General features: G+C 66.9%; 56 protein-coding genes and 1 tRNA gene (2 of these 57 cut by a window edge). 31 read left to right on the top strand and 26 right to left on the bottom strand.

Annotation, left to right across the window (positions count from 1 at the left end):
* On the top strand, positions 1–767 hold the 3' portion of the coding sequence (locus U5760_RS06765; protein ID WP_322010545.1) for a branched-chain amino acid ABC transporter substrate-binding protein. It extends 379 nt beyond the left edge of the window; 767 of the gene's 1,146 nt are visible here — the last part of the coding sequence; its start codon lies beyond the left edge, outside the window; the stop codon is at positions 765–767.
* A gap of 110 nt (positions 768–877) precedes the next feature.
* Here the strand turns inward: U5760_RS06765 and U5760_RS06760 are convergent, their stop codons facing one another.
* Entirely contained in the window at positions 878–2,110 is a 1,233-nt protein-coding gene (locus U5760_RS06760) for an MFS transporter (RefSeq protein ID WP_415914054.1), read from the bottom strand.
* 197 nt (positions 2,111–2,307) lie between these two features.
* On the opposite strand from U5760_RS06760, the gene U5760_RS06755 reads away from it, so the two are divergent.
* The 3 genes from U5760_RS06755 to U5760_RS06745 all read left to right on the top strand — a co-directional run bounded on the left by U5760_RS06755 (position 2,308) and on the right by U5760_RS06745 (position 5,219).
* On the top strand, positions 2,308–2,976 hold the full coding sequence (locus tag U5760_RS06755; RefSeq protein ID WP_322010544.1) for a HugZ family protein: 669 nt from the start codon (positions 2,308–2,310) through the stop codon (positions 2,974–2,976).
* 407 nt (positions 2,977–3,383) lie between these two features.
* Complete coding sequence (locus U5760_RS06750) at positions 3,384–3,689, top strand: H-NS histone family protein (protein ID WP_322010543.1); 306 nt, start codon at positions 3,384–3,386, stop codon at positions 3,687–3,689.
* 285 nt (positions 3,690–3,974) lie between these two features.
* The gene (locus U5760_RS06745; RefSeq protein WP_322010541.1) at positions 3,975–5,219 is read left to right on the top strand and encodes a cation diffusion facilitator family transporter; all 1,245 of its coding nucleotides are present in this window, start codon (positions 3,975–3,977) and stop codon (positions 5,217–5,219) included.
* Between the two features lie 17 nt (positions 5,220–5,236).
* Here U5760_RS06745 and U5760_RS06740 read toward each other — a convergent pair whose 3' ends face one another.
* The 3 genes from U5760_RS06740 to U5760_RS06730 form a co-directional block, all read right to left on the bottom strand.
* Positions 5,237–5,695 (bottom strand): Lrp/AsnC family transcriptional regulator, encoded by a 459-nt coding sequence (locus tag U5760_RS06740; protein ID WP_008352298.1) that lies wholly within the window; start codon positions 5,693–5,695, stop codon positions 5,237–5,239.
* Positions 5,696–5,797: 102 nt separating this feature from the next.
* Positions 5,798–6,424, bottom strand: a complete 627-nt coding sequence (locus U5760_RS06735) for an exonuclease (RefSeq protein WP_322010540.1) — start codon at positions 6,422–6,424, stop codon at positions 5,798–5,800.
* Entirely contained in the window at positions 6,424–7,068 is a 645-nt protein-coding gene (locus tag U5760_RS06730; protein WP_322010539.1) for an MBL fold metallo-hydrolase, read from the bottom strand. Before U5760_RS06730 ends, U5760_RS06735 begins: the two co-directional genes overlap by 1 nt.
* Positions 7,069–7,833: 765 nt before the next feature.
* Here U5760_RS06730 and U5760_RS06725 point away from each other — a divergent pair.
* Positions 7,834–8,436 (top strand): septal ring lytic transglycosylase RlpA family protein, encoded by a 603-nt coding sequence (locus U5760_RS06725; protein WP_322010538.1) that lies wholly within the window; start codon positions 7,834–7,836, stop codon positions 8,434–8,436.
* A 100-nt stretch (positions 8,437–8,536) separates the two neighbouring features.
* On the opposite strand, the gene rsmI is transcribed toward U5760_RS06725, so the two are convergent.
* Positions 8,537–9,439: a 16S rRNA (cytidine(1402)-2'-O)-methyltransferase gene (gene rsmI, locus U5760_RS06720; RefSeq protein ID WP_322010537.1), complete on the bottom strand. Its 903-nt coding sequence runs from the start codon at positions 9,437–9,439 to the stop codon at positions 8,537–8,539.
* On the opposite strand from rsmI, the gene U5760_RS06715 reads away from it, so the two are divergent.
* The 6 genes from U5760_RS06715 to U5760_RS06690 all read left to right on the top strand — a co-directional run bounded on the left by U5760_RS06715 (position 9,438) and on the right by U5760_RS06690 (position 12,633).
* Positions 9,438–9,977 (top strand): YraN family protein, encoded by a 540-nt coding sequence (locus tag U5760_RS06715; protein WP_322010536.1) that lies wholly within the window; start codon positions 9,438–9,440, stop codon positions 9,975–9,977. The two genes, rsmI and U5760_RS06715, sit on opposite strands and share 2 nt — an antisense overlap.
* 96 nt (positions 9,978–10,073) lie before the next feature.
* Positions 10,074–10,661, top strand: coding sequence for a phosphoheptose isomerase (locus U5760_RS06710; RefSeq protein WP_322010534.1), 588 nt, complete (start codon positions 10,074–10,076; stop codon positions 10,659–10,661).
* 25 nt (positions 10,662–10,686) lie between these two features.
* Positions 10,687–11,469: a BON domain-containing protein gene (locus U5760_RS06705; RefSeq protein WP_322010533.1), complete on the top strand. Its 783-nt coding sequence runs from the start codon at positions 10,687–10,689 to the stop codon at positions 11,467–11,469.
* A complete protein-coding gene (locus U5760_RS06700; RefSeq protein WP_415914053.1) occupies positions 11,469–11,837 on the top strand; it encodes a c-type cytochrome in 369 nt (122 codons plus the stop codon). Before U5760_RS06705 ends, U5760_RS06700 begins: the two co-directional genes overlap by 1 nt.
* Before the next feature lie 68 nt (positions 11,838–11,905).
* Positions 11,906–11,981: transfer RNA gene (locus U5760_RS06695), tRNA-Ala, on the top strand.
* Positions 11,982–12,099: 118 nt separating this feature from the next.
* Positions 12,100–12,633, top strand: coding sequence for an MFS transporter (locus U5760_RS06690; protein WP_322010532.1), 534 nt, complete (start codon positions 12,100–12,102; stop codon positions 12,631–12,633).
* A gap of 186 nt (positions 12,634–12,819) precedes the next feature.
* Here U5760_RS06690 and U5760_RS06685 read toward each other — a convergent pair whose 3' ends face one another.
* Positions 12,820–13,266: an SRPBCC family protein gene (locus U5760_RS06685; protein ID WP_322010530.1), complete on the bottom strand. Its 447-nt coding sequence runs from the start codon at positions 13,264–13,266 to the stop codon at positions 12,820–12,822.
* A 196-nt stretch (positions 13,267–13,462) separates the two neighbouring features.
* Here U5760_RS06685 and U5760_RS06680 point away from each other — a divergent pair, with 196 nt between their 5' ends.
* The 3 genes from U5760_RS06680 (at position 13,463) to U5760_RS06670 (ending at position 15,218) form a co-directional block, all read left to right on the top strand.
* On the top strand, positions 13,463–13,756 hold the full coding sequence (locus tag U5760_RS06680) for a hypothetical protein (RefSeq protein ID WP_322010528.1): 294 nt from the start codon (positions 13,463–13,465) through the stop codon (positions 13,754–13,756).
* A 146-nt stretch (positions 13,757–13,902) separates the two neighbouring features.
* Positions 13,903–14,472 carry a porin gene (locus tag U5760_RS06675; protein WP_322010527.1) on the top strand — a complete coding sequence of 190 codons (570 nt, stop codon included), beginning with the start codon at positions 13,903–13,905 and terminating at the stop codon, positions 14,470–14,472.
* On the top strand, positions 14,430–15,218 hold the full coding sequence (locus tag U5760_RS06670; RefSeq protein WP_322010526.1) for a hypothetical protein: 789 nt from the start codon (positions 14,430–14,432) through the stop codon (positions 15,216–15,218). The genes U5760_RS06675 and U5760_RS06670 overlap by 43 nt, the downstream gene beginning before the upstream one ends.
* Positions 15,219–15,539: 321 nt before the next feature.
* On the opposite strand, the gene U5760_RS06665 is transcribed toward U5760_RS06670, so the two are convergent.
* Positions 15,540–15,851 carry a DUF4148 domain-containing protein gene (locus U5760_RS06665; protein WP_322010525.1) on the bottom strand — a complete coding sequence of 104 codons (312 nt, stop codon included), beginning with the start codon at positions 15,849–15,851 and terminating at the stop codon, positions 15,540–15,542.
* A 260-nt stretch (positions 15,852–16,111) separates the two neighbouring features.
* Here U5760_RS06665 and U5760_RS06660 point away from each other — a divergent pair, with 260 nt between their 5' ends.
* From U5760_RS06660 to U5760_RS06635, 6 genes are all read left to right on the top strand, one after another.
* Entirely contained in the window at positions 16,112–16,360 is a 249-nt protein-coding gene (locus tag U5760_RS06660; protein ID WP_322010524.1) for a DUF2282 domain-containing protein, read from the top strand.
* The gene (locus U5760_RS06655; protein ID WP_322010523.1) at positions 16,357–17,271 is read left to right on the top strand and encodes a DUF692 domain-containing protein; all 915 of its coding nucleotides are present in this window, start codon (positions 16,357–16,359) and stop codon (positions 17,269–17,271) included. The genes U5760_RS06660 and U5760_RS06655 overlap by 4 nt, the downstream gene beginning before the upstream one ends.
* The gene (locus U5760_RS06650) at positions 17,268–18,095 is read left to right on the top strand and encodes a DNA-binding domain-containing protein (protein WP_322010522.1); all 828 of its coding nucleotides are present in this window, start codon (positions 17,268–17,270) and stop codon (positions 18,093–18,095) included. Before U5760_RS06655 ends, U5760_RS06650 begins: the two co-directional genes overlap by 4 nt.
* A gap of 239 nt (positions 18,096–18,334) precedes the next feature.
* Positions 18,335–19,840 carry a diguanylate cyclase gene (locus U5760_RS06645; RefSeq protein WP_322010521.1) on the top strand — a complete coding sequence of 502 codons (1,506 nt, stop codon included), beginning with the start codon at positions 18,335–18,337 and terminating at the stop codon, positions 19,838–19,840.
* Positions 19,841–19,928: 88 nt separating this feature from the next.
* The gene (locus U5760_RS06640) at positions 19,929–20,531 is read left to right on the top strand and encodes a DUF2239 family protein (RefSeq protein WP_415914052.1); all 603 of its coding nucleotides are present in this window, start codon (positions 19,929–19,931) and stop codon (positions 20,529–20,531) included.
* 388 nt (positions 20,532–20,919) lie between these two features.
* A complete protein-coding gene (locus U5760_RS06635) occupies positions 20,920–22,224 on the top strand; it encodes a solute carrier family 23 protein (protein WP_322010518.1) in 1,305 nt (434 codons plus the stop codon).
* Positions 22,225–22,256: 32 nt separating this feature from the next.
* On the opposite strand, the gene U5760_RS06630 is transcribed toward U5760_RS06635, so the two are convergent.
* Positions 22,257–23,924, bottom strand: a complete 1,668-nt coding sequence (locus tag U5760_RS06630; protein ID WP_322010516.1) for a Na+/H+ antiporter — start codon at positions 23,922–23,924, stop codon at positions 22,257–22,259.
* A gap of 441 nt (positions 23,925–24,365) precedes the next feature.
* Between U5760_RS06630 and U5760_RS06625 the strand changes: the two genes are divergently transcribed.
* Both U5760_RS06625 and U5760_RS06620 read left to right on the top strand, forming a co-directional pair.
* The gene (locus tag U5760_RS06625; protein WP_322010514.1) at positions 24,366–25,631 is read left to right on the top strand and encodes an EAL domain-containing protein; all 1,266 of its coding nucleotides are present in this window, start codon (positions 24,366–24,368) and stop codon (positions 25,629–25,631) included.
* A gap of 49 nt (positions 25,632–25,680) precedes the next feature.
* Entirely contained in the window at positions 25,681–26,394 is a 714-nt protein-coding gene (locus U5760_RS06620) for a copper homeostasis protein CutC (RefSeq protein WP_322010513.1), read from the top strand.
* 82 nt (positions 26,395–26,476) lie between these two features.
* Here U5760_RS06620 and U5760_RS06615 read toward each other — a convergent pair whose 3' ends face one another.
* The 7 genes from U5760_RS06615 to U5760_RS06585 form a co-directional block, all read right to left on the bottom strand.
* Positions 26,477–30,142: an indolepyruvate ferredoxin oxidoreductase family protein gene (locus U5760_RS06615; protein ID WP_322010512.1), complete on the bottom strand. Its 3,666-nt coding sequence runs from the start codon at positions 30,140–30,142 to the stop codon at positions 26,477–26,479.
* A gap of 200 nt (positions 30,143–30,342) precedes the next feature.
* Positions 30,343–31,317: an ion channel gene (locus U5760_RS06610; protein ID WP_415914051.1), complete on the bottom strand. Its 975-nt coding sequence runs from the start codon at positions 31,315–31,317 to the stop codon at positions 30,343–30,345.
* Positions 31,318–31,484: 167 nt separating this feature from the next.
* Complete coding sequence (locus U5760_RS06605) at positions 31,485–31,730, bottom strand: hypothetical protein (RefSeq protein ID WP_322010511.1); 246 nt, start codon at positions 31,728–31,730, stop codon at positions 31,485–31,487.
* Between the two features lie 66 nt (positions 31,731–31,796).
* Positions 31,797–32,018, bottom strand: coding sequence for a hypothetical protein (locus U5760_RS06600; RefSeq protein WP_322010510.1), 222 nt, complete (start codon positions 32,016–32,018; stop codon positions 31,797–31,799).
* A 128-nt stretch (positions 32,019–32,146) separates the two neighbouring features.
* On the bottom strand, positions 32,147–33,112 hold the full coding sequence (locus U5760_RS06595; protein ID WP_322010509.1) for a carbohydrate kinase: 966 nt from the start codon (positions 33,110–33,112) through the stop codon (positions 32,147–32,149).
* Between the two features lie 12 nt (positions 33,113–33,124).
* Positions 33,125–34,432 carry an AGE family epimerase/isomerase gene (locus U5760_RS06590; protein ID WP_322010508.1) on the bottom strand — a complete coding sequence of 436 codons (1,308 nt, stop codon included), beginning with the start codon at positions 34,430–34,432 and terminating at the stop codon, positions 33,125–33,127.
* Positions 34,433–34,442: 10 nt separating this feature from the next.
* The gene (locus tag U5760_RS06585; RefSeq protein WP_322010507.1) at positions 34,443–35,510 is read right to left on the bottom strand and encodes a LacI family DNA-binding transcriptional regulator; all 1,068 of its coding nucleotides are present in this window, start codon (positions 35,508–35,510) and stop codon (positions 34,443–34,445) included.
* Positions 35,511–35,748: 238 nt separating this feature from the next.
* Between U5760_RS06585 and U5760_RS06580 the strand changes: the two genes are divergently transcribed.
* Positions 35,749–35,904: a DUF3309 family protein gene (locus tag U5760_RS06580; RefSeq protein WP_322010506.1), complete on the top strand. Its 156-nt coding sequence runs from the start codon at positions 35,749–35,751 to the stop codon at positions 35,902–35,904.
* Positions 35,905–35,991: 87 nt separating this feature from the next.
* Here U5760_RS06580 and U5760_RS06575 read toward each other — a convergent pair whose 3' ends face one another.
* Together U5760_RS06575 and U5760_RS06570 are read right to left on the bottom strand one after the other, a co-directional pair.
* Positions 35,992–37,836, bottom strand: a complete 1,845-nt coding sequence (locus tag U5760_RS06575) for a phosphodiesterase (RefSeq protein ID WP_322010505.1) — start codon at positions 37,834–37,836, stop codon at positions 35,992–35,994.
* A gap of 158 nt (positions 37,837–37,994) precedes the next feature.
* Entirely contained in the window at positions 37,995–39,041 is a 1,047-nt protein-coding gene (locus tag U5760_RS06570) for a bile acid:sodium symporter family protein (RefSeq protein ID WP_322010504.1), read from the bottom strand.
* Between U5760_RS06570 and U5760_RS06565 the strand changes: the two genes are divergently transcribed.
* The 4 genes from U5760_RS06565 (at position 39,007) to U5760_RS06550 (ending at position 43,031) form a co-directional block, all read left to right on the top strand.
* Entirely contained in the window at positions 39,007–39,408 is a 402-nt protein-coding gene (locus tag U5760_RS06565) for a hypothetical protein (protein ID WP_322010503.1), read from the top strand. The two genes, U5760_RS06570 and U5760_RS06565, sit on opposite strands and share 35 nt — an antisense overlap.
* A gap of 342 nt (positions 39,409–39,750) precedes the next feature.
* Positions 39,751–40,206: a hypothetical protein gene (locus U5760_RS06560; RefSeq protein WP_322010502.1), complete on the top strand. Its 456-nt coding sequence runs from the start codon at positions 39,751–39,753 to the stop codon at positions 40,204–40,206.
* Positions 40,207–40,785: 579 nt separating this feature from the next.
* Positions 40,786–41,892 (top strand): porin, encoded by a 1,107-nt coding sequence (locus tag U5760_RS06555; protein WP_322010500.1) that lies wholly within the window; start codon positions 40,786–40,788, stop codon positions 41,890–41,892.
* Between the two features lie 203 nt (positions 41,893–42,095).
* On the top strand, positions 42,096–43,031 hold the full coding sequence (locus tag U5760_RS06550; protein WP_322010499.1) for a LysR family transcriptional regulator: 936 nt from the start codon (positions 42,096–42,098) through the stop codon (positions 43,029–43,031).
* Positions 43,032–43,083: 52 nt separating this feature from the next.
* On the opposite strand, the gene U5760_RS06545 is transcribed toward U5760_RS06550, so the two are convergent.
* Positions 43,084–44,043 (bottom strand): nitronate monooxygenase family protein, encoded by a 960-nt coding sequence (locus U5760_RS06545; RefSeq protein ID WP_322010498.1) that lies wholly within the window; start codon positions 44,041–44,043, stop codon positions 43,084–43,086.
* A gap of 310 nt (positions 44,044–44,353) precedes the next feature.
* Between U5760_RS06545 and U5760_RS06540 the strand changes: the two genes are divergently transcribed.
* The gene (locus U5760_RS06540; protein ID WP_322010496.1) at positions 44,354–45,247 is read left to right on the top strand and encodes an alpha/beta hydrolase; all 894 of its coding nucleotides are present in this window, start codon (positions 44,354–44,356) and stop codon (positions 45,245–45,247) included.
* Positions 45,248–45,435: 188 nt separating this feature from the next.
* Positions 45,436–46,755, top strand: a complete 1,320-nt coding sequence (locus U5760_RS06535) for a DUF445 domain-containing protein (RefSeq protein WP_322010494.1) — start codon at positions 45,436–45,438, stop codon at positions 46,753–46,755.
* A gap of 30 nt (positions 46,756–46,785) precedes the next feature.
* Here the strand turns inward: U5760_RS06535 and U5760_RS06530 are convergent, their stop codons facing one another.
* The gene (locus U5760_RS06530; RefSeq protein ID WP_322010493.1) at positions 46,786–47,259 is read right to left on the bottom strand and encodes an Lrp/AsnC family transcriptional regulator; all 474 of its coding nucleotides are present in this window, start codon (positions 47,257–47,259) and stop codon (positions 46,786–46,788) included.
* 175 nt (positions 47,260–47,434) lie between these two features.
* Here U5760_RS06530 and U5760_RS06525 point away from each other — a divergent pair, with 175 nt between their 5' ends.
* Entirely contained in the window at positions 47,435–48,337 is a 903-nt protein-coding gene (locus U5760_RS06525; protein WP_322010491.1) for a DMT family transporter, read from the top strand.
* Between the two features lie 229 nt (positions 48,338–48,566).
* On the opposite strand, the gene U5760_RS06520 is transcribed toward U5760_RS06525, so the two are convergent.
* The 6 genes from U5760_RS06520 to U5760_RS06495 form a co-directional block, all read right to left on the bottom strand.
* A complete protein-coding gene (locus U5760_RS06520) occupies positions 48,567–49,523 on the bottom strand; it encodes an MBL fold metallo-hydrolase (protein WP_322010489.1) in 957 nt (318 codons plus the stop codon).
* Positions 49,520–49,954, bottom strand: a complete 435-nt coding sequence (locus U5760_RS06515; RefSeq protein ID WP_322010488.1) for a MaoC family dehydratase — start codon at positions 49,952–49,954, stop codon at positions 49,520–49,522. Before U5760_RS06515 ends, U5760_RS06520 begins: the two co-directional genes overlap by 4 nt.
* Positions 49,951–50,208 carry a DUF1289 domain-containing protein gene (locus U5760_RS06510; RefSeq protein WP_322010487.1) on the bottom strand — a complete coding sequence of 86 codons (258 nt, stop codon included), beginning with the start codon at positions 50,206–50,208 and terminating at the stop codon, positions 49,951–49,953. The genes U5760_RS06515 and U5760_RS06510 overlap by 4 nt, the downstream gene beginning before the upstream one ends.
* A gap of 2 nt (positions 50,209–50,210) precedes the next feature.
* A complete protein-coding gene (locus U5760_RS06505; RefSeq protein WP_322010486.1) occupies positions 50,211–50,729 on the bottom strand; it encodes a YbaK/EbsC family protein in 519 nt (172 codons plus the stop codon).
* A 75-nt stretch (positions 50,730–50,804) separates the two neighbouring features.
* On the bottom strand, positions 50,805–51,728 hold the full coding sequence (locus tag U5760_RS06500) for a hydroxymethylglutaryl-CoA lyase (RefSeq protein WP_322010485.1): 924 nt from the start codon (positions 51,726–51,728) through the stop codon (positions 50,805–50,807).
* A 58-nt stretch (positions 51,729–51,786) separates the two neighbouring features.
* Positions 51,787–52,737: a glyoxylate/hydroxypyruvate reductase A gene (locus U5760_RS06495; protein WP_322010484.1), complete on the bottom strand. Its 951-nt coding sequence runs from the start codon at positions 52,735–52,737 to the stop codon at positions 51,787–51,789.
* 307 nt (positions 52,738–53,044) lie between these two features.
* Here U5760_RS06495 and U5760_RS06490 point away from each other — a divergent pair, with 307 nt between their 5' ends.
* Complete coding sequence (locus U5760_RS06490) at positions 53,045–53,650, top strand: alpha/beta hydrolase (protein ID WP_322010483.1); 606 nt, start codon at positions 53,045–53,047, stop codon at positions 53,648–53,650.
* Between the two features lie 28 nt (positions 53,651–53,678).
* Here U5760_RS06490 and U5760_RS06485 read toward each other — a convergent pair whose 3' ends face one another.
* Positions 53,679–54,767, bottom strand: partial view of an acetate/propionate family kinase gene (locus U5760_RS06485; RefSeq protein ID WP_322010482.1) — the 3' portion only. 168 nt of this gene lie beyond the right edge of the window; only the last 1,089 of its 1,257 coding nucleotides appear in the window; the start codon falls outside the window, past its right edge; the stop codon is at positions 53,679–53,681.

Below are 54,767 nucleotides of genomic sequence, written 5' to 3'. Positions count from 1 at the left end.
AGATCTCGCCGTCGGCGACGAACCCGGCCTACACGCAGCAAGGCTTCAAGACGACGTACCGCGTCGTGGCGACCGATGCGCAGCAAGGCCCGGCGCTCGCGAACTACGCGGCCAAGACGCTGAACCTGAAGAGCGTCGCGATCGTCGACGACTCGACGGCTTATGGCCAGGGTCTCGCCAACGAGTTCGAGAAGACCGCCAAGTCGCTCGGCATGAAGGTGCTGTCGCATGACGCGACGAACGACAAGGCCGTCGACTTCCGCGCCATTCTGACGAAGATCAAGGGCGAAAACCCCGACGCGATCATGTACGGCGGCATGGACGCCACCGGCGGCCCGTTCGCGAAGCAAGCCAAGCAGCTCGGCCTGCGCGCGAAGGTGCTCGCGGGTGACGGCGTCTGTACCGACAAGCTCTCGGACCTCGCCGGCGACGCGACCGACAACATCGTGTGCTCGGAAGCGGGCATGGCGCTCGAAAAGATGCCGCAAGGCAAGGAATTCGAAGCCAAGTACGAGAAGCGCTTCGGCCAGCCGATCCAGATCTACGCACCGTTCACGTATGACGCCGTGTACATCATCGTCGATGCGATGAAGCGCGCGAACTCGACGGATCCGGCGAAGATCCTGGCTGCGATGCCGAGCACCGACTACAAGGGTGTGATCGGCGAGACGACCTTCGATTCGAAGGGCGACCTCCAGCACGGCGTGATCTCGCTGTACGACTACAAGGCGGGCAAGAAGACGCTGCTCGACGTCGTCAAGATGTAATACCGTTGCCTGCCGCAGCGCTCGCTGCGGTTAAAGGCGCGTAAAAAAGGCACGTGGACTTTGATGTCTACGTGCCTTTTTCTTTATGTGCCGCGCGTTTGCGGTTGCGCTCAGATGCCGAGGCGCCGGAGCACGCGCGGCGCGGCTATCGCCACGAGCGCCGCGCACAGCGCGACGACGGCAAGACCCACGGTGAGATTGGTCACCTGCGTGATGCCGCCGATCACGACCGGTCCGAACAGCAGCCCGAAGTAGGCGATGCCTGCGACGTGCGCGAGCCCCTCGGCCGCGTGGATGCCCTTCACGCGCGCGGCGGCGGCGAACAGCACGGGCATCATGTTCGCGAGGCCGAGGCCCATCAGCGTGAAGCCGATGAGGGCCGTGGCCGCGAACGGCAGCAAGAGGGCGCCGATCATCCCCGCGCAGGCGAGCGATGCGCTCGCCATCACGAGCTGCGGCGCGCCGAAGCGCGCGCGCACCGCGTCGCCCGCGAAACGCGCCGCGGCCATGCCGCCCGAGAACGCCGCATAGGCCGCGCTCGCGAGCGCGGGCGAGGAGGCCACCACGTCGCGCATGTACACGGTGGCCCAGTCGTACATCGCGCCTTCGGCGATCAGGGCGATGAGCGCGATGCCGCCCAGGGCCCAGAGCGCGGGCGTGCGCCAGCGGTTGCCGGTCTTCGCGCCTTCGCCGTGGGTGGGATGCGGCACGTGCGGCAGCACGGCCGGGCACGAGACGATCAGCACGAGCGCGGCTACCGTGGAGGCGAGCAGCAGATGCAGCGCCGGGGCCATGCCGCGCGCGAGCAGCGCGCCGCCGATCGCCGCGCCCGCCATGCCGCCGAGGCTGAACATGCCGTGCAGCGACGACATGATCGGCCGCCCGAGCGACTCTTCGACGGCGCTGGCTTCGGCGTTCATGGCGACGTCGAGCGTCGCCATGCCCACGCCGAACACGGCCAGCACCACGAGCAGCGACCAGAACCACGGCACGACGAGGATCAGCGCGCCGCAGACCGACATGGTGAGGCCGCCCGTGAGGCAGGCGCGGCGCGAGCCCACGCGCGCGATCCAGCCGCCGATGGTCGTCATCGCGACGATCGAGCCGCCCGCGACGGCGAAGAGCGCGCACGAGAGCAGCGCGGGGCTCAGATGGAAACGGTCGCGCACGGTCGGCACGTGCACCCCCCAGGAGGCGTACATCATGCCGGCGATGAAGAAGAGCGCCATGGTGGCGAGCCGCGCGCGCTGGCGGGTGACGGCGGGCAGGGCGCGATGCGTGGCGGCGGGCGTGGACGCGGCCGGCTGCCGGGCGAGGGTGGGGTCGGTGGTACGGTCGGACACGAGCGGTTCCGGGGCAGGGAGAAAAACGCTGTAAAAAGGAAGGTGACTGAAAGCAAAGAGTGATTCTAGCGAACGCATTCGCGTCCTGCCGAACCGCAGCCCGCGCCCTGCACTAATATCGGTACACAGTCCGCTCCCGGCGCCGTCCGGGCGTGCACTTCCACATAGATGACAAAGTCGCACCCCCGAGGACGCCCTTGAAGATTCCAGCCCACGCCCCGCTCCACCTGCTGCACCAGGTGTCCACCGGCACGCTCGCAACCCATGCGCGCGAGCCGCACGGTTTCCCCTATCCGACCATCGTGCCGTTCGCGCCCGACGCGTTCCACCGGCCCGTGATCCTCATCAGCCGGCTCGCCGAACACACGCGCAACCTGCTGGGCGATCCGCGCGCCGGCTTTCTCGTGGCGCACGCGCCGGACGGCGACGTGCTCAACGGCTCGCGCGCCACGCTGCTGGGCCTCTATGCTCCGGTGGACCCGGACCAGGAGGCGGCGGTCGCGCGGCGCTATCTGCGCTATCACCCGGACGCCGAGCGTTACCTGGCGCTCGGCGACTTCACGTTTTGGGTACTGCATGTCGAGCGGCTGCGCTATATCGGCGGTTTCGGCGCGATGGGCTGGCTGGACGGCGCGGACCTGGACGAACTCGATTCTCTCGCCGACGAAGAAGAAACTACGCTGATCGAGGCCTTCGAGCGGCATCCTGCGCGGCCGGGCGCACTGGAGTTGGCGGGCGTGGACCGCTACGGCGCCGACCTCAGGATCGACGGCACGCGCACCCGTTTCGTATTCGACGAGCCGCAGTCCGATCTGCAAACCTTGCATGCGGTGCTAGCGGATTGCATCGAACGATATTCGGTCTGAATTATTTCGAGATATAGGGGGCGCCTGGAAGGCCGCCCCACGCGGTTTGAAACCGGCAGGCTATATCTCATAAAGCATATCGGATATTCTGGAAGCTATCATCTGGTGAAATGTTTGGATGTTCTCATACCATTTAAATTTCATCGATTGACCGTTGCGCCGTCCGGATTAATCTGTCGAATGGAGCATTGAGTAAAAATACCGATTTGCGCCGAATGGAAATCGCATGCAGGGTGGGGCAGCACGGAAAGATATTGAAACAGGTTTTTATTATTTTTTATGTGCCGTGCTTTTGCCGCGGTTGAATTCTGTGTTAATCTCGCCTCCACTTTCCGGGGCACGTATTTGTCAATTGGCATACCGGCACAAGACTGGTAGCCATATTTGTCCAAACCACAAGGGTACCTATGTCTTCCTACAAGGAACTACTCGCCCAGCGAGAAAAGCTGGAGAAGCAGATTGAAGAGGCGAAGGCACGCGAATATGCCGAAGTCCTCGACGAGATCAAACAGAAAATGGCCGATTACGGCATTACGCTCGCCGAACTCGGCGGTGGCCGCGCCAGCAGCAAGAGCGCCAAGGCCAGCCGTTCGCGCGCCAGCGTCGCTCCCAAATATCGCGATCCAGACAGCGGCAGCACGTGGTCGGGCCGTGGCAAACCGCCCCGCTGGATTGCCGGCAAAGATCGCGAAAAGTTTCTGATCCAGAAATAAATCCGCATCGAATGCCAGTATGTGCCGCCTGGACCCGCGGCGCATATCTGGCGAGAAGGACCGTGCAGGGCACCCGGCCCATTCATTGAAAAAGCCGCGCAGTCGTTTCGACGCGCGGCTTTTTGCTGTCTGCGCCATTCCCCGGTTGCATGGGCGATGTTGAATGCGAATGCGTCGTGTTCTTGTAGGCATCTGATTTAAAAGAGGTTTTTAGGGTTGTCACAAAAGAACCGGGGCGACCCTATTACAATCGTGGGTATTCCCGGATTCGCTCTTTACTCCTCCATGACCTCTTCTGCCGACGCGCTCGTATCGGATAAACACCAGGTGGCGCGCAAGACCACACTCGTGAGCGTTGCCGTCAATTCGGTGCTCGTGGTGCTGCAAATCGTAATCGGCGTGATTGCGCATTCGCAGGCGCTCATCGCCGACGGTATTCATTCGCTGGCCGATCTCGTTTCCGACTTCGTCGTTCTGCTGGCCAACCGGCATAGCGGCGCCAAACCGGATGCCGATCACAATTACGGCCACAGCCGGTATGAAACGGTCGCTTCACTGTTTCTGGGCGCGCTGCTGATTGCGGTCGGCATCGGCATGTTGTGGCGCGCGGGCACCCGCATTGCCGATCTCGGCGATATTCCTCCGGTGCATCTGAGCGCGCTGGCCGTGGCGCTGCTCGTGCTGGTTTCCAAGGAAGGGCTCTTTCGCTACATGCTGCGCGAGGCGCAGCGCGTGCGCTCGCAGATGCTCATCGCCAACGCGTGGCATGCGCGCTCCGATGCGGCTTCGTCGCTCGTGGTGGCGATCGGCATCGTGGGTAGCGTGGCGGGCCTGAAGCTGCTCGATCCGATTGCGGCCGCCATCGTGGGCTTCATGGTGGCGCGCATGGGCTGGGTGTTCGGCTGGGACGCATTGCAGGACCTCTCCGACCGCGCGCTCGACGAAGCCGCCACCGCCGACCTGCGCGCGCTTCTGCTCGCCACGCCCGGCGTGCTCGACGTGCACGAGATGCGCACGCGCAAGACCGGCGACCTCGCGCTCGTCGATGCCCACATCCTCGTCGATCCGTTCATTTCGGTGTCCGAGGGGCATTACATCGCCGAGCAGGCGCGCTCGCGAGTCCTCACCGATGCGCGCGTGCTCGACGCGCTCATCCACGTGGATCCCGAAGACGACATGCATGTGCGCTCGGTGTCGAACCAGCCCGCGCGCGAGTCGCTGATCGGGCCGCTAGGCGAGGCGTTCGCCGCGCACGGCGTGCAGGTGGAGGCGGTGACGCTGCACTACCTGAGCACGGGCCTCGCCGTGCAGGTGGCGCTCGCTGCCGGCAACGACGCCACGCGCTTCACCGCTGCGGATCGGGAGTCGATCAAGCGCCGCGTCGGCGCGAGCCGGCTGGACGTGGTGAACGTCGTGAGCGTGGATACGGGGCTCGCGCCAGCGAGAGAAGAGCGCGTAAGCGAGCAGGCGAATAAAAGCGCGAACGAACGTGCAAACGAAAGCGCCGGCGCACCGCGCAAGGCGGATTGACCGGCGCTGTGCCCGCTTCAGAGCGGCAACTGCGTATCGAACTTGATTTCGCGCAGCACGACGCTTGTGCGCACCTGCGCGACCGCCGGAATCTTGAAGATGCGATCGTGGAGGAAAGCGTCGTAGGCCTTGATGTCGGGCGCCACGATCTTGAGGATGTAGTCCGATTCGCCGGTCGTGCTGTAGCACTCGGTGACTTCGGGACAGGTGGCGATCTCGCGCTCGAACTGCTCCACGCCGCCCTCGGTGTGGCGCGTGAGATGAATATGCGCGAGCGCGCAGACGTGCAGCCCGAGCTTTTCGCGATCGAGCAGCGCCGTGTAGCGCTGGATCACGCCCGACTGTTCCATGTCCTTGATGCGGCGCCAGCAAGGCGTGCTGGACAGGCCCACCTGGTCCGAGATTTCCTGCACCGAGCGGCGCGCATCCAGCTGTAGCAGGCGCAGGATCTTCTGAGAGAACGTATCGAGTGTCAACTGCGCCTCCGTTTGCGTCATGCTATTCCCGAATGTTAGAGGGCGGGAAAACGAAACGCAATGCGAGGTGCACCTGGTGAGGAAGATTGCCCGCTTTGTGACTTAACTGGCGGCATTTTGCCCTGACGCGTCCCCATCAACGGCGCTTGCGGCCTGGGCCTGCTGCGCGCGCAGGTCGGCCAGCATGTTGCAGAAGAGGGCGCCTTGCTCGATGGCGTCGTCGAGTGCGACGTGCGTGTGCGGGTGGTCGTCGAACCAGTGCTTCGGGAAGCGCGGCTTGATGCACTTGCGATACGGCAGGCCCGTCATCGCGAAAGCCAGCGTCTTGATGTCGAGCGCGGACCACGAGAACGGGCAGCGGCCCGCGAAACGCATCATGTACCAGAACATGAAGGTGAAATCGAAGCCCGCCGGCATGGCGACGAACACCGGCTTGCCGGGCAGCGCCTCGACCCATTCCACGTAGTTGACGAGCGCCGCGGCCGGATCCTGCTGATCCTTGCGGCAGGCGGCCCACGCTTCGGGCTGCGTTTCCCACCAGGCGGCCTGCACGGGGTGCGGCGTCGCGCCCTCGAGCGTCATGAGATTCGCGGAGAAGGTGGCGACGAGACGCTTGTCGGCGGTATAGGCCGCCGACGCGAAGCTCAGCATCGAATGCGGACCCGGAATCGGACCGTCGGCCTCGACGTCCGTGCTGACGTAGATTTCCTCGATGGCGACGTTATTCATTATCCGGGTATGCCGTCTGCGACGTAGGGATTGGAGCGGCGCTCTGCGCCGAAGGTGGAAGTCGGGCCGTGGCCCGGCACGAACGTGACGTCGTCGCCGAGCGGCCAGAGCTTCTCGCGGATCGAGCGGATCAGGTCGGCATGATTGCCGCGCGGGAAATCGGTGCGGCCGATCGAACCCGCGAACAGCACGTCGCCCACGATCGCGAGCCGGTGCGCGCGGCTGAAGAACACCACGTGGCCCGGCGTGTGCCCGGGGCAGTGATAGACCTCCAGTTCCTCGTTGCCGAAGCGGACCGTGTCGCCGTCGTTGAGCCAGCGGTCGGGCTCGAAGGCTTCGGCGTGACCGAAGCCGAAACGCACGCTCTGCTGCGGCAGCATGTCGATCCAGAAGCGCTCGTCCTCGTGCGGTCCCTCGATCGGCACGCCGAACTTGTCGGCCAGCGCCTTCGCGCCCGCGCAGTGATCCACGTGACCGTGCGTGAGCAGCACCTTTTCGAGCTGCACGCCCTGGCGCGCGATCTCGGCTTCGATGCGCTCGAGGTCGCCGCCCGGATCGACGACGGCGGCGCGCTGCGTCGTCTCGTCGACGAGGAGCGAGCTGTTTTGCTGGAACGGCGTGACGGGTATCAGCGTGACTTTCATGCGCGTAAAAGAATCGCAGGGAACGTGCGGCCCAACCTCGGACCGCAACCGGAGACCCGATTGTACCGGCGAGCCGGGGTACCCGCCGACCGGGTTGCGAAGGGACGCAGGAGGGTGTCTTCGGCGGGGCGGGGAACGCCGCTTGCGAATTCTCTGTATCCCCCGCCGGGCAAGGCTTCGGCCCCCCGCTTTGTTACGCCAATGTAGAAAATTCATAAAAATTCAGGGGTTACGTGCATGACAACAATTAGTTTTGGGTATAATGCGGCCCAACACGCACGTTTTACGTGCTTTCACTGGGCGGTGCGACTCGGCTAAAAAACGGGTCTCGATGCATCGCCGTCAAGCAGTGCCGTCGTCGGACGACCGCTTTTTGTGCGGACTGAAGCGACGGCAAATCAGGTGCCGATCCGTTCGGCACCGCACGTCTTGCCCAGCCAGGTGCCACGCACCTGCAACGGCCTTGCTGCCGTGACGCTGGGTGGGGCCTACGCCGCCGTTCCTGTGCGCCGTGTGTTACCGGCGCGCCAGAGCGAGTTGTCCACGCTCGATGGCGGCATGTGGGGTCTGGTCAGGCTGCCGGGGAGAGGCTGCGCCAGACGTGAAAGAAAACCAGCGGTTGGTGGCCCATTAGGGGTCGCATCCGGGTGCCGGCTCGTGCTCGCTTTTCGCGAGCGGGGCTATGTCGTACCTGCAGCCGCCGAAGCCTTTCAGTTTGCGTGCAGCCATGGGCTGCCGGGGGCTTCGACATGTGATGGCAAGCTTATGAAACTCAGACTGTCTCGACGAAAATTCGGGAGTCTCGCAGCCGTGTCCGTACTGGCCGGTTGCGCCATGCCGCCCGGCCAGCAAAACCAGGCGGACGGATCGGCACTCAGTACCAAGGACGCCCACGTCGCGTTCGCCGCACCGCAGAGCTACGGCTCGGCGCTCGCGGCGCTGCCCGCTTCGGGCACCGGCACCGACAAAACCCTCGCCGACGCAGAGCCGATCGGCGACGGCCCGGATGTCTCGTCGTTCCACCAGACCGGCCGCGCCTCGTGGTACGGCCGTGCTTTCCACGGCCGCAAGACCGCGAGCGGCGAACGCTTCAACATGGAAGCGCTCACGGCCGCGCACCGCACGCTGCCGCTCGGTTCGTATGTGCGCGTGAGCGTGCCTTCGACCTCGAAGTCGGTTGTCGTGAAGATCAACGACCGCGGGCCGTTCGCGCGTGGCCGCGTGATCGATCTTTCGTATGCGGCCGCGAAGATGCTGGGCGTGCAGCACGCCGGCACCGCGCGCGTGAACATCGAAGGGCTTTCGCGCCAGGAAGGCAAGGAAGCGCTGGCCGAACAGGTTGCCGCGCTGTCGAACAGCGACCACTAACCGGTTGCCGCTGTAGAAACAAGAAGGGCCGCTGCGTGAAGACGTGCGGCCCTTCTGCATTTCAGGCGGAGCGGGCGCCGTGCCCGCCGAGCCGGTTTGTTTAGTCGTCCCCTTCTTCCTCTTCTTCGCCCTTCAGCTCCAGCGCCCGCGCATAGAGCGCATTGCGCGACGCGCCGGTGAGCGTTGCGGCGACTTTCGCGGCGCTCTTCACGGGTACTTCCTGCAGGAGCACGCGCAAGAGCGCGTCGTGATCGTCATCCGCGGATTCGCTCGCACTCGCCCCTTCCACGACCAGCACGAACTCGCCGCGCTGACGGTTCGCATCTTCCGCGAGCCACGCTGGCGCTTCGGCCAGGGTGCCGCGATAGAGCGCCTCGTGTAGCTTCGTCAATTCGCGGGCGATCAACACGCGCCGCGCGGGACCGAACGCATCGGCGAGGGCCTGCACCGTCTCCACGATGCGATGCGGCGCCTCGTAGAACACCATCGCGTGCGCATGTGCCACGAGTGGCTGCAACGCGGTGGCGCGCTGCTTTGCCTTGGGCGGCAGAAAGCCGAGGAACGTGAAGGTCGAAACCCAGTCGCCCGCCACGCTCAATGCGGTGGCGAGCGCGCTCGCGCCGGGCAGCGGCACGACCTGGAAACCCGCCTCGCGCACGGCATCGACGAGCTTCGCGCCGGGGTCGGAAATGCCGGGCGTGCCCGCGTCCGAAACGCAGGCCACGCGCTCGCCCGCGCGCAAAAAGTCGATCACGCGCTGCGCCGCTTCGCGCTCGTTGTGCTCGTGCACGGCGATGAGCGGCTTCGAAATGCCATAGCGCGTGAGCAACTGGCCCGTGTTGCGCGTGTCCTCGGCGGCGATGCGATCGACGAGACCGAGCACGTGCAGCGCGCGCAAGGTGATGTCGGCGAGATTGCCGATGGGCGTCGCCACGACATACAGCGTGGCGGCCGGATACTGCTGGGCCTGGGCGAGCTCGGAAAGGGACGAAGGGAGCGTCATGACACGCAACGCACATGCGAAAGAAAGGAGGCCGACATTGTGCCACGCGAGCGCGCGGACCGAGCCGGCGGTAGAGACGCAAACCGTTCGCACGAGAAAAAGAGATCGCGCGGACAACTTTTCTGTACACGGTGAGTCCAACGCCGAATCGCGCGCGGCCGGGGCGCGTTACGAAGCGCATGCGCTGGATTTTCTGCGCAGCCAGCGGCTCACGCTGGTCGCGCGCAACGTGCATTGCCGCCGCGGCGAACTGGATCTCGTGATGCGCGAGCGCGACGGCACGCTGGTTTTCGTGGAGGTGCGCGCGCGTACGTCGCGGGGCTACGGCGGCGCGGCGGCGAGCGTGGGATGGCGCAAGCAGCAGCGAGTGGTGAGCGCGGCGCGTTACTTCCTGGCTGTGCATGCCTTCGGCCGAGGTGCAAACGGCAGTGAAAACGGCGGCGCGCGTGCGATGCCGGCGTGCCGCTTCGACGTGATCGCATTCGAGCGCGGGCGTCTGACGTGGATACGCGACGCCTTCCGCGCCGATCACAGCTAAATGCACGGAGAACGCGCGCGAGTGCGCTAAACTTGCGGCAATCCGCATACAGGCAGCGGTTTTTGGGCGATACCCGCAGTACAGATTAGAGAGTCGATGTCCGTCGAACGAATTCAACAGCACTTCCGCGACAGCGCAGCCGTCAAGCTCGCGGCCATGGAAACCCTCGCGGTGCCGATCGCGGCCGCCGTCGATACGATGTTCGCCGCGCTGGCGAACGGCAACAAGATACTGGCCTGCGGCAACGGCGGATCCGCCGCCGACGCCCAGCACTTCGCGGCCGAACTGATCGGCCGCTTCGAACGCGAACGCCCGGGACTTCCCGCGCTTGCCCTCACCACCGACGCATCGGTGCTCACCGCCGTCGCCAACGACTACGCGTACGACCAGGTCTTCGCGAAGCAGGTGCGCGCGCTTGGGCAGCCGGGCGACGTGCTGCTCGCGATCACCACCTCCGGCAACTCGGCGAACGTGCTGGCGGCGATCGAAGAAGCGCACGAGCGCGAAATGATCGTGATCGCGCTGACGGGCAAGGGCGGCGGCGAGGTGAACGCGACCCTGGCCGACACCGACATACACCTGATCGTGCCTGCCGACAGGACTGCGCGCATCCAGGAAGTGCACCTGCTGGTAATCCACTGCCTGTGCGACGGCATCGACGCGATGCTGCTGGGCGACGACTGACACCGAAGGACGAAGGAGAGCGACGTTGAAGAGCAGATACGGCAACGGTAGTGCACTGGCCCGAACGGCTGCGACGATCGGATTGGCGGCGGCCCTCTCGGCGAGCCTGCAGGGGTGCTTCCTCGCGCTTGCGGGGGCGGCGGGCGGCACGGCGCTCGTGGCGACCGACAGGCGCACGGTGGGATCGCAGACCGAGGATCGCGAGATCCAGGTGAAGGCGCTTTCGGAGCTCTCGAACAAGCTGCCGAATACTTCGCACATCAACGTGGCGGTGTTCAACCAGCGCGTGCTGCTGACCGGCGAAGTGCCGGACGACGCGACGAAGCAGAAGGCCGAGGCGCTGACGCGCGCGGTGACGAACGTGGATTCGGTGGTGAACGAGCTGGCGGTGCAGCCGGCGAGTTCGTTCTCCTCGCGGGCCAATGACTCGTATCTGGAAGGACGCGTGAAGGGGGAGCTGGTGGCCTATAAGGACATCTCCGCGAACGACTTCAAGGTGGTGAGCGAGCGCGGCACGGTGTACCTCATGGGGCTCGTGACGCCGCAGGAAGGGAATGTGGCGGCTAATGCGACTGCCGGCGTGGTGGGCGTGCAGCAGGTGGTGAAGGTGTATCAGTACATCAAGCCGGGTCAGCCGGCGGGGGCTTCGGCCGTTGCTGCGGTGAGCGCGCCGGCGCAGCCTGCTGCCAATGTGGCGGATGAGCCGACGGTGGGCGCGGTGCCGGATGCTTCGGTGAGTTCGCGGCCTATCGATGGTTCTTCGGCTGCGCCTGCTGCCGCGCCGGCGGGTAATGGGAAGGCGCTTTGATGAGGGTGGCTCGCGCTATGGGTTTCGGTGGGCGGTTTTGGGTTGGGGCTTTGGGGGTTGTCGCCGCCGGGCTGGTGGCGGTGATGCCCGTGCGGGCGTTTGCTGCGGCCGATGGGCTGGCGATTGCGCGCTCGAATGCCTGTATGGGTTGCCATGCCGTGGATCGCAAGCTCGTGGGGCCTTCGTTCCAGGAAATCGCCCAGCGGTATAAGGGGGATGCGGCGGCTCCGGCCAGGCTCGAGAAGAAGGTGCGGGATGGCGGGTCGGGGGTTTGGGGGGCGATTCCCATGCCCTCTCATCCTGCTATGAGCGCTGGGGATATTCGTACTGTTGTGGGGTGGGTGCTGGCTGGGGCGCCTTCTCAGTGAGGTTGGGCGCAGGCAAATTTTGTGCTTGCCTGGGGCGGATTTGTCTGTGCTAAGATCCTAGCTTCGTTGGGGCGGTAGCTCAGCTGGGAGAGCGTCGCGTTCGCAATGCGAAGGTCGGGAGTTCGATCCTCCTCCGCTCCACCAAGAACACTTCCAGAGTAGTCGAAGAATGTCCGCAAACCCCGCAGCCGATAAGGTTTGCGGGGTTTTTTCTTTCCTGCGTTGTCCGAGCTTGTCCGTTGACTCGGCGCAGGGCACGCCGGTGGCCCGAAGCCTGCTGTATTCGTTCGTCATTGCCTTCGCTTACCCGGTTTCGCCGTTCGTGGCAGGCGTGGTCTCCGATCGTATCGAGAGAAAATGGCTCATCGTTGCCGCGGCGTCCGGTGCTGCCGTGTTCGGGGTGGCCTTTGCGCTCTCCGCATCGGCGGGGTCGGTCATTCTGTTCGGTATCCTGATCACGTTTCGTAACGCGACGCTCGCGAGCAACGCAACCGCGTATCAGGCCGAAGTCTTTCCGACCGCGATCCGCAGTCGGGCACCGGGCTTCATGCACTCGTTCGGTCGGCTCACTGGCGTGGCGAGCAGTTATCTCGTCGCGCTAATCCTGGAGCACGCGGGCGTTCCGGGGGTGTTCGTGCTGATCGGCGCAAGCATGCTCGTGGTGGTGTTTTCGATTGGCTTCTTTGGCCCGCGCACCAATCACCGCTCGCTGGAGGAGATCGCCGCGGCTGCCGGCACGGGCGAGGGCAAATGCACCCGTGTGCCCCACGGCGCGTCAGGCAACTTCCCGAGCTAGACAGCACGCTTCGTGCGAAAACATCGAGTCCGCCCGGGCCGTCGCGCCGGGCGGACTACTCGACATCACGAAGCGACACCATGAAGTGGCCAGGGATGCGCGTGAACACGCCCATGATCGAGGAAATTCGGCCCAGGCTGTACCGTCTCAGCCGATGAACGGCCCCCGGCTACGCACCCTGCAAGCTCACCCCGGCACTTGCGCTTCCACCAGCATCGCCAGCAACCCTAGCGACTCCTGCCAGCCGAGATAACACCCCTCCACCGGGATGATCTCCGGAATCCCCTCCTGCACGACACTCACCTCCGTCCCGCAGAACACGGCCCGCAGCGCGATTGTCGTTTCCATCTGCCCGGGCAGATTCGCATCGTCGAACCTGCCGCTATACCTGAGCCGCTCACCGGGCACGAGTTCGAGATACTCCCCGCCGAACGAATGCACCGTGCCGCTGCTGAAATTCTTGAACGACATCCGATACTCGCCGCCCACGCGTGCGTCGAGCTGCTGCACCGCGCCGACGAAGCCGTTGGGCGGCAGCCATTTGACCAGCGCCTCGGAATCGAGAAAGGCGCGATAGATGCGCTCGGGCGGAGCCCGCAGCACGCGATGCAGCCGAACAGTGTTTCCAGCCATGTCGAAGTCTCCCGAAGCCGCGAAAAAGAGGTGAACCCAAGCCTAACCATGGTAGTCGACGAACGCACGGCGCGATCACAACGCGCCGCCGGGCAAGCACGCATCGCCTAAACTTTGCAGATCGGGCCCGGCATCCACGCTTCGCCGCGCCTGCACTTCTGCCGCGCCCATCCCAAAGCGGCACACGGAGGCCGCCATGTCCGGTCCGCAAGCGCAGTCCCGGAAGTTCGACTACGAAGGTTTCGAAATCCACGTCACGCCGGCGCTGGCGGAGGACGGCAGCAACCGCTACGCGTACGCGGCCTATGTCTGCCATCCGGGCGCGAATGCCGCCTTGCCGGGCCACACGGTGCCGTTCCACTCGACCTTCGGCGAGACGTTCCGCAGCGAAGAGGACGCTGTCGAGGAGGCGGTGCATGTGGGCCACAGCATCGTGGACGGCACGCATCCCGATCTTTCCGTGCTCTCGCTGGTCACGCACGGCTTCTGAGCAGGGCGGCTCGCCCTGACTCATCGCGATCCATCAAACGTCGTCCCACGCCGCGGCTGGGCGGCTGGCCGATTTGCGCCACGTCAGCCTGCCGTCGCACGTCATCCAGCAGATCAAATCCTGCAATTCCTTCAAATATTTCATTAATGCCAGTACGCCTCGATCCCCCCCTTCACGCTCACGGGCGGCATACCGTGGGCGCGGGCCTGAGCTACGCATTCGGCGACGTGACGGTGGGCGGCGCCTGGTCGCGCTCGATCCAGACCGGTCTCGTGAATGCGGATAGCGGCGCTGTGCTTCCCTCGGCGGCCTTCAGCAACTACGAGCTCGATGCCGTCTGGCAGGTCACGCCCGCCGTGTGGCTAGCGAGCATGTATGCGTACACGCACGCTTCGTCGGCGCATTGGCACGAGGGCGCGTTGCAGGCCGGCTATCAGCTTTCGAAGCGCACCGATCTCTATTCGGAGGCGGTGTATCAGCGTGCTTCGTCGGGGACGCCTGCCGTCATCAACTCGATCGATCCGTCGAGCAGCCGCAACCAGGTGCTGGTCGCCACCGGCACCCGGCATCGGTTCTCGTCGCGGCTTCACGACACCGCGCCACTGCGGCGCTCGCAGGCAACGCGAGCGCCTCGCTGTTACCATCGACCGTCCACCACGGCCGATTCCCCCCGATGCTCGCCCTCAAGCTCACGCTCGTTCCGCTGTTCCTGCTGATCGTTTCGATGTCGGGCAAGTGGTGGGGGCCGGCGGTGGCGGGGTGGCTCGCAGCGTTGCCCGTGGTCGCGGGGCCGATACTCTGGCTGCTCGTGCTTCAGCATGGTCCCGCGTTCGGCGCACGCGCCGCCATGCTCTCGCTCTACGCGATCTTCGCCGTCGAAGCCTATAACTTCGCCTACGCCTGGACCTGTCGCGGCCGCCCGTGGTGGGTGTCGCTCGCCGCCGGGCTGTGCGCCTGGGGCGGCACCGCCGTCGTGCTCTCGATGCTGCCGGTCTCGCTCGCGTGGGCTCTCGGCGTCGCGCTGGTGGCCGTGCTGTTCGGCCAGTCGTTCCTGCCGCGCAGCAAGGCGGTCGCAGGCGGTGCGCCGCTCGCTCGCGCGGATCTCGCGGGCCGCATGTTCGCCGGTGCCGCGCTCACGTTCTTCGTCACGGCGCTCTCTACGCGCCTCGGTCCTGCGTGGAGCGGGCTTTTCGCGGTGTTTCCGCTGCTGGGCAGCGTGCTTTCGGTGTCGTCGCATCGGGCGCACGGCGCCGACTTCGTCGTGACGATGATGCGCGGCATGGTGCTCGGCCGGTTCTCGTTCGCGGCGTTCTGCGTCGTGCTCGCACTGGGTCTTGGGCGGGAGTCGTCGGCGCTGGTGTTTGCCGTTGCGGTGGCGGTCGCGTTGCTGGTGCAATGGTCGAGCCGGCGCATCGCGCTCTTCGCGAGCGGCAGCGGGTCGCGGCCCACGGCGGCCGGATAACCGATGACGAGAGACGCCCAATGACGGCGCGCGCAAGGCGCAACCGGTCATCGGGGAGAGGGGAAAGCGAAAAAGGCCCGGACGACTCGGGGCGAATCGTCCGGGCAAGCCACCGGGCGTCCGGCGGCGGAGGTATCCGGGTGCGGCGTGCTGGCGGGACGCGTTGCACGAAGTCCCGCACCAATGGCAACGGGTCCGCTCTCGATGTCGAACTGGAGAGCGGACCCGTTCCGGTGTTCCTGGTGCGTCAGTTTGCGCAGGCGCGGCGCGAAGGTCGCGGCCCTGCGCGCTGACGGGCCGCGGTCAGGCCCGTTTCAGCGATTACTGGCCGAAGTAGGTCGGCTTCAGGTTGGTGGTGTCGCGGCTGCCCGACTGCGAGGAGCCGTTCGTCGATGCGCCGTAGGCCGTGGCTTGCGCTGCGCCGTTTTGCTGGGCGACGCGCGCTTGAGCGGCTTGCAGGTCGTCCGGGTAGTACGGGCTCGAGAGGCCCGGACGATAGCCGGCCTTTTCGAGCTGGACGAGCTCGGCGCGAACCTGCGCGCGCGTCACGGGCTGCTGGTTTTCCTGGGCAAACGAGAGAGCCGGAGCGGCAAGAACGGTAGCGGCGAGCGCTGCAGCGATCAGGGTCTTCATGGTAACTAACCTCCAAAGATTATGTTTTGGTCCGTAACAATCGGGTTGCTCGAACCGTTGATTGAACTTTATTGCGCAGCGCTTCAAAGAAAAATAGCGTAATGCGGCAAACATCGTTACCGGATCTGAGACAATGGTCGGATATCCGGTGCCGGATCAAAGGAAGAGGCCGGCCGGTATTGCCGGTTCGCGCAGCACGCCTTCGGGGGCAAAATAGTGCCCATGCAAAACACGTCGATTCAGATTCAAGGAGCTTTCCCATGAAGAACAATCTTGGCCGTCAGGCGCTGATCGCCGTCGCGCTGGCGGGTCTTGCCACCGCGGGTGTCGTGCACGCGGACGAAAAGGTGAATTGCTACGGCGTGGCGAAGGCCGGGCAGAACGACTGCGCGAGCAAGACGGGCGTGCACGACTGCGCGGGCCAGGCGAAGGTCGATCACGACAAGGGCGACTTCAAGACCTTGCCCAAGGGCACCTGCGAGCAGCTCGGCGGCACGCCGGAAAAATGAACGCGCGAGGCCGCGGCGCGGCGAGCGCCGTGGTGAACGGTTCCGGGGCCGCGCGTGCGTTTGCGGGCGTGGGTGTCGGCCTGCGTCATGCGCACTACGGCGCGTTCATGTCGGGGGAGAGATCCGCGAAGCCGGCCGTGGACTGGGTCGAGGTGCATAGCGAGAACTACTTCGGCGACGGCGGCTACGACCTGCACGTGCTGGAAACCGTGCGGCGCGATCTGCCGGTGAGCCTGCACGGCGTGGGGCTCGGGCTCGGGTCGGCGGCGCCGCTCGATACGGCCCATCTCGGGCGCCTGAAACGTCTTTGCGAGCGCATCGAGCCGGCCGTGGTGTCCGAGCATTTGTGCTGGGGCGCGACTCCCGGCAGCGCATGGCACGATCTCCTGCCGATGCCGTTGAGCGAGGCGTCGCTCGATCATCTGTGCGCACGCGTCGCGCAGATGCAGGACGTGCTGGGCCGCGCGGTGCTGATCGAAAATGTTTCGACGTACATACGGTTTAGCGGCGATACGCTGGGCGAGGCCGCATTCCTCGCCGAACTCGCGCGCCGCACGGGCTGTGGCGTGCTGCTGGATGTGAACAACCTCTACGTGAACCAGTGCAACCACGGCGAAGATGCGCTGGCTGCCATGCAGGCGCTGCCGCCCGAGGTGGTGGGCGAGATCCATCTTGCGGGGCATCGCGTGACGCCTGCTGCCGTGATCGACGATCATGGCTCGCGTGTCGCGCCCGCCGTGTGGTCGCTGTACGAGGCCGCGCTGCAACGCTTCGGCGCGGTGCCCACGCTGATCGAATGGGACACGGGCGTGCCGCCGCTCGAGGTGTTGATCGACGAAGCGCGGCTGGCGGGCGAGCGTATGACGCAACGGGCGAAGAGCGGCAGCGCCGCGGCGGAGGCCACCGAATGACGCAGCTGGAAACGCTGCAACAGGCCTTTGCCGCAGCGCTCGATAATCCGGCTGCCGACGCGGCACTATCCGCCTGGCTACAGCCCCCGACTCAGTCGAGCGATGCCCAGGCGCAACCGCAAGACGAACGCCTGCACGCCCGCATCGGCCTGTACCGCGGCAACGTGCGGGCCGCACGGCGCAATGCGCTGGCGAACGCGTACCCCGTGCTGGCGGCGCTGGGCGGCGACGCCTGGTTCGACGCGCTCGCTCTCGCCTACGCACGCGCCCATCCCACCCGCGACGCCGATCTCAACCGCTTCGGCGCGGCGCTGCCCGCTTTCGTTGAGCACTACGAAACCAATTCGCGCTATGCGTATTTCGGCGACGTCGCGCGGCTGGAGTGGGCGCTGCACGTCGCGGCCTTCGCGGCGAACGTCACGCCGCTCACCGTGCGGCAATGGAACGCGCTGGGCGCGGAGCGTCTTGCGTCCGCGCGTCTTCGGGTCCATCCCGCGTGTACGGCCTGGGCCTCGGCATACGCGGTGGATGCGATCTGGCGTGCGCATCAGCCTCATGCGCACCCTGCGCCCGCAGGGGACGCCCGCGCATGGCCCGCGCGAATCGATACGCCGTCGTGGTATCTGGTCGTGCGGCCGCAGTGGCAGGCGACGCTACTCACGCACACAGAGGCCGCACACGTGGCGTTCGTGTCGATCCAGCGCGGCGCGACGCTCGACGAAGCGCTGGACGCGGCCTTCACCGCCGATCCCGCCTTCGATTTCGCGAGCCAGTGGCGTACGTGGATCGAATGCGGAGCGCTCGTCGGTTTGCGCGACGATTAACGCGTGTGCGTCCGGGCATCTGAACCGGAATTAGCCCGTATGGCAGCCTCCCGCCGACCTGCGCTACGATCGCCTCCAGTGCATGCCGCCCCCCGGGTTACACTCAAAAGAGCGGCTCAGCCGCTTCTGTTCCCTCCGCATCACGCAGACGCCGTCACAGTCCGTATCGCAGTCCGTATCACAGCCCGTTTCGCAAGCCCATAGTGCAGCCCATTCCAGCCAGCAAGGTCCGCCACGCCATGTTGACTCGCCGTCCGTACCTCCTGCTCGTCGTCGGCATCGTGCTCTCGGCGTTCGTGACGCTCATCGCGGCGTGGGTCATGTCGGAGATGCGCCACGATGCGCTCGCCACCGCGCGCGCCGCTTCGTTCAACATGGCGTTGCTCTTCGAACGCGACACGGCGCGCAATCTGGAGGTGTACGACCTCTCGCTGCAGGCGGTGATCGATGCCCTCGACGATCCGCGTCTTGCCGCGCTGCCCGCCGACGTCCGCCAGAACGTGTTGTTCGACCGCTCGTCCACCGCGAGATACCTCGGCGTGATTCTCGTGACCGATGCGGCGGGCAACGTCGTCTACGATTCGCGTTTCGTGCCGCCGCGCAAGGTCAATCTGGCCGACCGCGACTACTTCGTCGCCCAGCGCGATTCGGCGCACGTGGGCCTGTTCGTCAGCCGTCCGTTTATTCCGCGCGTGGGGCCGCAGGAGGCGAGCATCGGCCTGAGCCGGCGCCTCTCGAATCCCGACGGCTCGTTTGCGGGCATCGTGGTGGGGACCATGCGGCTCGACTACTTCCGGCAGCTTTTCAGCGGCGTCGATCTCGGCACCCAAGGCGCGCTCACGCTCATGCTGGCCGACGGCACGATGCTCATGCGGCGTCCCTACGTCGCGTCCCTGATCGGCAGCGATCAGTCGGCCACCGTTCCCTTCCAGCGCTTCGGCCACGATGCCTCGGGCGGCTTCTTCGCCACCGGCCCGGTGGACGGCGTGCGGCGCTGGTTCGCGTTTCGCCGCGTGCAGGGGTATCCGCTGGTGTTCGGCGTCGCGCTCGGGGCGCACGACATCTACCGGGAGTGGCGCATCCGCGCGTGGATCATCGGCGCGCTGACGGGCGTGCTCGACGTCGCGCTGATCGCGCTCGGCGTGCTGCTCACGCGGCAGTTGCGCCGGCGCGGCGAGCTCGAGCAGGAGCTGCGCGAGCAGGCCGGCACGGATCCGCTCACGTCGCTCGCGAACCGTCGCGCGTTCGAGGCGCGCGCCAACGGCGAATGGCAGCGCGCGCGCCGCACGGGCAATCCGCTCGCGCTGATGATGCTCGACGTGGACCGCTTCAAGCTCTACAACGACCGCTACGGCCACCCCGCCGGGGATGGGGCGCTCGCTTCGGTCGCGCATGCCGTCGGTGCGCATGCGCGGCGCGCGGGCGACTGCGCGGCGCGTTACGGCGGCGAGGAGTTCGTGCTGATGCTGCCCGACACCGACGAAGCCCAGGCACTCGCCGCAGCGGAGCAGGTGCGCGCGGCCGTGGAGGCACTGGCGATGCCGCACGAGGGCAGTCCCATCGGCGTGCTGACGGTGAGCGTGGGCGTGGCGAGCACCTCCGGCGGCAGCTTCGGCTCGTGGCAGGCGCTCACCCAGGCCGCCGACGACGCGCTCTACGCCGCCAAGGGCGCGGGCCGCAATCGCGTGATGGCGTGGCAGCCCGACCTCGCGAACAAGGCGCACGGCGCGGGGGTGGCTGGCTGAGTTTGCATCAATTTAATCCGGGTAATATTGCGCCAATCATTTAACCCGGATAAAATTCGCCGCATCGGATCGATCAAGAAAGAAAGGGATGCACATGACGGCGACGGGTATTTGCACGGCATTTGCGGGCACGCAGCGCCTCGCGCGCGGCACGCGGGCGGAGGTGGCGCTGGCGGTGAGGGCGGCGCTGGATCGGCGCGAGAATGCCTCGATCCTCGTATTCGACGACCGCGAGGCGCGCCAGCTGGAGTTCGATCTGCGAGGTACGCCCGAGGAGGTGGCGGCGCGCTACGCCGAAACCGAAACCACCGCGGGCAACGAGCAAGAACCGGCATCAACCGAAGCTCCGCGTGGCCGTGGCCGCCCGAAGCTCGGCGTGGTGGCGCGCGAGGTCACGCTTTTGCCGCGTCACTGGGACTGGCTGGCCGCGCAGCCCGGCGGCGCGTCGGTGGTGTTGCGGCGGCTCGTGGATGCGGCGCGCCACGTCGGCGAGGCAAAGGACCGCGTGCGCGCAGCGCAGGAGGCGGGGCATCGCTTCATGACGGCACTGGCGGGCGACCTGCGGGGCTACGAAGACGCCTTGCGCGCGCTCTACGCGGGCGACCGCGCGGGCTTCGACGCGGCGAGCGGCGCCTGGCCGGACGACGTGCGCGACTACGCGCGGACGCTGGTGGAAGGCGCGTTCGCCTGAAACGAGACACGGCGGCTGCGGGCAGGGGAAAAGCGCAGGCAAAAAAAACCGCAGGCAAAAAAAACCGCTCAGGCCGGAAGGCATGAGCGGGAAAAACGGAGGGCTTTGCAACCGCTGCATGAACTTTCATTAGGGGTCACGCAGCACGAAAGAGTCTATCGGCGGGGCAATCCGGCCGACATAAGACCTATCCGATTCCTTGATGCCAATCCTGAGGCTCTGCGCGTTCGCCGCAGCTTGCCAGGCGGTTTGCGGCTCCGTACACTCGCGCCTGATTTCCAGCAAGGGTGTCCGGCGGCCGCGCGCACGCTTTCGCGCCCCCTCCCGGCCGACCCGATAACCAGAAATAGACCCGAAGCTGACCACGCCGATAAGAGGAACCTCCCCGATGTCCGACTCATACTTCCCCCGCTGGCGCCTGCAGACGAGCGGCACGAAAAGCGTCATCGCCCCCGACGAGCGCCTGCCCTGGCCGCAGATGCTCGCCATGGGCGTGCAGCACGTCGTCGCCATGTTCGGCTCGACCGTGCTCGCGCCGCTCCTCATGGGCTTCGATCCGAACCTGTGCATCTTCATGTCGGGCGTCGGCACGCTGCTGTTCTTCGTGGTGGTGGGCGGGCGCGTGCCGAGCTACGTCGGTTCGAGCTTCGCGTTCATCGGGCTCGTGATCGCGATTACCGGCTACAGCGGGCATGGGCCGAATCCGAACATTCCCGTCGCGCTCGGCGGCATCATTGCGTGCGGAGTGGCCTATGCGGCGATCGGCCTGATCGTCGCGGCGGTCGGCACGAAGTGGATCGAAACGCTGATGCCGCCCGTCGTCACGGGCGCGATTGTCTGCGTGATCGGCCTGAACCTCGCGCCGATCGCCGTGAAGGGCGTGAGCGGCTCGCAGTTCGATTCGTGGATGGCCCTCGTCACCGTGCTCTGCGTGGGCGCGGTGGCGGTGTTCACGCGCGGCATGCTGCAGCGCCTCCTGATTCTCGTCGGACTGCTGATCGCTTACGTGATCTACGCGATCGTCACGAACGGCATGGGGCTCGGCAAGCCGATCGACTTCTCGGTCGTCGCCAACGCGGCCTGGTTCGGTCTGCCGAAGTTCGGTGCGCCCGTGTTCGACCCGCATGCGATGACGCTGCTCGTGCCGGTCGCCGTGATTCTCGTCGCCGAGAACCTCGGCCACATCAAGGCCGTCTCCGCGATGACGGGCGCCAACCTCGACCGCTATATCGGCCGTGCGTTCGTCGGCGACGGTCTCGCCACCATCGTTTCGGGTTTCGCGGGCGGCACGGGCGTGACGACCTACGCGGAAAACATCGGCGTGATGGCCGTCACGAAGATCTACTCGACGCTCGTTTTCGCGGTGGCCGCGCTCATCGCCATCGCGCTCGGCTTTTCGCCGAAGTTCGGCGCCGTGATCCAGACGATTCCGGGTCCGGTGCTGGGCGGCGTGTCGATCGTCGTGTTCGGGCTGATCGCCGTGACCGGCGCGCGCATCTGGGTCGTCAACAAGGTGGACTTCTCCGATAACCGCAACCTGATCGTTGCGGCCGTCACGCTCGTGCTGGGCGCGGGCGACTTCTCGCTCAAGCTCGGCGGCTTCGGTCTCGGCGGCATCGGCACCGCGACCTTCGGCGCCATCATTCTCTACGCGCTCCTGCGCCGCAAGCCTGCGCAGCAGGCCGCGCTCTAAGGCCACCGGACGGGGCGCGCGCCTGGCCGCAACTAGGCCCGCCCCCGCTTGCGCGTGGTCATCGCCGTTTCGGAAAGGTCCACTTCGCGCACCAGCTTCGCCATCGTTTCGTCGTTGATCTTGTGCTGGTTGCGCAGCGCGAGCAGCGTGGCCCGTTCGGCGCGCATGGCGGCGAGGCGCATGCGGATCTCCAGCGCCTCGGCACGGCGCGCGTGATGGCTGCGGTCGCTGTTGCTGTCGAGTGTCGCGAGGCGCCGGCGGTAGGTGTCCATCACGCGCGCCGTCGTATCCGCTGCATAAGCGGCCTCCGATTCGTCCATTTTTTCGCTCACCTCGTCGTGCAGGGCATCGACGGCGCGGATGGCCGCCTGCGCGGCCTGTGTGCGCGCGGCGCGCTCTTCGGCCAGATGCGCGGGGACGCCCGTGCGCCCGGCGCCGCGCAGCAGCGCGGGCAAGCCCACGATCGCCACCAGCAGCGAGGCGAGGATCACGCCGGTCGCGATGAAGATCGCCGTGTCGCGCCCGGGCAGCGCGCTGCCGTCGGCGAGCGTCACCGGCAGCGAGAGCACGCCCGCGAGCGTGACCGCGCCGCGCACGCCCGCTACGGTGGTGATCGCGACGGTGCGCAGCCCCGGCACGGCGTTCGCCACGCCGTGGCGCGCGGCACTGCGGCTCGCCACCCAGCGCAGCAGCCAGACCCACGCAAAGCGCATGGCATAGAGCGCGGCTAGCACCGCCGCGATATAGCCGATCAGCAGCGCCATCCGCGCATTGCTGGTGTGATGCGCGTCGAGCAGCGCCTTGCCGAGGATGCCGGGAAACTGCAGGCCGAGCAGCGTGAACACCATGCCGTTGAAGACGAACTCGATCATGGTCCAGGTGCTCGCCGCGCGCACGCGCGCCGAAACCGGCCCCATGTGCGCGACGCTCGTGTAGTTCATCATCATCCCCGCGGCCACGGCGGCAAGCACCCCTGAACATTCCAGGTGCTCGGCGAAGAGATAGGCGGCGAACGGGATCAGCATGGTCATCACCACGCCGGGCGCGGGGTCGCCGTCGTCGGTGACGTTGAGAAAGCGTGCCGACATATAGCTGCAGATCCAGCCGATCGCCGCACCGATGGCGAGTCCGCCCGCCGCGATCACCACGAAGCTGAGCGCGGCCGCGCGCAGCGAGAAGTAGCCGGTGAGCGCGGCCGCCACGGCGAACTTGAGCGCGACGAGGCCCGAAGCGTCGTTCATCAGCGCTTCGCCTTCCAGAATGTGCATGAGCTGCGCGGGTAGCCGGTCCTTGCCGGCGATGGCCGAGAGCGCCACGGCGTCGGTGGGCGAGAGGACGGCGGCGAGCGCGAACGCCACGGGCAGCGAGATCACCGGCACGAGCCAGTGCACGAAATAGCCCACGGCCACCACGGTAATGAGCACGAGACCGAGCGCGAGCATGAGGATCGCGCGGCGCTGCATGAAGAATTCGCGCTTGGGGATGCGCCAGCCGTCCGCGAACAGCAGGGGCGGGATGAAGAGCGCCATGAAGATATCGGGATCGAACGTGACGTGCGGATTCACGCGCGGAAAGGTGAGCAGCGCGCCGATGCCGATCTGCACGAGCGGCAGCGGCAATTTCACCGGCAAAAGACGCATGACGACACCCGAAAGCGCCACGGCGAGGAGCAGAATGAGAACGGTGAAGAAGATTTCCATCGAGCGTACGAAGGGCGGGACGCCTGGGCGTCCCTTCAAGGCGGAAGGTTGGTCGAGCGGCCGGCAAGCCGGCAGGGTCGGGACAGTTTAGCCCGAGGGATGCCGCGGGCGTCCCGAAGTCGGCAGGGCACGTGAGAAACGACGGTCGGAGGAACCAAGAAGCAGTGGCTGGAGGAGACACAGGCGCCGCGATCCACACAGACGCAGGGCGCCGCGGTACGAACCAGGGGCGTAGGCCGCGCACGATTCTGGTGCGCGAGATGCCCGCTCGCGGCGCATGCGGCTCGTTCGGTCCCCGTACTTCGATGCGTGCCACATCGGAGTGCGAGTGAGCACGGACTTTGCTTTCCAGCAGCCTGTGACGCAATGAACCGGCCTGGCGGCCACAGCGCGCGAGTGTGTCGCGCCACTGCCAGCGCCGTTCTCGCGCGAGAGGAAGGCATGACCACAGAGCAACAGGACAGACCGGCGGCGGTGCCGCACGGTTTCAATTTGAGCGTCACTTCGGGCCTGCAGCGCTATAGCGCCCAACATGGCGACCTCACGCTGACGAGCGTATTCCAGCCCGTATTCAGCCTTTCGCATATGCGGGCGGTCGGCTACGAGGGGCTTTTGCGCGCCCACGACGCCTTCGACCGGCCGGTTTCGCCGCTCGACGTGTTCGGCGACGCGGCGCGCGTGGGCGAGGCGCTGCACGTGGATCGCCTGGCGCAGGGGCTGCACATCGAGAACTTCAAGCTGCTGGGCGCCGAGCGCGAGTGGCTCTTTCTCAACGTGCACGCCGGCACGCTGATCGAGCCGTATCACACGGCCGCGCTGCTCGCGAACCTGCGGCGGCTCGAGTTGCCGCCGCGGCGCATCGTGCTCGAAGTGCTCGAAGAAGAGGCCACCGACCTCGAAGCCCTCGCGCGCGCCGTGGCGTCGTTTCGCGAGCGCGGCTTTCTGGTGGCGCTCGACGACTTCGGCGCGGGCCACGTGGATATCGGCCGCGTGTGGCAGCTCAATCCCGACATCGTGAAGCTCGACCGCATCATGCTGCTGCACGCGGCGCATCGCGCGGACATGGCCGCCACGCTGCCCGCGCTCGTCACGCTGCTGCACGAGGCGGGCAAGCTCGTGCTGATCGAGGGCGTGGAGACCGAGCAGGAGGCGCAGCTCGCGCTCTCGTGCAACGCGGACTTCGCGCAGGGTTTCTTTTTCGCGCGGCCGGCGCCTGGCCTTACCGATGCGTGCCAGGCGCAATGCGTGATCGCCGAGGCGACGGAGCGCTTTCGCACCCAGACCGAGGAGCGCGAGCGCGGCGCGGCAAGCCGTCTCGCGCCGTATCTGCGCGCCTTCGAACGCGCGGCCGAGCGGCTTTCCGCGGGCGAGCCGCTGGAAGAAGTGTGCTGGAACTTCCTCGGCCTCGCGCACGCGGCGCGCTGCTTCCTGCTCGACGCGAGCGGACGGCAGGCGGGGCGCAACGTGGTGCTGCGCGTGGATCGCGCCCAGGGCGATGCGCGCTTCCTGCCGCTCGACGACGCGCAAGGCGCGAACTGGCTGCGCCGTCCGTACTTTCGCGCGGCGCTCGTCACGCCGGGGCGCGTGCACGTGACCACGCCGTATCTGTCGATCAACGAGGCGCTGCCGTGCGTGACGCTTTCGATGGCCGTGCAGGTCGGCGACCGGCTGTGCGTGCTGTGCGGCGATATCGACTGGGTCGAATAGGCGCGCTTCTGCGATCATGTCCGTGGTCTTCACGACACGGTGCTTTCGCATGGAACAGAAGCGGCAACACGAACGGATAGGGCTCGAAGTCATCGCGACGACTGTCGCCGATGCGAAAGCGGCTGCGCGCGGCGGCGCGGATCGTCTCGAACTGGTGACCGCGATGGGCGAAGGCGGCCTCACGCCGAGCATCGGTTTGATCGAAGCCGTGGTCGAGGCGGTGCCGATTCCCGTCAATGTGATCGTGCGGCCGCACAGCCGCTCGTTCGTCTACGATGCCTGCGACTATGCGGTGATGCTGCGCGACGTGCGCGCGGCGAAATCGGCGGGCGCGCATGCGGTCGTGACCGGCATGCTGACTGCGGCGCACGAGGTCGATCGCGAGGGCTTGCAGCGCGTGATCGATGCCGCGGACGGGATGCCGCTCACGTTTCATCGCGCGTTCGACGAAGCGCGCGATCTGCACGAAGCCTTCGACGTGCTGCTCGGCTTCGATGCCGTGACGAACGTGCTCACCTCGGGAGGCAAGCCTTCGGTGCTCGATGCCACGGCGCAGATCGAATCGCTCGTGCGGCGCGCGGCGAACACGCATTGCACGGTTCTCGCCGGCGCCGGGCTGACGATCGAGCGCGTGGCCGCGTTCGCGAGTGCCACGCGGGTGCGCGCGGTTCACTTCGGCTCCGGCGTGCGCATCGACAACAAGGGGCTTGCTCCGGTCGACGAAAACAAGGTGCGGCGCGTGCGGGCTTTGCTCGACGCCTGATCGACGCAACGACGCACCGACAAAAAAGCGCGCGCCGTCCAGAAGAACGGCGCGCGCTTCCTCGCTTTGCCTGGCTTCCGTCTTACTTCGCGACGACGACCGGGATGCCGCGCAGCGTGCCCGCACCCTTTACCTCTGCGAGCGCTGCCTTGACGACCGCGCTCGTCGCGGGCTCGATGTGCAGCCGCGCCGCGAGTTCGCGTTCGCTGCGCTTCACGGCAGCGAGGTTCGCGAGCTTCACGTGACCGTAGCCGCGCACGCGCTGGTGCAGGCTCGCGAGCTTCACGATGTCGTCGGCGTTTTCGGCGTTCAGGCTGGCGAACACGCCGCGCAGCGTCGCTTCATAGTCGTCGGCCAGCGCGCGTTCCATGCGGCGCTCGAGCGTCTTGCCGAACGGATCGATCCACGTGCCGCGCACGCCGCGGCCCTTCGAGAGCAGTGCGAGCGCGCTCCAGAGCCACTGGCCGAACTGCATCTTGCGCGGCGCTTCCGCAAACTGCGCACCGTGCTTCGCACGCGCGAGGACCGGCGGCGCCATGTTGAACTTCACCGTGAAGTCGCGGCCCGCCGTGCCTTCGAACTGCGCTTCGAGCGCGGTGCGGAACGCCGGGTCGGTGTGCAGGCGCGCGACTTCGTATTCGTCCTTCACCGCGAGCAGGCGATAGAACGTCGTCGCGACGGCGCGCGTCAGTGCGTGGTCCGCGAGCGTGTCAGTGGGTTTATCAAAGGGTTTATCAACGGCGCGCGCCGCATCGACGAGCGCGCGATAACGCTTTGCGTAGCCCGCGCCGCCGTAGGCGACGAGGCGCGCTTCGCGGTCGGCGATCAGTTCGTCGAGCGTTTGCGTGAGCTTCGGCGCGGCAATCTGCTTGCGCGCGGCATCGAGCGATTCGAGCGCGGCGGGGTCGGCGGCGGCGAGGCGGCCAATCGAGAACGCCAGCAGGTTCGCCTGCACGGCCACGTTGTTGAGCTCGATCGCACGCGTGAGCGCGGCGAGCGAAACCGGCACGAGGCCGAGCTGCCACGCGTAGCCGAGCATCACGATGTTCGCGCCGATGGTGTCGCCGAGGAAGCGCTGCGCGAGAGCCTGGGCGTCGCATGCCGAAAGCGGATCCTGCGCGTTCGCCGCACCGTGGGTCGCCGCGTGGCGCATCTTCGCGAGTAGCGCGTCCGCATGCAGGTTCGCTTCGGGGTTCTGCACGAACGAAGCGTTCGGAATCTCGTGCGTGTTCACCACGATGCGCGTGCGGTCGTGGCGCACCGTTTGCAATGCGTCGGCGCTCGCGCCCACCACCATGTCGCAGGCGAGCAGCAGGTCGGCCTGCTGCGTGTCGATGCGCACCTGGTTGAGCAGGGCATCCGTCGCGGCGAAGCGCACGAACGACAGCACCGAGCCGCCCTTTTGCGCGAAGCCCATGAAGTCGAGCACCGAAGCGCTCTTGCCTTCCAGATGCGCGGCCATGCTGATGAGCGCGCCCACCGTCACCACGCCCGTGCCGCCCACGCCCGTCACAAGGATGTCGTAGGGCGCGCTGTCCAGATGCGTCTGCGGCACCGGCAGCGCGTCGATGCGCGCGGCGAGCGCCTGCGGATCGAACGCGGCGCCCGCAGCCTTCTTCAGCTTGCCGCCTTCGATCGTCACGAAGCTCGGGCAAAAGCCGTTCACGCACGAATAGTCCTTGTTGCACGAGGACTGGTCGATGCGGCGCTTGCGGCCCAGTTCGGTCTCCACCGGCTCCACCGAAAGGCAGTTCGACTGCACGCCGCAATCGCCGCAGCCTTCGCAGACGGCTTCGTTGATGAAGAGGCGCTTGTTCGGGTCGGGGAATTCGCCCTTCTTGCGGCGGCGGCGCTTTTCGGCGGCACAGGTCTGGTCGTAGATCAGCACGGTCACGCCCGGGGTGTCGCGCAACTCGCGCTGCACCGTGTCCAGTTCGCTGCGATGGTGGAACGTCGTGCCGGCCGGGAACAGGCCGTGATGGCCGTCGTATTTTTCGGGCTCGTCGCTCACCACGACGAAGCGCGAGACGCCTTCGGCCTCCACCTGGCGCGCGATCTGCGGCACCGAGATGCTGCCGTCCACGGGCTGGCCGCCCGTCATTGCCACGGCGTCGTTGTAGAGAATCTTGTAGGTGATGTTGGCCTTCGCGGCCACGGCCTGGCGGATCGCAAGGATGCCTGAATGAAAATAAGTGCCGTCGCCGAGATTCTGGAACACGTGCTTCATGTTCGTGAACATCGAATGCGCGGCCCAGTCCACGCCTTCGCCGCCCATCTGGATGAGGCCGGTGGTATCGCGCTCCATCCACGAAGCCATGAAGTGGCAGCCGATCCCGGCCTGCGCGATGGAGCCTTCGGGCACCTTCGTCGAGGTGTTGTGCGGGCAGCCCGAGCAGAAGTAGGGCGTGCGGCGCACGGCGTCGGCCACGTTCGAGAGGATCTGCGGCGCGACGAGATCGACCACGCGCTCGCGGCGGTCGAGCGCCGGCTTGTGCTTCGCGAGCCAGGCGGCGAACACGGGCAGGATGCGCGAGGGGCGCAGCTCGCCGAGTTCGGAGAGCAGCACGGTGCCGTCTTCGGCGTGCTTGCCGGTGATGGCGGGGCGTGCTCCCACGGTCCGGTTGTAGAGATGGTCCTTGATCTGCTGCTCGATCACGGGGCCTTTCTCTTCGATCACGAGCACGTCGGTCAGGCCCGAGACGAATGCGTCGATGCGCGACATCTCCAGCGGGAAGGAGAGGCCCACCTTGTAGATGCGCACGCCGGCCGCTTCGAGATCGTCCACCGAGAGATCGAGGCGGCGCAGCGCTTCCATCAGATCCAGATGGGCCTTGCCGCAGGTGACGATGCCCACGTTCGCGTGCGGACTCGGCGCGATCCACTTGTCGATGCTGTTCGCGCGCGCGAAGTGGCGCACGGCGTCGAGCTTGGCGGCGAGGCGCGCCTCGATCGCGAGGCTCGGCAGATCGGGCCAGCGATTGTGCAGGCCGCCGGGCACAGGCGCGAAGCCCGCAGTTGCCATATCGGGCGCTTGCCAGTCGGTTTTGATCGCATCGAGATCGACGGTCGAGCCCGACTCCACCGTTTCCGAAATCGCCTTGAAGCCCACCCACGCGCCCGAGTAGCGCGAGAGCGCCCAGCCGTACAGCCCGAACTCGAGCATGTCGGCGACGTTCGACGGGTTCACGACCGGCATGTGCCACGACATCATCGCGAAGTCGCTCTGATGCGGCATCGACGACGAAACGCAGCCGTGGTCGTCGCCGGCCACCACGAGCACGCCGCCGTGCGGCGACGAACCATAGGCGTTGCCGTGCTTGAGCGCGTCGCCCGCGCGGTCCACGCCCGGGCCCTTGCCGTACCACATCGCGAAGACGCCCTCGACGGTGCGCTCCGGGTCGGCTTCCACGCGCTGCGTGCCGAGCACCGCCGTGCCGCCCAGTTCCTCGTTGATGGCGGGCAGAAAGCGCACGCCGGCCGCGTCGAGCAGTTTCTTCGCTTTCCACGCCTGCTGATCGACCATGCCGAGCGGCGAGCCGCGATAGCCGCTGATGAAGCCCGCGGTGTTCAGGCCGCGCGCGGCGTCGCTCGCGTGCTGCATCAGCGCGAGGCGGATGAGCGCCTGGGTGCCGGTGAGGAAAATGCGTCCGCGCGTGGCGGTGAGGTTGTCGCTCAGGCGGTAGTCGGCGAGCGGCGGCGAGGCCGGGCCAAAAGCGGGCGAGTTGCCGAACGCGGGGCGGGCGGTCATGGGGGAAGTCTCCTTTTTATGGCATCGCAGCGTCCGGTGCCCGGTACGCCGCGAAAGAGACTCTATTTTTTCGCGCCAATGAGGGAAATATTTTGCTAACTACCTCTGCCGCCGCGCTGCTTGCGCGAGATGCTGCCCAGCAATTCCCATTTTTGAGATGAATTTTCCGCTGCCCGCCAGGCGGACGCGGGCCGGCCTGCTCAAACGAACTGCGTACCGTGAGCGGGCGGTCCGTCGTACGGCTCGATCTCGTGGAAGTTGGCGTAGTCGATATGCGTCACGCCATCGACCTCGTAGAGCAGATCGACGTAGCGGTATTGCCAGCGAATCTCGCTATCCGACCAGGTGTGGCGCGCCTGCATGGTCTGCGCCGTCGATTCGTCGGAGCCTTCGATCATCGCGAGCAGCGAGGCGTGCTGGCGCCCGAGCGATTCGGGCGTTTCGCCGTAGAGCGGGCTCGATTCGTCGATCACGTGCATGAGGTTCCAGCCGAGCGTGAAGATCGGATGCTGGTCGCGCACGAGCTTGAGGTCGTAGATGCGCCGCGCCGTGTAGCCGTCCGCGGTGGTTTCGGTGCGCATGAGCCGCAGCTTCGCGCCCGCTTCGGCAATCACGTTCTGGCGCGCGTTGGCCGCGCGCACCATCAGCGTGGGGTGGCCGTTGATGGGGTGCACGACCACCTCGCGCGTGAACATGATCTTCGCGCGCGGCCGCGAGAAGCGCGCGAACACGAGCCCCGTGGCAAGAGCGATTCCCGACATGCCGACGAAGATCTCGAGGGTCGCGACGAGATGGGCATAGAGGGTCTGCGGATGCATGTCGCCATAGCCGACCGTGGCGAGCGTTTCGACGCTGAAGAAGAACGCGCCGCCAAAGCCTGGCGGGTACTGATTGGCGATGGGGGCGTGGCCGAACTGGTACAGGCAGGCGAAAACCGCGTTGAGGAAGAGAAAGAGCGCGGCGAGCGAGGCGAAGAACGTGGGCCAGCGCATGGTGAGGGCGCTGTGATAGAGATCGCGCCAGCCCGTGGACGGCATGCCGTGCACCATGATTTGCCGCGCGCCGATCATCAGCTTGCGCGGCGTGCCGCCCGAGCGCCGGATGGGTTCGGCCGGGCCCGTGCGGCCTTGCGCGGCTTGCGCTTGTGCGCTCGGTTGCGAGGGCTCGGGCGTCATGGTGGGGTCTCTTCGGGCGGAAATGGGCACAAGCGTAGCAATGCCGAAGAGAGTGGACAAGCTGGGGGCGGCGCGGTGTACCGCCGCGCGCGACGCCTCGTTGCGAGCCGTAGCGAAAACGGGGGGAAAACGCAAGGAAAAGACGCGAGGAGCGCGCAGGAAAAAACTCAGGGAAACGCGTGCGGTCCCGGAATGCCCGCGCCGTGTTCGATGTCGGCGATCGCCTGGCGGCGGGCGACATCGACGGCAACGTCCGGTGCTTCGAAGCCCGCATTGCCGCCGATGGTGATCCACGGCTGCACGGGTTTGTCGCGGTGCGTGATCTGATATTCGGCGTCCCAGCGCGCACCCTGCAGTGCGAGCGGATGCACACGGATCGCGTAGACGCCGTAGAGAAAGAGCTGATCGGCCATGATCGCCTCCAGCCGGATTACCGGAGAATGCCTCGAATGCCGGGCGCAGGTTTGGGTCAGGCCGCGCTACAGTTCGAGCTCGCCAAGAATGCGGTGCGCCAGTGCCTTGGCTTCTTCCAGAGCTTCTTCCGGCGTACCCGATGCGCCGTCCACTTCGTAGACCGCGTTTTCGAGCTCTTCGCCGTCGTCGCGCGCCAGTGAGACCAGGCCCTGATACTGCCCGTCGTCCACGGGCCGCACCGTCGCGACCGCCGTGTAGATCCCCTTGGTATAGGTGACGTCATCCATAGCGCGCTCCTCGGGAAAGGAAAGGCCTTCCCGGCGCGTGGCCCGCGCGGCTCGCGGCACCGGGGAGGAAATTCCATGCTAGCACGTTGCCCGCGCGGCTGCGGGGCACGCAGATGACAGCGAGGCGTCTAGTCCGCGAGCAGCGCGACCACTTCGTCGAGCGTCGGCGAATGCGCGCCGGGGCGCCGGCAGGCCGCCGCTCCCGCGGCGAGCGCGAACGCCAGGTGCTGGCGCCACGTGCGCTGCGGCGTGCTCATGAGGCTGAAGAGCAGGCCGCCGATCGAGGCGTCGCCCGCGCCCACCGTGTCCGCGACTTCGACGCGCGGCGGCGCCGCCTCGAGCACTTCGCCCCCGGCGGTGTAGAGCGAGGCGGGTTGCGCGCCGCGCGTCACGAGCACCGTCGCGGCGGGGTTCAGCGCGCGCACCGCCGCGATCGCATCGGCTTCGCCCTGGCCCGGGAACAGCATGCGCAGGTCTTCGTCGGAGACCTTGATGAGATCGGCGAGCGCCGCCATGCGGCGCAGGATCGGCTCGTAGCCGTGCGCCATCAGGTTGCGGTAGTTCGGGTCGAAGCTGATCTTCACGCCGGCTGCGCGCAGTTCGGCCGCGAGGGTGGCGAGCGTTTCGCCGAGCGGCTGGCGCACGAGGCTGATGCAGCCGAAGTGCGCCCACTTCGCATGGGCGCGCCAGCCTTCGGGCAGCTTCGCGGGATCGAAGGCGAGGTCGGCGCTTTGCTCGCCGATGAAGTAGTACGCGGGCGGATGCGTCTCGTGGACGATGGCGAGGAGCGGCGGGCGCTCCACGCGCTGCATGAAGCGCATGTCGAGGCCGGCCGCGACACTCGCGTTCCAGAGTTCGTCGGAGAAGTTGTCGGTGCCGAGCGAGCCCACGCAGGCCGTGGGCAGGCCGAGCCGCGCGACCGCGCGCGCGACGTTCCAGCCGGCGCCGCCCGGGTGCGCGCGCCATTGCGAATCGGCCTGCGCAGGCGTGCCCTCGGGCGCGGGCGTGCGCACGAGGTCGGTGAGGATGTCGCCGGCCGAAACGAAGGCCGGGAAGCCCGACGAGAAGTCGGGGCCCGTGCTGCAGGTACTCATTGCGTCTCCTCCTTACTGTGCGAACGCCGCGCTGCGGCCGACGGCCGGCGCCATGCCGCGACCCGGCAGCGCATTGAGCGTCTCGTAGCACGCACCCATCGTGTGGTAGTCGGTCTTGCCGGCGGGGCTCTTCTCGTCGCTGTACTTGCGGTTGTCGCAGGTGAGGATGCGATACCACGCGCCATAGCGGTGATCGACGAAATACGTCCAGCTATAGCGCCACAGTTCGTCGTACCAGTCCCAGAAGCGTTCGTTGCCCGTGCGCTTGCCGAGCAGCGCCGCCGTGGCGAAGGTCTCGGCCTGCACCCAGAAGTACTTGTCGTGATCGCATACCGTGCCGTCCGGGCCGAAGCCGTAGTAGAGGCCGCCGTGATCGTTGTCCCAGGCGTGCGACATGGCCGCGTCGAAGAGCTCGATCGCGCGCGGCAGGAGCCACGGCAGCGGACGATGCCGCTCGAGGATCAGCAGGAGCTTCGCCCATTCGGTCTGGTGCCCCGGCTGGAAACCCCACGGACGGAAGATGTTCGAGCTGTCTTCTTCGTTGTAGTGCCAGTCCACCGACCAGTCGGCGTGATAGTGCTCCCACACGAGCCCCTGCGAGAGCTTCGCCTGGCGCAGCGTGAGGTTCGAGGCGATGCGTTCCGCGCGGTCGAGATAGACGAGGTGGCCGGTCGCCTCGTAGGCGGCGAGCAGCGCTTCGGTGCCGTGCATATTCGCGTTCTGGCCGCGGTAGGTCGAGACCACCCAGTCGGCGCTCGCTTCGTCGGCATAGAGGCCGGCGGCGGCGTCCCAGAAGCGGTGCTCCATGAGCTCGAACGTCGCCGCGATCATCGGGCGCGCTTCTTCGATGCCGGCCATGGCCGCATGCGCATACGCGAGCAGCACGAACGCGAGGCCGTAGCAGTGGCGCGTGGCGTCGAGCGTGCGCTTCTTGCCGTCGCGCCAGTCGATCTCCCAGTCGTAGCCTTCGTGATGCGGGTCCCAGTGCGCGTCGCGCAGGAACTTCAGACCGTGGCGCGCGTATTCGAGGTGTTGCGGGTCGCCGGACTCGCGGTACGCCATCGCATAGTTGAAGACGAAGCGGCAACTGCTCACGAGGTGGCGCGAATGCGCGTTGTACACCGAGCCGTCGTCGCGGAAGTAGTGGAAGAAGCCGCCCGTCGGGTCGTACACATTGGGCGCGTAAAAGCGCAGCGTGTCTTCTACGTGCGAGAGCAGGAACGCGCGGTCGCGGAAGTTCGCGACCGGCGGCACAGCGGCCGCTTGCGCGTCGGCGTCGGTGCCGGCGTGGGGGGAAACGGTATCGGTGAGCTTCGTCATGGCTTTCTCATCAGGGCTTGAGCGTGGCGACGCCGGCGTGCGGCAGCGCCCTGCGCGAAGATGGGGAGGCGGGGGTGTCCGCGGCATGGGGGGCCGGGTGCGCCACCGTGCTGCCGCGCACGATCAGGCGCACGGGCAGGCTGATCTCGCTTGCGGCCGGGGTTTCGTCGAGCAGCAACTCGACGCCGCGCCGGCCGAGCGCTTCCTTGTCCACCGCAATCGTCGAGAGCGCGGGCGCCGCGTGGGCCGCGCCCGCGATGTCGTCGAAACCGATGATCGCGATGTCCTCGGGCACCCGCAGCCCGCGTTGCTGGCACACGCGCAGGGCCGCGAGCGCGGCGGCGTCGTTGTAGGCGAACACGGCGTCGGGCGGCGCGCCGCGCGTGGTGTCGAGCAGGCGCTCCATCGCGCGCGCGGCGCCGGTGTCGGGATCGAGCCCGGCGTCGATCGTCACCTCGAGCGAGGGATCGAAGAGCAGGCCCGCTTCGAAGAACGCGCGCCGGTAGCCGAGCGCGCGCTGCGCGATGCTGTAGTGCGCGAGCGATCCGCCGATGAACGCGATGCGCCGCCGCCCCAGCTCGAAGAGGTGATTCATCGCGAGCGCGGCGCCCGGCAGATTGTCGATGTTCACCGAACGCAGACCCGCCGCCCACAGGTCGATCAGCACGAGCGGCCGTTCCTGCGCGACGAGCGCGGCCAGCATTTCGGGTTCGACGAACCCGGCCACGGCAATGGCGTCGGGCGCGTGCAGGCGCAGTTGCTGGACGGTGTCGTCGGTGGGGCCGGCCGTGAGCAGCGCGGGCACGATGCCGTGCTCGCGGCACGCGTCTTCCACGCCGTGCAGGACATGCGAGAAAAACGGGCTGGCGGCGAAGTTGTTGTGCTGGCGATGCAGCAGGAACGTGAGGCGGCGAATACGCGGACGCAGCTGGCCCCAGTCGTAGCCGAGCGCGTTCGCGACTTCGACGACGCGTGCGCGCGTGGCCTCCGAGAGGCCCGGCTGGTTCTTCAGGGCGCGCGAGACCGTGCCGATTGACACGTTGGCTGCCTGCGCGACATCGCGGATGGTTGTCCCCATGGCTCCTGGCGGGCGGCGCGCGCGAGGGCGCCGTGCGGGTAAGGTCAGATGAGGGGCGATTGTATAGTAAAAATTGGTACAGGCAACGTAGAAGGGGCGAGCGGAATCACCGTAAATACCCGTATATAAGCCTATAAACGTAAATTTACGTGTTTAGTAAATAAGGCTAAACAAGACCGGCCGGGCACGGCGGTTGCGCTACGGGATCCATCATCATTCGAACCTCGGGAGACGCACCATGCTCAGCACCATCCTGCTCGTTATCGTGATCCTGCTGCTGATCGGCGCCTTCCCTGCATGGCCATACAGCCGGTCGTGGGGTTATGCGCCGTCGGGCACGCTCGGCGTGATCGTCGTCGTGCTGGTCGTGCTCCTGCTGATGGGGACGATATGACGACAGGCGGCGCGCTCCTGCGAGCGTGCCGCCTCATCTTTGCCTTGCGGCCGGTGATGCGTGCGGAGGCGGCGCGGCCGCGGGAACTCAGTTCGCCGCTGTGAGCGGTTCGCCGTGCGTGGGCACGAGCGCCGCGCTGTCGCTGCTGTCGATCGCGACGAGCCCCGTCGGCTCCTGCTTCGCGCGCCGCTTGGCCAGCGCGGCGAGCGAGGCGATGGCTTCGCTGCTGTGGCGCGCGCCGTCGCCCGGGGCGACGTGCACGCAACCGATCGCCATCGTCACGAAGCTGAAGAAGGCGGGATTGCCGTGGCGGTCTTCGCCGCGTATGCCGCCCGCCATCCGGTCCGCCGGTGCGTAGTAGCGCAGCGCGCCGGCATTGAACGTCTCGATCGCGCGTCGCGCGCGTTCGAGCCAGGTCTCGCTCTGGAACAGGATCAGGAAGTCGTCGCCGCCCACGTGGCCGAGGAAGTCGCGCGTGGGGTCGCAGATGTCGGCCAGCACCGTGGCCGCGAACTTCAGCACTTCGTCGCCCTGCCAGTAGCCGTACTGATCGTTGAACGGCTTGAACTGGTTCAGATCCACGTAGCACGCGTAGAAGCCGGCATCGTGCGAGAGCAGCCGCTCGATGTGCGAGCTGATCGGGATGTTGCCCGGCAGGAAGGTGAGCGGATTCGCGTAGCGCGCCGCCTGGATGCGCACTTCGGTCACGGCGCGCACGAGGCTCTCGCCGGTGCCGAGGCCGGCGTAACGGCCGTTGTCGGTGATCACGAAGCCGTCGGCGAGATAACGCTGGTCGTCGCTCGCGAGGAGCGTGGCCATCTGCTCGACCGTCATCGACTGCTCGATCAGCACGGGCGAGGCGTTCGCGAACTGCAGGCACGCTTTTTTGCCGAACAGCTCGCGGTGATACGGCAGCGCGTAGCGGTCCATGAACGCGCGCCGGTTGATGAGCGCGACCGGGCGGTCGTCCTCCACCACCGCCACCGCGTGCAGCTCGGGCTGGCGGTTGAAGAGGTCCAGCACGTCGTTGTTGGTCGCGCGGCGCGGCACCGCGGGCGCGTGCACGATCATCTTTTCCGCGGGCGCGCCGCCGCCGGCCTGGCTCGTTGCCGCGCGGCGCGCGGGTTCCGGGAACACGGCGATGTGGTCCGCGCGCAGCGCTTCGCGCGTTTCCTGCGCGAGCACGTGCGCCGGCGCGACATCGGGACGGCCGAAGAAAAAGCCCTGGCCGCTGCCGATGCCCATGTCGCGCAGCACGATCAGGTCGGCTTCGTTTTCGATGCCTTCGGCCACGAGCCGCGCGCCGCTTGCCTGCGCGAAGTGCTGCATCGCGCGCACGGCCTCGAACTTGAGCGCGTTGCTGGCGATGTCGTGGATGAAGAAGCGGTCGATCTTCACGACGTCGGGCTGCAGGCGCACCCACAGATTCATGCTCGCGTTGGCGGTGCCGTAGTCGTCGAGTGCGAACTGCGCGCCGGCGGCGCGCAGCGCATCGACGATCTGGGTGAATTCGCCCAGGTCCTCGATCGCGCTCTGCTCGGTGAGCTCGATCACCACGCGGCGCGCGTCGAGCGTGCCGTCGAAGAGAGCGGGCGTGTCGCGGCCGGCGTCGGTGAGCTGACGCAGCGCGGCCGCGCTGAAATTGAGGAACAGCTTGCCGTGGCAGCCCAGCTGCGCGAAGGCCTCGATGCAGGTCCGCGCCGCGGCGTGCTCGAGCGAGGTCGTGCAGCCCTCTTCGAGCGCCTGCGCGAAGAGCGCGGCCGGCGTTTCGAGCGGCGAGCCGGCGGGGCCGCGGATCAGGCCTTCATAGCCGAGGATCGCGCCGTCCTCGAAATCGACGATCGGCTGGAAGACGGCGCGCAGATGGCGCCGGCCGATCAGGCCTGCTATGCCGGATAAGGCGGTGGGCGAGGACGACGCGTGAGAAGACATGGCTAAGCCTTTCAGGCAAGGACGCCACGCTTAACGGCAGCACACGGAAAGAATTAAGTGAATTTTTAGTGACAAGCCGGGAGGCCGGTGCGGCGGGGAAGGAAGCGGCGGCAACGTGTGCCGCGCCGCACCAGGCGGCGCGGCGCGAAAGACGCCGCTTAGCGCTGGGCGCTCGCCGTGCCGCGCTCGCCGCTGCCCGGGTGCGATTCGTCGCCGGCGTGGGCGCCGCGCTCCTCGCTCATGTCGCGCGCGCCCCAGCGCTGCGCGAGCGCCGCGCACACCATCAGCTGGATCTGGTGAAACAGCATGAGCGGCAGGACGACGGCGCCCACGGCATTCGAGGCGAAGATCACCTTGGCCATCGGCACGCCGGCCGCAAGGCTCTTCTTCGACCCGCAGAAGATGATCGTGATCTGGTCGGCGCGAGAGAAACCGAGCTTCTTGCTCGTGAACATGGTGACGGCGAGCGCCAGCGCGAGCAGCACGGCATTCACGACGACGAGGCCGCCGAGCGCGGCGAGCGGCACGTGATGCCAGAGCCCTTCGTTGACGGCCTCGCTGAACGCGCCATAAACGACGAGCAGGATCGACCCCTGATCGACGAACTTCAGCACGCCGCGATTGCGCTCGATCCAGCGGCCGATCACGGGGCGCAGCAATTGCCCGGCTACGAACGGCACGAGCAGTTGCAGCACGATGTTCCAGACCGTGTGCCAGGCCGAGCCGCTGCCCGCATTCTGGTTCGAGATCACGACGCTCACGAGCGCGGGCGTGATGAAGATGCCGAGCAGGCTCGAAGCGGACGCGCTGCACACGGCGGCGGGCACGTTGCCGCGCGCGATCGACGTGAAGGCGATGGACGACTGCACCGTGGAGGGCAGCGTGCAGAGGAACAGCACGCCTGCATAGAGGGCCGGCGTGACGAGCGGCGAGAGCACCGGCTTGAGCACGAGGCCCAGCACCGGAAAGAGGACGAAGGTGCTGGCCAGCACGACGAGGTGCAGGCGCCAGTGCGTCGCGCCCGCGATGATCGCTTCGCGCGAGAGCTTGGCGCCGTGCAGGAAGAACAGCAGGCCGACGGCGATATTCGTGAGCCAGTTGAAGGCCATGGCGGCCTGGCCGTGCACCGGCAGCAGGCTCGCGAGGATCACGGTGCCGACGAGGCACAGCGTGAAGTTATCGGGCAGGAATTTCGGACGGGCCATCGATCAATCTCGGAGCAATCTCAAGGCGCTGCGCACGGCTTCGAAGCGGGGCGGCGTTGAATCGGAGTACGGAATACCAGCAGCTATTGTCCCCGTAAAGCGATTGAAAAATCAAATTCATTTGAAGAATCGATTAATGAGTAGCCAGCATGAGCTGGGCGGTGCGCTGCTGGAGCAGCAGAAGCCGTGCAGAACCGATTGGCGCCTCTCGGTCCCGGATCTGACATTGTCAGACGCTGGTCTGATGTTTGCGATCCGTTGCGCGGGCATCCATCCTGGCATTGGGCAGGCATCGAACAAGCATCTTGCGGGCCTGCCTCCAAAGCCCCGCCGGACGGCCATCTGGAGCCGAAAAACCCAGCAGTAACATGGCGTTACAACCCTTCAGGAGGCATAACACTTTTTGGCTCGACACCTATTCGGCACGCCCATAAATTACCGTGAGAGGGCGCATCACCCCGTTGCGGCAGCAAGCGTTACGGATCGCGAGGGTGAGGGCGCCGGGACTGGCCCGCCACAGCCCGAGTGGCGGGTTTTCAGGCGGAACGTCGGGCAGGTGATCGACATAATGCACGCAGGGTTGTCACGGATGGGACAGTGGGTTTTGGGGGCCGGATTAACGGCCCTCGTTGCGTTCGCCCACGCACAGCCTGCGTATGCGCCGCACGGCGGCGGCGGTGGTTTTTCGCATGCGCCCGCGATGCGACCGATGTCGGGTGCAGCACGCGGCGGGTGGGGCGAGCATGCTTCGGCGCAGACCATGCGTTCGGCGGCGCCCATGCGCCGCGAGGCCGCGCCGGCCGGTTATGGCGGCGGCTACGGCAACGCCGGCCGCTATGGCGCAACGCCCCTGCACGTCGCCGACCAGGGCGGCTGGCGCGAGAGTGGCGGCGACCGGGGCGGCAATCGTGGTGAAAATCGCGAGCCCGTGGGCGGCAGCCCCTATGGCAATGGCTTCGGTGGCAACCGTGGCGGCCCGATCACGCCGGTGAGCGCCCAGACCCATGAGGTGCCGCATCCGCCGGCCGATTCGCCCGTGCGCACCGGCTCGATCCGCGAAGACGTGGCGCGCTACAACGAAGAGCGCGGCGCGTTCCGTCCGTTCCCGCGCGGCGGCGGCGCCGAGGTGCCGCGTCCGCCCATGCCGTCGCCTTACCGGAATTAAGCGCGGGAGCACGCGCACAACCAGGCGCGAAATCCGGCGCGCGGCGCCTCCCAAAGCCTCGCCTTCCAGGTTCACTTTCTTCTTCCCCTCCCCCAGACCGTACGCATCTGCTGGCTGTTTCGGTCTTCTGATGTTCTTCACACGAATTCGCGCAGGCTTTCTGCCGGTTCTCGCACGCGTGTAGGACCAATCTGACGCGTGGATACCACACTTTTTTTGAAATCTCTCGTCATACATAAGCCTTTCATCATCAAATCCCGGTTTCGATATGGCGGCGCGTCAATCGAAGCCGGCGCTCCCCGGAGAATTCCCACCCACATGGCTTTCCGCCCGGATTAAGGGTCTGTTGCGATGCACCAAAAATAGACGTCGGGGAGCCTCAAACAGGTTTTGAGGCCAGCAAACTAATCGACCCGATATACCGGCGATAACAGCAGATATTTTTGGCCACGGAATTGGTCCGCGAAGATGGTCCCGCCCAAGAACGGCCACGCCTGCGAACGACGAAAAACAAACGGTTTGCGCGAGCGCCAAAAGCCGCCAGTCACACCTCTTTTTTTGACAAAGACAGGAGAACCCATGAATACAGCCGTTAGCCGCGCGCTGCGCACCACCTTGAAGGCGAGCGCGCTCGCTGCCGTGCTTGCCGCGGCGTCGTCGTCGGCCTTTGCGCAGTCGAGTGTCCAGCTCTATGGTCAGGTCGACGAATGGGCCGGCGTGACGAAATTCCCCGGGGACAACGCGTCGGTGGGCGTCGGCGGCGGCGGGATGTCCACGTCGTACTGGGGCATGAAGGGCGACGAGGACCTGGGCGGCGGCTATAAGGCCATCTTCACCCTCGAAAGCTTCTTCCGCGCGCAGAACGGTCAGTACGGCCGTTTCCAGGGAGACACGTTCTTCGCCCGCAACGCGTACGTCGGCCTCGAATCGCCGTACGGCACGGTCACGGCAGGCCGTCTCACGACGCAGCTGTTCGTTTCGACGATCCTGTTCAACCCGTTCATCGATTCGTACACCTTCTCGCCGATGGTGTACCACGTGTACCTGGGCCTCTCGACGTTCCCGACCTACACGACCGACCAGGGCGTGATCGGCGACTCGGGCTGGAACAACGCGATCCAGTACTCGACGCCTGACTTCAACGGCCTGTCGGGTTCGGCGATGTACGCGTTCGGCAACCAGGCCGGCGAAAACGGCCAGAAGAAGTGGAGCGTGCAGGCCCTGTACTTCCACGGTCCGTTCGCCGCGACGGCCGTGTATCAGTACGTGAACTTCAACAACACGCCGGGCGACATCAGCAGCATCCCCATCGATCCGAGCGGCTCGATCACGACCGCCGGCCTGAAGAGCCAGGGCGTGGGGCAGATCGGCCTCACCTACGACCTCAAGTTCGTGAAGTTCTACGGCCAGTACATGTACACGGCGAACTGGGGGCAACTGAGCGGCTGGCACGTGAACACGGCGCAAGGCGGCGTCTCGGTGCCGGTGGGCCCGGGCACGGCCATGGCCTCGTATGCCTATTCGCGTGACACCGGCGGCCTGAACCAGACGCACCAGACGGCGGCGATCGGCTACGACTACCCGCTCTCGAAGCGCACCGACCTGTACGCCGCGTATATGTACGACCACTACGACAACATGTCGTCGGGCATGACCTACGGCGCAGGCATCCGCACGAAGTTCTAAGCCGCACGTACGGCCTTCGGGGCCCACGCATCGGCACGAACCCCGCGCTCTTTCGCAGCGCGGGGTTTTGTTTTTTTGGGCGCCGAGGGACCTTCGTGCAGGAGGGTTTGCCTACCGGGAATTGATAAAGCGCGCACAATGGCGGCGATTGATTCTTCCCGGTGCCCTATGTCTTGCCTTCCTCACCGTTCCGGACGCGCGCGATGGACACGCTCGTAAGCATGAAAGTGTTCCGCCAGGTGGTGGAGGCGGGGAGCTTCGTGGCCGCGGCCGAGCGCATGAACATGTCGGCGGCGATGGCGAGCAAGCACGTCGCCCACCTCGAGCAGGAACTGGGCGCGCGCCTCCTGAACCGCACGACGCGGCGCGTCGCGCCCACCGAGGCCGGTCGCGAGTACTACGAACGGCTGGCGCAGGCGCTCAACGAACTCGACGAGGCGGGCGAAGCCGTGGGCGCCGAAAGCGTCGTGCCGCGCGGGCGCCTGCGCGTCTCGTCGCTGACCGCGTTCGGCCTGCGGCATGTGATGGGCGCCGTGGCCGACTATGCGGCCGGGCATCCGCAGGTCACCGTCGACATCACGCTCTCCGACCGCGTGGTCGAACTGATCGACGAAGGCTTCGACGTGGCGATCCGCGCGGCGCCCTCGGGGCTCAAGTCGTCGTCGCTCATTGCGCGGCCGCTCGCCATCGCGCACATCGTGCTGTGCGCTTCGCCTGAGTATCTGCGCCGCCACGGCGTGCCGAAGACCGTGGCCGATCTCGCGCGCCACAGCTTCGTGCAGTACGCGGGAGCCTCGGCCCAGGAGCTCGCGCCGTTCGTCGACGGCGGTGTGCGCCCGAAGCCGGGCGGCAACCTGATCGTCAATCACCTGGAGGCGCTGCGCGTGGTGGTGCTGCAAGGGGGCGGGCTCTCGATGCTCGGCACCGAGGTGATCGGCGACGACATTGCCGAGGGCCGTCTCGTGCCGCTTCTCGTCGATGCGCTGCCGCCGCGCGAGTTGCCCATCTATGCGGTGTACGCGAGCCGGCGGCATCTCTCCGCGAAGGTGCGCTCGTTCGTCGATTTTCTCGCGCAGCGCTTTGCGGACCGCGGGCTGTGGCCCGGCGTCGAGGCGATACGCGCGGCGGCGGCTTCGTAGCCGCCGGACAAACCGGGGCGCCGGCGCACGGGCCGCGCCGCTTACCGGCGGCTCAACGCGCGACGCCGAGCCGCGCTTTCGTTTCGTCGTATTCGCGCTTCAGGCGCGCGACGAGTTCCGCGACCGTCGGCGCATCGTCCATCAGCCCCACGCCCTGGCCCGCGCCCCAGATGTCCTTCCACGCTTTCGCCTTGTCGCCGCCGAAGTTCATCTTCGTCTTGTCCGATTCGGGCAGCGCGTCCGGGTCGAGCCCCGCGTTGACGATGCTCTCGCGAATGTAGTTGCCGTGTACGCCGGTGAAGAGGTTCGTGTAGATGATGTCGGCGGATTGGGCATTGAGGATCGCCTGCTTGTAGGCGTCCACGGCATGCGCCTCCTTCGTCGCGATGAAGCGCGTGCCCATGTACGCGAGATCGGCGCCCATGGCCTGCGCGGCGAGGATCGAGCCGCCGTTCGCAATTGCGCCCGAGAGCACGATGGGGCCGTCGAACATCTTGCGCACCTCGCCGACCAGCGCGAACGGCGAGGTCGTGCCCGCATGGCCGCCCGCCCCGGCGGCGACGAGGATCAGCCCGTCCACGCCCGCTTCGAGCGCCTTCGCCGCGTGCCGCAGATTGATGACGTCGTGCAGCACGATGCCGCCGTAGCTGTGCACGGCGTCGATGATCTCGCGCGCCGGCGCCCGCAGGCTCGTGATGAAGATCGGCACCTTGTGATCGACGCACACGCGCACGTCGTGCTCGAGCCGCGCATTCGACTGATGCACGATCTGGTTCACCGCGATCGGGCCGACGATCGCATCCGGGTGGGCCGCCTTTTGTGCGGCGAGTTCGGTCTGGATCTGCGTGAGCCACGCATCGAGCTGTTCGGCCGGGCGTGCGTTGAGCGCAGGGAACGAGCCGACGATACCGGCCTTGCACTGCGCGAGCACGAGCTCGGGATAGCTGACGATGAACATCGGCGAACCGACGACGGGCAGCGACAGGTTTTGCAGGACGGCGGGCAATGCCATGACGAGAATCTCCTTGGGCGGCCTGAGCCGGCGCGCGGTCGGGTTGCGCGGCGCCGGGATTTTGGGCGGGTGGTTCGGATCGTACCGCTGGAGCGCCGCGCGGGTGTCGAGCTGCGCATCGATTTATGAACGATCGTTCGATTATAGGCGAGCCATGCTGTCCGGGCTGCGACGAGGGCGGATGCGGTGCGTGGCCGCGACTTTCGAGCAAGTGTTCGGTTTCTACGGTTGGCGCCCCGAAATCGTGCAAGCGGCAATGAGGGGCCTCCTACAATGGTGTGAGACCAACAACGACAAGAGACACGACACCATGCCGTTCGATGCATTCACGCCATTCAACGTTCGCACGGCGAGCGGGATCGACATCTACGGGATGAAGGGCGGCAAAGGGCCGCCGCTTCTGCTGCTGCACGGCCACCCGCAGACGCACATGATCTGGCATCGCTGCGCCGACGAACTCGCGAAGCACTTCACGGTGATCGCGCCGGACCTGCGCGGCTACGGCGCGTCGTCGAAGCCGGCGGGCGACCCCGCGCACGCCACCTACTCGAAGCGTGCGATGGCCGCCGACCAGGTGGAGGTGATGCGCCACTTCGGCCACGAACGGTTTCTGGTCTGCGCGCACAACCGCGGCGCGCGCGTGGCGCACCGCATGGCGCTCGACCATCCGCAGGCCGTGGAGCGCCTGATGCTGCTCGACATCGCGCCCACGCTCTCGATGTACGAGCAGACCGACCGCGCCTTCGCCACGGCCTATTTCCACTGGTTCTTCCTGATCCAGCCGGCGCCGCTGCCCGAGTCGCTGATCGGCACGAACACCGACCTCTACATCGAACGCGTGATGGGCAACCGCCACGCGGGCCTCGCGCCCTTCGCCCCGGAGGCGCTCGCCGCCTACCGCGCGGCGCTGCGCCAGCCGGGCGCGGTGCATGCCATGTGCGAGGACTACCGCGCCTCTGCGACGATCGACCTGGAACACGACCGCGCCGACATCGAGCGCGGCCACAAGGTGGGGTGTCCGCTGCGCATACTGTGGGGCGAGCAGGGCGTGATTGGCCGCTGCTTCGATGCGCTCGCCGAATGGCGCAAAGTCGCGCGCGATGTGAGTGGGCGCTCGCTTGCGTGCGGGCACTATATCCCCGAAGAGGCGAGCGAGGATCTCGTCAAGGAGATGCTGGCGTTCTTCGAGGCCAGCGGGCCTTGAGTTAAATGGCGAGGTGCGGCTGGCGAGGCGCGGCCCGCCCGGCGCGGTCGGCCAGGCCAAGGGCGCTCGCGGCTCGCTGGATGCACCTCGCCGGCCGCACCTCGCCCGCATGGCTCGCGGCGGCGCGGCGCCGCTGCGTTGACCGCATAATGGCGCGGTCCTGTTGTTTGCCTGCGTTTGCCTGCGCCATGCCGCCCTCCGCAACCCACCCCCTCTCCGACGAAGCCGAACTGCAGCGCGCCAAGCGCCGTCCGCTGCTGCTGCTCGCGGCGGCGGCCTGCGTTTTCGTCGTGACGGCGTGCTGGCCGCCCGGCTACGGCAACGCCTTCATCGTCGGCGCGCTCAAGGCGTGCAGCGAGGCGGCGATGGTCGGCGCGCTGGCCGACTGGTTCGCCGTGGCGGCGCTGTTCCGGCGCCTGCCCGTGCCGTTCATTTCCGCCCACACGGGCGTCATTCCGCACAACAAGGACCGCATTGCCGACGAACTCGCGCACTTCGTCCAGGACCGCTTTCTCGACGCCGAATCGCTCGTCGCCCTGATCCGCCGCCACGACCCCGCGCAACGCGTGGCCGGCTGGCTTTCCGACACGCGCAACGCGCGGCGTCTGGGCGACTACGCGGTGCAGTTCGCCTCGGGCTTGCTGGAACTCGCCGACGACCCCCGCATCGAGCTGCTGATCCGCGACGGCCTGCGCGCGGCACTCTCCAGTGTCGATCTCTCGAAGTCGATGGGCGCGGTGCTCGACACGCTCACGCGGGACGGCCGCCATCAGGAATTGCTCGACAAGCTGATCGACCAGTTCGCCGCGCTGCTGCGCGTGGAAGAGACGCGCAGCTTCGTGGCGGCACGTATCGTCGACGGTCTCAAGGGCGAGTATCCGATCACGGAGAAGGTGCTGCCCACCGCGTGGATTGGCGAGAGCGGCGCGCGGGTGCTGACGAGTGCCGTCGAGCGCCTCTTGCTGCAAATCAGCGAAGATCGCGAGCACCAGTTGCGCCACCGGTTCGACGAGGTGGTGTACGGCCTCATCGCGCGGCTGAAAACCGATCCCGCGTTTCTTGCGAAAGGCGAGGAACTGAAGGCCAGTCTGCGCGACGGCGCGGCGTTCGCGGACTACGCGCGCACGCTGTGGGACGAGTTGCGCGGCTGGCTGCGGTGCGATCTGGAGGCGCCGGATTCCGTGCTGCACGCGAAGGTGGCGGCCGCGGGCGGCTGGCTCGGCCGCACGCTGGCCGCCGACCCGAAGCTGCGCGCCTCGCTGAACGAGCACCTGGAGCAGGCCGCGCACGCCATGGCGCCGGAATTCGCGGCGTTCCTCACACGCCACATCAGCGACACGGTGAAGAACTGGGACGCCGCCAGCATGTCCACGTTGATCGAACAGAAGATCGGCAAGGATCTGCAGCGCATTCGTATCAACGGCACGGTGCTGGGCGGGGCGATCGGCTTCGGCCTTTATTTGTGCTCGCAGCTTTTCGAGTGGCTGCGCGGGCTCCTCGGGCTGTGATCCGCCGTCGTTGCGGACCGCCGCCGCTCGTTATTCGAGCGGCGGCAGGCGCCGCGCGACCGGCGTCGATTTGACGATGGCGGTGCTCGTCTCCGCGCGCTCGGTGACTTTCGCGAGGATCTCGTCGAGCTGCTCGATCGAATGCAGATAGAGCCGCGCGATGAAGCAGTCGTCGCCCGTGACCTTGTCGCACTCGACGAATTCGGGAATGCGCCGGATCACCTCCTCGACCAGATGAAGCTGGCCCGGCAGGGGCTTCACGCGCACGACGGCCTGGAGCGTGTAGCCGAGCGCGCGCGGATCGATCTGCACCGTGTAGCCGCCGATCACGCCCTGCGCTTCGAGGCGGCGCAAGCGCTCCGAGGTGCTCGGCGCCGAAAGGCCGACCTGGCGCGCGAGTTCGCTCACGGCCGCGCGGCCGTCTTCGGCCAGCGCGGCGAGCAGGGCGCGGTCGATCTCGTCGAGGCTGGCCGGCTGCACCGGCGTGCTGGTTGGGCGTTTCATGATGATTTTCAGGCCTTGGGCGCTTCGTGGCCTTCGATTGCAAGGCGAATAAGGTGGACGGCCTCAGTTTATCCCTGTATTCCGGGGAATGCAGCCAGTAAACTTCCTGTCATGGCTTCAGGCTCGCGGGTTTCGCAACCGGGCTGCCTTCGCCTTGCACAGGGAAACCGCTTTCATGGCTACTACCGAAATCCGCCGCGGCGCCGTCGAGATGATCGTCGCGATGCTCATGTCCGGCACCATCGGCTGGCTCGTCGTCGCTTCGCGGCAGCCGACGATCAACGTTGTCTTCCTGCGCTGCGTGCTGGGCGGCGCGACGCTCGCGCTCATCTGCACGGCGCTCGGGCTGCTGCGCCGCGCGTACTTCACGCCGCGCATGGTGCTGCTCGCCATGCTGGGCGGCGCCGCGATCGTCGCGAACTGGGTGCTGCTCTTCGCAGCCTATTCGCGCGCGTCCATCTCCATGGCCACCGCCGTCTACAACACCCAGCCGTTCATGCTCGTGGGTCTCGGCGCGCTCCTGCTGCGCGAGCGCGTGAGCGCTTCCACGCTTGCGTGGCTCGCGGTTGCCTTCGTCGGCCTCGTCTGCGTGGTGGAGGTGCAGCCCGCGGTGCTCGCGGTGCCCGGCGAATATCTGCAAGGCGTGGCCTGCGCGGCGGGTGCCGCGTTTCTCTACGCCGTCTCGTCGATCATCACGCGCCACCTCAAGGGCACGCCGCCGCATCTGATCGCGCTCGTGCAGGTGGTATTCGGCGCACTCGCGCTTGCGCCGTTCATCCACTACGACACGCTGCCCGCCACGCCGCTGCATTGGGCGCAGATCGCGACGCTCGGCGTCGTGCATACCGGGATCATGTACGTGCTGCTCTACGGCGCGATCCAGAAGCTGCCCACGGCGATGACGGGCGCGCTCTCGTTCATCTACCCGGTGGTCGCGATACTCGTGGACTGGCTCGCGTTCGGGCAACGTCTTTCATGGATCCAGATAGCCGGTGCGGTGCTGATCCTGATGGCGGCTGCGGGTGTGAACCTGGGCTGGCGGATCGTGCCGCAACGCAGTGGCGTACGTTCGGCTTGAGATCGGCATTTGATACGGATGCCGAATCAATCGATGCAGCCGGATGTCTGCTTTCATGCGTGTAACGCGACGTATTGCGTGTTGATCCGCATGTTGGTGATTTGTAGGGAAATCACCGATGCTTCGCGCCGAGGCGCGCGAGTATGATGCGTCCACAGATTGACCACGTCAGAGCAAGATACTCACGCTCGTCCGGAAACGGACGAGCGTTTTTTTTGCTCGCGCTTGCTCAAGCGGCCAAGGCCGGCGCCTCGATGCGCTCGCCGTTCAGCACGAGCGCGCCGCTTTTCGCCAGCTCGGCGGTGAGCTCGCCGAGCAGCGCCCGCCATGCATGACGCGGCGCCAGTTGCGATGCGGCCGCACGCATGGCTGCGGCGTCGTCGAGCATGGTGTCGAGCGTCGCGAGGGTCATCGTGCGCACTTCGAGCAGCTTGAACACGATCAGCACCTTGAGCGCGTTGCGCGCATTGCGGGCGGGATCGGCGCGTAACCACGCGAGCCGCGAGAATGCGCGTTCGAGCGCGGTCTCGACGTTCGCAAACGGCGCGCCGTGTCCCGGGATCACGATGCGCACGTCGAGCTTTGCAATCGTCTCCAGCACGGCCTGCTGCTCGGCGAAACCGCTTTCCCCGTCGAGCTCGGGGAAGATCACGCCGAAGCCGTGCTCCCAGAGCGCGTCGGCGCTGATCAAAAGGCGCGGGCCGGCGGCGTAGAGCATCACCGAATCCGGATCGTGGCCCGGCGCGCCGATCACTTCCCACTCGAAGCCGCCCAGCGCGAGCCGCTCGCCCGGCACAAGCGTGCCGGTGAAGCCGAAGCGCTCGCAGGTTTGCCCCGTCGCGCGAAACGTGAGGCGCGTTTCGTCCCAATCGCGTACCACGGCGGCGCTGCGTGCGGGAATGCGCGTTTCGCACGGCCACGCGGCTTGCAACTGCGCGTTGCCGCCGCAGTGATCGGAGTGCAGGTGCGTGTTCACGATCAGATCGAGCGCGCGCGTGCCCAAAGCGTGCCGCACGAGCGCGACGGTTTGGGCGGCATGCGTGGCGTAGCCCGTATCGACGAGTGCCGCGCGGGTTTCGTCCACCAGCAGCACGTTGTTCGACGAGAGCCAGCCGCGCTCGAATACGCGGATCGACTCGGGCAACTGAACTGGCAGCTGAGCAGGCGACTGAGCAGGCGCGTTCATGGTTTCGGCATCACGAGGATCGTCGCGTGTCCGGCGATCACCACTTCGTCATCCTGATTGATGGCGGTGCCGGCGAGCTTCGTGAGGTCGCCATTGAGGCTCGGCTTCCACCATGCATCCTCCACGCGCCATTCGAACGTGAGCACGTCGTGCGCATAGGTCGCACGCTTGAGCTTGAGGTCGAATTCGAGGCCGAGCGGCTGCGCGTAGGTGGAAAAATGCGTGGCCAGCAGCGCCATGAAATGCGCGGTGGGCTGCGTGCCGGATGCGATCAGGCCGCCAAAGCGGCTTTGCGCCGCATAGGCGTCGTCGTGATGGAGCGGGTTCAGGTCGTTCACCAGCGTGGCGAACGACTTCACCGAATCGGGCGAGAGCGCGAAGGTGGAACGGCAGGTTTCGCCGATCGTGACCACGCGCGGCGGCGCGTTCATGGCGCTTCTCCGTGATGGCCACTTGTGTTCACGCCCTCGCTTGCGGCATCGAAACGCTGCGACATCCACTGCGCGTGCCGTTCGTCGATCGCGTTCCACACGGCGCGCTTCGCGTCGTCGTCGAGGGTCGACCACGCCGCGATCTCGTCGAGGGTGCGCAGGCAACCGTCGCACAGGCCCATGGCTTCATTCATGCGGCAGATGCCGATGCATGGTGAAGGCGTGGCCGGGGAGGTGGCGGCGCGAGAGGCCATGCTCACGCGTCGCGCAGCGCGACGTCCACCACGGGCGCACCGGTCAGCGCGGCCAGCTCCTGCGGCGAGAGATTGAACACCGCATGCGGATGGCCCGCCGCAGCCCACAGGCTTTCGAGTTCGAACAGATCGGCGTCGATGAGCGTGACGGGCGGCGTAGCGTGGCCAATGGGGCAGACGCCGCCAATCGCATAGCCGGTTTTCTCGCGCACGAACTTCGCATCGGCGCGGCCGATTTCGCCCACGTGCGCGGCGACCTTCTTTTCGTCCACCCGGTTGGCACCGCTTGCGATCACGAGCACGGGGGCGTCGTCTTCGCGGCGGCGAAAAAGAATCGACTTGGCGATCTGAGCGACTTCGCAGCCGAGTCCTGCTGCGGCCTCGGCCGAGGTCTTGCCGGTTTCCGGCAGCATCACGACCGGCTTCGCATGGCCGCGATCGCGCAACAAGAGCGCAACGCGACGCGCCGATTCGGGCAGGGTGTCCAGCGTGTCCTGGGAGGACGAGAGCGTATCGGTCATGGGTTTCTTTCCTTCGTACTGCAATTCGACGATCGAGTGCCTATGCGCGTGCGCATGGGTTTGTGACGCAGCCTGTCATGCGCATGCCGCTTCGCTGCGCTGCTTGGCGAGCAGCGCCTTGCCTGCGCGCGAGACGTTGTTGCGGCCGATCGCAGTCGAGATGAAGTCGCCGGCCGCGACCACCTGGTTCAGGTCGATGCCGGTGTGGATGCCGAGTCCGTTCAGCAGATACAGCACGTCTTCGGTCGCGACGTTGCCGGTCGCGCCTTTGGCATACGGACAGCCGCCGAGTCCCGCCACCGAGGCGTGGAAGATCGCGATGCCTTCCTGCAGCGCCGCGTAGATGTTCGCCAGCGCCTGGCCATAGGTGTCGTGGAAGTGGCCCGAGAGGCGCTCGCGCGGGAACACCTTCGTCACGGCCTCGTACACCTCGCGCGTGCGCTTCGGCGTGCCCACGCCAATGGTGTCGGCGATATCGATCTCGTCGCAGCCGAGCGCCGCGAAGCGCTCGACCACGTCCACCACCGAAGCCACCGGCACCTCGCCCTGATACGGGCAGCCGAGCGCGCACGAAACGCTGCCGCGAATGCGGATACCGTGCTCCTTCGCCGCCTGTGCAACCGGTACGAAGCGCTCGATGCTTTCCGCGATCGAGCAGTTGATGTTCTTCTGCGAGAACGCTTCGCTCGCGGCGCCGAAGATCACGATCTCGTCCGCGCGTGCGGCGAGCGCGCCTTCGAAGCCGCGCAGGTTCGGCGTGAGCACCGAGTAGATCGCGCCGGGGCGGCGCGCGATGCCGGCCATGACTTCGGCGCCGTCGGCCATCTGCGGCACCCATTTGGGCGAAACGAACGAGGCGGCCTCGATGTTCGGGAAGCCGGCGGCCGAAAGGCGGTCGATCAGTTCGATCTTGGTGGCGGTGGCAACGAATTCTTTTTCGTTCTGCAGACCGTCGCGCGGTCCGACTTCGACGATCTTGGCGGTGGCGGGCAGGGTCATGGGGTGTCTCCTTGATAGGTTTGTCGAGGCGCCGATTTTCGAGCGGAGCGAGCCTCGATCAATAACCGCGTTCGATATGCACGACGCCGCTCACCGTTTCGCCGCGCGCGAGCGCTTCGATCTTGTCGGCGACCTGCGAGATCGCTTCGTCGCGCAGCGTGAGGGCCGAACTGTGCGGCGTGATGGTGATGCGCGGTTCGCGCCAGAAAAGGTGATCGGGCGGCAGCGGCTCTTCGCGGAACACGTCGAGCGTGGCCGCGGCAAGCGTGCCGTCGGCCAGCGCGTCGAGCAGGTCCTGCTCGGCCAGGTGCGCGCCGCGCGCCACGTTCACCAGGTACGCGCCGCGTTCGAGCTTCGCGAACACGCGCGCGTCGAGAATGTTTTCCGTGTCGGGCGTGGCGGGCAGAAGGTTCACGAGCAGCTTCACACCGTCGAGGAACGCGTCGAAGGGCTCGCCATGCAGCGGGCCCGACCACGTGGCGATGCCCTCCAGATGCTTCACGCTGCGCGAGAAGCCGCGCACCGGCACGCCGAGCGCGGCCACCGAACGGGCCACCTGGGCGCCGAGCACGCCGAGCCCCAGCACGCCCACCGTGAAGGTTTCGCGCGGATGCGGCGCAAGCACGTGCCATTCGCGGCGTGCCTGCGCGAGCGCGTATTCGTCGAAGCGGCGCAGATAGCGCAGCACGGCGTGCTGCACGTACTCGCTCATCTGTTCGCCCATGCCCGAGTCTTCGAGGCGCACCAGCAGCGCGTCGCGCGGCAGCGTGCCCGGCTGTTCGTGTTCGAGTGCGAGGATCGCATCGACGCCCGCGCCCAGATTGAAGATCGCGCGCAGACCGGGGCGCGCGGCCAGCAACTCGCGCGGCGGGCGCCAGACCACGGCGTAATCGGCCGCCGCCGTGTCGCCGGGTTGCCATTCGCGCAGCTCGGCGCCGGGCAGCGCGCGGGCGAGACCGTGCAGCCAGGTGGAAGCGTCGGCTTGCGGCAGGTAGAACAGGATCTTCATGCGGCGCGCCCCGTTCGTTGGGCAGCGCAGCATGCGCGTGCGCCGCAAATGCGCAGCGAAAGGGCCATAAGACCCATCGAGGCCGCGGGGGGATGCTCATTGCGAGGCGCCATGGGGATTTCCGTGACTGATGTCCTGGCGACATTCTACTTTTTCGAGCCGGCGCCCGCCGGGCTTTCACCGCGCGCCCGGGTGATCGAAGTTGCGCCGGCAGGCCCGCTGCAAAGCAAAGCAAAAAAAATTGGTTCGGCCGGCGCGGGATGCGGGTCACAATCCATTCACGCTTGGTCGTTGCGAGGAAAAAATCATGCTTTCGAGCGGACCTACCCGTTGGCCGCCCAGACTCGTCACCGTGCCGGGGCTGCACGGCAGCGACGGCGCGCACTGGCAGACCTGGCTCGAGCGCCAGTTCCCGCGTGCGCTGCGGGTCGAGCAGGCCGACTGGGACGCACCGGATCTCGCGGTGTGGAGCGCGGCGCTGGGCAACGCGCTCGCACGCGAACGCGGGCCGTTCGTGCTGGCCGCGCACAGCTTCGGCTGCCTGGTCACGGCTCATGCGCTGCAGGCAGGGATCGTCGGCGCCGATGTCGCGGGGGTGCTGTTCGTCGCGCCCGCGAGCCCCGAGAAGTTCCGCTTCGCGGGGCCGTTCGAGGCACGGCGCCTGAAAGTACCTTCGATTCTGATCGGCAGCGAAACCGATCCGTGGATGACGCTGGCCGGCGCGCGCGAACTCGCGCAGCATCTGGGCAGCGCGTTCGTCAATCTCGGCGACGCGGGCCATATCAACTCGGCAGCGGGCTTCGGGCCGTGGCCGCGCGCGAAATACTTCATTGACACGCTCGTGCACTGCGAAGCGCCGCGCCGTTTGCGCGACGAGACCGTCGAAGGCGGCGAGCTGGCATTCGCGTGGTAAGCCTGACCGGCAACCCGGAAACCACGCGCTAGATCCGCTTCGCCTCGCGCAGGAGACGCGCCGTGTGCAGCGCGATCATGCCTTCTTCATCGGTGGGGATCGCAAACACCGGCACGCGGCTCTCGCGCGTGCCGATGCGTTCCTTGTTCGCCGCATTCGCGTTTGCATCGAGATCGATGCCGAAGAGCGGCTTGAGCCGCTCGCACACCTGGGCCCGCACGGGCGCCGCATGTTCGCCGATGCCGCCCGTGAACACGAGCCCGTCGAGCCCGCCCAGCACCACGGCGAGCTTGCCTACTTCCTGCGCGATGCGATACGTGTAGAAGTCGATCGCGAGCTTCGCCTGATCGCTTGCGCTCGCAAGCAGTTCGCGCATGTCGCTGCTCACGCCCGAGAGGCCCTTCAGGCCCGACTCGTGATAGAGCAGCTTTTCGATGGCGTCGTGATCCATGCCGCGCGCCATCATCCACAGCACCGCCCCCGCATCGAGCGCGCCGCAGCGCGTGCCCATCGGCAAACCGTCGAGCGCGGTGAGGCCCATGGTCGTCTCCACGCTCTTGCCGTCCTTCATCGCGCACAGGCTCGCGCCGTTGCCCAGATGCGCGACCACCACGCGCCCGCGCGCGATGTCCGGCGCGACCACGTGCATGTGCCGCGCGATGTACTCGTACGAGAGGCCGTGAAAGCCATAGCGGCGAATGCCGTCGGTGAAATAGCTGTAGGGCAGCGCGAAGAGCTGCGCCATGATGCCGTTGCTCGCGTGGAAGGCCGTGTCGAAGCAGGCCACCTGCACGAGTTCGGGCGCCGCTTGCCGCACCGCGCGGATCGCGGCGAGATTGTGCGGCTGATGCAGCGGCGCGAGCGGCGTGAGCGAGTCGAGTTCGGCGATCACCGTATCGTCGATGAGCACGGCGTCGGCGTAATGCGAGCCGCCGTGCACCACGCGATGGCCGATGGCCGCGGGCGGCGTGTCGCGCAGACCCACGGCGAGCACGAGGCGCAGCAGCCGGAACGCGGCGTCGTGATCGGCGACCTGCGCGACGGGAAACTGTTCGTCCACGATGAGCCGCCCGTCGGCCATGTGCGCGACCACGCGCGGCGCGACGCCGATGCCCTC

It is taken from the genome of Paraburkholderia sp. J12 (genome assembly GCF_905220215.1).
Taxonomy (GTDB): domain Bacteria; phylum Pseudomonadota; class Gammaproteobacteria; order Burkholderiales; family Burkholderiaceae; genus Paraburkholderia.
Note: the sequence above shows the minus strand (reverse complement) of the source record. Positions and strands in the feature narration are given on the sequence as shown.

Excerpts from the sequence above, each read along its gene's own strand:
- U5760_RS06750 (WP_322010543.1), top strand. The coding sequence starts at position 3,384 with ATGTCTTCCTACAAGGAACTACTCGCCCAGCGAGAAAAGCTGGAGAAG.
- U5760_RS06745 (WP_322010541.1), top strand. The coding sequence starts at position 3,975 with ATGACCTCTTCTGCCGACGCGCTCGTATCGGATAAACACCAGGTGGCG.
- U5760_RS06735 (WP_322010540.1), bottom strand. The coding sequence starts at position 6,424 with ATGAATAACGTCGCCATCGAGGAAATCTACGTCAGCACGGACGTCGAG.
- U5760_RS06730 (WP_322010539.1), bottom strand. The coding sequence starts at position 7,068 with ATGAAAGTCACGCTGATACCCGTCACGCCGTTCCAGCAAAACAGCTCG.
- U5760_RS06725 (WP_322010538.1), top strand. The coding sequence starts at position 7,834 with ATGAAACTCAGACTGTCTCGACGAAAATTCGGGAGTCTCGCAGCCGTG.
- U5760_RS06715 (WP_322010536.1), top strand. The coding sequence starts at position 9,438 with ATGACACGCAACGCACATGCGAAAGAAAGGAGGCCGACATTGTGCCAC.
- rsmI (WP_322010537.1), bottom strand. The coding sequence starts at position 9,439 with ATGACGCTCCCTTCGTCCCTTTCCGAGCTCGCCCAGGCCCAGCAGTAT.
- U5760_RS06710 (WP_322010534.1), top strand. The coding sequence starts at position 10,074 with ATGTCCGTCGAACGAATTCAACAGCACTTCCGCGACAGCGCAGCCGTC.
- U5760_RS06700 (WP_415914053.1), top strand. The coding sequence starts at position 11,469 with ATGAGGGTGGCTCGCGCTATGGGTTTCGGTGGGCGGTTTTGGGTTGGG.
- U5760_RS06685 (WP_322010530.1), bottom strand. The coding sequence starts at position 13,266 with ATGGCTGGAAACACTGTTCGGCTGCATCGCGTGCTGCGGGCTCCGCCC.
- U5760_RS06680 (WP_322010528.1), top strand. The coding sequence starts at position 13,463 with ATGTCCGGTCCGCAAGCGCAGTCCCGGAAGTTCGACTACGAAGGTTTC.
- U5760_RS06675 (WP_322010527.1), top strand. The coding sequence starts at position 13,903 with ATGCCAGTACGCCTCGATCCCCCCCTTCACGCTCACGGGCGGCATACC.
- U5760_RS06670 (WP_322010526.1), top strand. The coding sequence starts at position 14,430 with ATGCTCGCCCTCAAGCTCACGCTCGTTCCGCTGTTCCTGCTGATCGTT.
- U5760_RS06665 (WP_322010525.1), bottom strand. The coding sequence starts at position 15,851 with ATGAAGACCCTGATCGCTGCAGCGCTCGCCGCTACCGTTCTTGCCGCT.
- U5760_RS06660 (WP_322010524.1), top strand. The coding sequence starts at position 16,112 with ATGAAGAACAATCTTGGCCGTCAGGCGCTGATCGCCGTCGCGCTGGCG.
- U5760_RS06655 (WP_322010523.1), top strand. The coding sequence starts at position 16,357 with ATGAACGCGCGAGGCCGCGGCGCGGCGAGCGCCGTGGTGAACGGTTCC.
- U5760_RS06650 (WP_322010522.1), top strand. The coding sequence starts at position 17,268 with ATGACGCAGCTGGAAACGCTGCAACAGGCCTTTGCCGCAGCGCTCGAT.
- U5760_RS06645 (WP_322010521.1), top strand. The coding sequence starts at position 18,335 with ATGTTGACTCGCCGTCCGTACCTCCTGCTCGTCGTCGGCATCGTGCTC.
- U5760_RS06640 (WP_415914052.1), top strand. The coding sequence starts at position 19,929 with ATGCACATGACGGCGACGGGTATTTGCACGGCATTTGCGGGCACGCAG.
- U5760_RS06635 (WP_322010518.1), top strand. The coding sequence starts at position 20,920 with ATGTCCGACTCATACTTCCCCCGCTGGCGCCTGCAGACGAGCGGCACG.
- U5760_RS06630 (WP_322010516.1), bottom strand. The coding sequence starts at position 23,924 with ATGGAAATCTTCTTCACCGTTCTCATTCTGCTCCTCGCCGTGGCGCTT.
- U5760_RS06625 (WP_322010514.1), top strand. The coding sequence starts at position 24,366 with ATGACCACAGAGCAACAGGACAGACCGGCGGCGGTGCCGCACGGTTTC.
- U5760_RS06620 (WP_322010513.1), top strand. The coding sequence starts at position 25,681 with ATGGAACAGAAGCGGCAACACGAACGGATAGGGCTCGAAGTCATCGCG.
- U5760_RS06615 (WP_322010512.1), bottom strand. The coding sequence starts at position 30,142 with ATGACCGCCCGCCCCGCGTTCGGCAACTCGCCCGCTTTTGGCCCGGCC.
- U5760_RS06610 (WP_415914051.1), bottom strand. The coding sequence starts at position 31,317 with ATGACGCCCGAGCCCTCGCAACCGAGCGCACAAGCGCAAGCCGCGCAA.
- U5760_RS06605 (WP_322010511.1), bottom strand. The coding sequence starts at position 31,730 with ATGGCCGATCAGCTCTTTCTCTACGGCGTCTACGCGATCCGTGTGCAT.
- U5760_RS06600 (WP_322010510.1), bottom strand. The coding sequence starts at position 32,018 with ATGGATGACGTCACCTATACCAAGGGGATCTACACGGCGGTCGCGACG.
- U5760_RS06595 (WP_322010509.1), bottom strand. The coding sequence starts at position 33,112 with ATGAGTACCTGCAGCACGGGCCCCGACTTCTCGTCGGGCTTCCCGGCC.
- U5760_RS06590 (WP_322010508.1), bottom strand. The coding sequence starts at position 34,432 with ATGACGAAGCTCACCGATACCGTTTCCCCCCACGCCGGCACCGACGCC.
- U5760_RS06585 (WP_322010507.1), bottom strand. The coding sequence starts at position 35,510 with ATGGGGACAACCATCCGCGATGTCGCGCAGGCAGCCAACGTGTCAATC.
- U5760_RS06580 (WP_322010506.1), top strand. The coding sequence starts at position 35,749 with ATGCTCAGCACCATCCTGCTCGTTATCGTGATCCTGCTGCTGATCGGC.
- U5760_RS06575 (WP_322010505.1), bottom strand. The coding sequence starts at position 37,836 with ATGTCTTCTCACGCGTCGTCCTCGCCCACCGCCTTATCCGGCATAGCA.
- U5760_RS06570 (WP_322010504.1), bottom strand. The coding sequence starts at position 39,041 with ATGGCCCGTCCGAAATTCCTGCCCGATAACTTCACGCTGTGCCTCGTC.
- U5760_RS06560 (WP_322010502.1), top strand. The coding sequence starts at position 39,751 with ATGTCGGGTGCAGCACGCGGCGGGTGGGGCGAGCATGCTTCGGCGCAG.
- U5760_RS06555 (WP_322010500.1), top strand. The coding sequence starts at position 40,786 with ATGAATACAGCCGTTAGCCGCGCGCTGCGCACCACCTTGAAGGCGAGC.
- U5760_RS06550 (WP_322010499.1), top strand. The coding sequence starts at position 42,096 with ATGGACACGCTCGTAAGCATGAAAGTGTTCCGCCAGGTGGTGGAGGCG.
- U5760_RS06545 (WP_322010498.1), bottom strand. The coding sequence starts at position 44,043 with ATGGCATTGCCCGCCGTCCTGCAAAACCTGTCGCTGCCCGTCGTCGGT.
- U5760_RS06540 (WP_322010496.1), top strand. The coding sequence starts at position 44,354 with ATGCCGTTCGATGCATTCACGCCATTCAACGTTCGCACGGCGAGCGGG.
- U5760_RS06535 (WP_322010494.1), top strand. The coding sequence starts at position 45,436 with ATGCCGCCCTCCGCAACCCACCCCCTCTCCGACGAAGCCGAACTGCAG.
- U5760_RS06530 (WP_322010493.1), bottom strand. The coding sequence starts at position 47,259 with ATGAAACGCCCAACCAGCACGCCGGTGCAGCCGGCCAGCCTCGACGAG.
- U5760_RS06525 (WP_322010491.1), top strand. The coding sequence starts at position 47,435 with ATGGCTACTACCGAAATCCGCCGCGGCGCCGTCGAGATGATCGTCGCG.
- U5760_RS06520 (WP_322010489.1), bottom strand. The coding sequence starts at position 49,523 with ATGAACGCGCCTGCTCAGTCGCCTGCTCAGCTGCCAGTTCAGTTGCCC.
- U5760_RS06515 (WP_322010488.1), bottom strand. The coding sequence starts at position 49,954 with ATGAACGCGCCGCCGCGCGTGGTCACGATCGGCGAAACCTGCCGTTCC.
- U5760_RS06510 (WP_322010487.1), bottom strand. The coding sequence starts at position 50,208 with ATGGCCTCTCGCGCCGCCACCTCCCCGGCCACGCCTTCACCATGCATC.
- U5760_RS06505 (WP_322010486.1), bottom strand. The coding sequence starts at position 50,729 with ATGACCGATACGCTCTCGTCCTCCCAGGACACGCTGGACACCCTGCCC.
- U5760_RS06500 (WP_322010485.1), bottom strand. The coding sequence starts at position 51,728 with ATGACCCTGCCCGCCACCGCCAAGATCGTCGAAGTCGGACCGCGCGAC.
- U5760_RS06495 (WP_322010484.1), bottom strand. The coding sequence starts at position 52,737 with ATGAAGATCCTGTTCTACCTGCCGCAAGCCGACGCTTCCACCTGGCTG.
- U5760_RS06490 (WP_322010483.1), top strand. The coding sequence starts at position 53,045 with ATGCTTTCGAGCGGACCTACCCGTTGGCCGCCCAGACTCGTCACCGTG.